60 protein-coding genes, 5 pseudogenes and 2 riboswitches (1 of these 67 running past the window's edge) are annotated in these 57,671 nt (G+C 44.0%); of the genes and pseudogenes, 15 read left to right on the top strand and 50 right to left on the bottom strand.

Annotated features, from left to right (window positions below; genetic code table 11):
• Positions 1–446 carry the 5' portion of a hypothetical protein gene (locus tag B9Z54_RS10345; protein ID WP_113928320.1) on the bottom strand. 49 nt of this gene lie to the left of the window's left edge, so the window shows 446 of its 495 coding nt (coding positions 1–446); it begins with the start codon at positions 444–446; its stop codon lies off the left edge, out of view.
• A gap of 206 nt (positions 447–652) precedes the next feature.
• Here B9Z54_RS10345 and B9Z54_RS10340 point away from each other — a divergent pair, with 206 nt between their 5' ends.
• The 9 genes from B9Z54_RS10340 (at position 653) to B9Z54_RS26460 (ending at position 10,947) form a co-directional block, all read left to right on the top strand.
• Positions 653–1,060: a helix-turn-helix domain-containing protein gene (locus tag B9Z54_RS10340; protein WP_162785164.1), complete on the top strand. Its 408-nt coding sequence runs from the start codon at positions 653–655 to the stop codon at positions 1,058–1,060.
• 66 nt (positions 1,061–1,126) lie between these two features.
• A riboswitch (cyclic di-GMP riboswitch) is annotated at positions 1,127–1,214 on the top strand.
• A 16-nt stretch (positions 1,215–1,230) separates the two neighbouring features.
• Complete coding sequence (locus B9Z54_RS26180) at positions 1,231–1,359, top strand: hypothetical protein (RefSeq protein WP_262371062.1); 129 nt, start codon at positions 1,231–1,233, stop codon at positions 1,357–1,359.
• 757 nt (positions 1,360–2,116) lie between these two features.
• Positions 2,117–2,776, top strand: a complete 660-nt coding sequence (locus B9Z54_RS10330; protein ID WP_113928317.1) for a hypothetical protein — start codon at positions 2,117–2,119, stop codon at positions 2,774–2,776.
• 15 nt (positions 2,777–2,791) lie between these two features.
• Positions 2,792–4,048 carry an efflux RND transporter periplasmic adaptor subunit gene (locus B9Z54_RS10325; RefSeq protein ID WP_113928316.1) on the top strand — a complete coding sequence of 419 codons (1,257 nt, stop codon included), beginning with the start codon at positions 2,792–2,794 and terminating at the stop codon, positions 4,046–4,048.
• Positions 4,049–4,149: 101 nt separating this feature from the next.
• Positions 4,150–5,757: an alkaline phosphatase gene (locus B9Z54_RS10320; RefSeq protein ID WP_113928315.1), complete on the top strand. Its 1,608-nt coding sequence runs from the start codon at positions 4,150–4,152 to the stop codon at positions 5,755–5,757.
• A 739-nt stretch (positions 5,758–6,496) separates the two neighbouring features.
• On the top strand, positions 6,497–8,134 hold the full coding sequence (locus tag B9Z54_RS10315) for an SWIM zinc finger family protein (RefSeq protein ID WP_113928314.1): 1,638 nt from the start codon (positions 6,497–6,499) through the stop codon (positions 8,132–8,134).
• Positions 8,127–8,741 (top strand): hypothetical protein, encoded by a 615-nt coding sequence (locus tag B9Z54_RS26470; RefSeq protein WP_345840718.1) that lies wholly within the window; start codon positions 8,127–8,129, stop codon positions 8,739–8,741. Before B9Z54_RS10315 ends, B9Z54_RS26470 begins: the two co-directional genes overlap by 8 nt.
• Before the next feature lie 23 nt (positions 8,742–8,764).
• On the top strand, positions 8,765–10,210 hold the full coding sequence (locus tag B9Z54_RS26465) for a DEAD/DEAH box helicase (RefSeq protein ID WP_345840717.1): 1,446 nt from the start codon (positions 8,765–8,767) through the stop codon (positions 10,208–10,210).
• Positions 10,211–10,248: 38 nt separating this feature from the next.
• A complete protein-coding gene (locus B9Z54_RS26460) occupies positions 10,249–10,947 on the top strand; it encodes a DEAD/DEAH box helicase (protein WP_345840716.1) in 699 nt (232 codons plus the stop codon).
• Between the two features lie 274 nt (positions 10,948–11,221).
• Here B9Z54_RS26460 and B9Z54_RS10305 read toward each other — a convergent pair whose 3' ends face one another.
• From B9Z54_RS10305 to tapA, 7 genes are all read right to left on the bottom strand, one after another.
• Positions 11,222–11,404 (bottom strand): hypothetical protein, encoded by a 183-nt coding sequence (locus B9Z54_RS10305; RefSeq protein ID WP_113928313.1) that lies wholly within the window; start codon positions 11,402–11,404, stop codon positions 11,222–11,224.
• Between the two features lie 46 nt (positions 11,405–11,450).
• Complete coding sequence (gene ssb / locus B9Z54_RS10300; RefSeq protein WP_113928312.1) at positions 11,451–11,834, bottom strand: single-stranded DNA-binding protein; 384 nt, start codon at positions 11,832–11,834, stop codon at positions 11,451–11,453.
• A gap of 221 nt (positions 11,835–12,055) precedes the next feature.
• On the bottom strand, positions 12,056–12,358 hold the full coding sequence (locus tag B9Z54_RS10295; protein ID WP_162785163.1) for a DUF5658 family protein: 303 nt from the start codon (positions 12,356–12,358) through the stop codon (positions 12,056–12,058).
• Positions 12,359–12,523: 165 nt separating this feature from the next.
• On the bottom strand, positions 12,524–13,123 hold the full coding sequence (locus B9Z54_RS10290) for a TasA family protein (protein WP_113928310.1): 600 nt from the start codon (positions 13,121–13,123) through the stop codon (positions 12,524–12,526).
• Between the two features lie 75 nt (positions 13,124–13,198).
• Positions 13,199–13,999: a TasA family protein gene (locus tag B9Z54_RS10285; protein WP_113928309.1), complete on the bottom strand. Its 801-nt coding sequence runs from the start codon at positions 13,997–13,999 to the stop codon at positions 13,199–13,201.
• A gap of 88 nt (positions 14,000–14,087) precedes the next feature.
• A complete protein-coding gene (gene sipW, locus B9Z54_RS10280; protein WP_113928308.1) occupies positions 14,088–14,663 on the bottom strand; it encodes a signal peptidase I SipW in 576 nt (191 codons plus the stop codon).
• Entirely contained in the window at positions 14,653–15,606 is a 954-nt protein-coding gene (tapA, locus tag B9Z54_RS10275; RefSeq protein ID WP_113928307.1) for an amyloid fiber anchoring/assembly protein TapA, read from the bottom strand. Before tapA ends, sipW begins: the two co-directional genes overlap by 11 nt.
• A gap of 333 nt (positions 15,607–15,939) precedes the next feature.
• Between tapA and B9Z54_RS10270 the strand changes: the two genes are divergently transcribed.
• From B9Z54_RS10270 to B9Z54_RS10260, 3 genes are all read left to right on the top strand, one after another.
• Positions 15,940–16,524, top strand: coding sequence for a class D sortase (locus tag B9Z54_RS10270; RefSeq protein WP_240189877.1), 585 nt, complete (start codon positions 15,940–15,942; stop codon positions 16,522–16,524).
• A gap of 306 nt (positions 16,525–16,830) precedes the next feature.
• Positions 16,831–17,271 carry a YwpF family protein gene (locus B9Z54_RS10265; RefSeq protein WP_113928306.1) on the top strand — a complete coding sequence of 147 codons (441 nt, stop codon included), beginning with the start codon at positions 16,831–16,833 and terminating at the stop codon, positions 17,269–17,271.
• Positions 17,272–17,373: 102 nt separating this feature from the next.
• Positions 17,374–17,694 (top strand): helix-turn-helix domain-containing protein, encoded by a 321-nt coding sequence (locus B9Z54_RS10260; protein ID WP_113928305.1) that lies wholly within the window; start codon positions 17,374–17,376, stop codon positions 17,692–17,694.
• A 31-nt stretch (positions 17,695–17,725) separates the two neighbouring features.
• On the opposite strand, the gene B9Z54_RS10255 is transcribed toward B9Z54_RS10260, so the two are convergent.
• Positions 17,726–17,857, bottom strand: coding sequence for an anti-repressor SinI family protein (locus B9Z54_RS10255; RefSeq protein ID WP_113928304.1), 132 nt, complete (start codon positions 17,855–17,857; stop codon positions 17,726–17,728).
• A 33-nt stretch (positions 17,858–17,890) separates the two neighbouring features.
• Positions 17,891–17,984: riboswitch (cyclic di-GMP riboswitch) on the bottom strand.
• A 602-nt stretch (positions 17,985–18,586) separates the two neighbouring features.
• Here B9Z54_RS10255 and B9Z54_RS10245 point away from each other — a divergent pair.
• Positions 18,587–18,871, top strand: a pseudogene (locus tag B9Z54_RS10245) (helix-turn-helix domain-containing protein); the annotation flags it as partial.
• 73 nt (positions 18,872–18,944) lie between these two features.
• Here B9Z54_RS10245 and B9Z54_RS24790 read toward each other — a convergent pair.
• From B9Z54_RS24790 to spoIIQ, 13 genes and pseudogenes are all read right to left on the bottom strand, one after another.
• The gene (locus B9Z54_RS24790) at positions 18,945–19,274 is read right to left on the bottom strand and encodes a hypothetical protein (protein WP_162785162.1); all 330 of its coding nucleotides are present in this window, start codon (positions 19,272–19,274) and stop codon (positions 18,945–18,947) included.
• Between the two features lie 228 nt (positions 19,275–19,502).
• Entirely contained in the window at positions 19,503–19,937 is a 435-nt protein-coding gene (fabZ, locus tag B9Z54_RS10240) for a 3-hydroxyacyl-ACP dehydratase FabZ (RefSeq protein WP_113928302.1), read from the bottom strand.
• 531 nt (positions 19,938–20,468) lie between these two features.
• Positions 20,469–20,567, bottom strand: coding sequence for a DNA-directed RNA polymerase subunit beta (locus tag B9Z54_RS25670; RefSeq protein WP_240189876.1), 99 nt, complete (start codon positions 20,565–20,567; stop codon positions 20,469–20,471).
• Positions 20,564–20,752, bottom strand: coding sequence for a hypothetical protein (locus B9Z54_RS10230; protein WP_113928300.1), 189 nt, complete (start codon positions 20,750–20,752; stop codon positions 20,564–20,566). Before B9Z54_RS10230 ends, B9Z54_RS25670 begins: the two co-directional genes overlap by 4 nt.
• 16 nt (positions 20,753–20,768) lie before the next feature.
• The gene (locus tag B9Z54_RS10225; protein ID WP_113928299.1) at positions 20,769–21,602 is read right to left on the bottom strand and encodes a flagellar hook-basal body protein; all 834 of its coding nucleotides are present in this window, start codon (positions 21,600–21,602) and stop codon (positions 20,769–20,771) included.
• A 27-nt stretch (positions 21,603–21,629) separates the two neighbouring features.
• Positions 21,630–22,451: a flagellar hook-basal body protein gene (locus tag B9Z54_RS10220; RefSeq protein ID WP_113928298.1), complete on the bottom strand. Its 822-nt coding sequence runs from the start codon at positions 22,449–22,451 to the stop codon at positions 21,630–21,632.
• Positions 22,452–22,550: 99 nt separating this feature from the next.
• Positions 22,551–23,552: a rod shape-determining protein gene (gene mreB / locus B9Z54_RS10215; RefSeq protein ID WP_113928297.1), complete on the bottom strand. Its 1,002-nt coding sequence runs from the start codon at positions 23,550–23,552 to the stop codon at positions 22,551–22,553.
• 649 nt (positions 23,553–24,201) lie between these two features.
• Positions 24,202–24,465 carry a sporulation transcriptional regulator SpoIIID gene (spoIIID, locus tag B9Z54_RS10210; protein ID WP_113928296.1) on the bottom strand — a complete coding sequence of 88 codons (264 nt, stop codon included), beginning with the start codon at positions 24,463–24,465 and terminating at the stop codon, positions 24,202–24,204.
• A 302-nt stretch (positions 24,466–24,767) separates the two neighbouring features.
• Entirely contained in the window at positions 24,768–25,364 is a 597-nt protein-coding gene (locus B9Z54_RS10200; protein ID WP_113928491.1) for a 3'-5' exonuclease, read from the bottom strand.
• A gap of 114 nt (positions 25,365–25,478) precedes the next feature.
• Positions 25,479–27,341 (bottom strand): DUF294 nucleotidyltransferase-like domain-containing protein, encoded by a 1,863-nt coding sequence (locus B9Z54_RS10195; RefSeq protein WP_113928294.1) that lies wholly within the window; start codon positions 27,339–27,341, stop codon positions 25,479–25,481.
• Positions 27,316–28,983, bottom strand: coding sequence for a sodium:solute symporter family protein (locus tag B9Z54_RS10190; protein WP_113928293.1), 1,668 nt, complete (start codon positions 28,981–28,983; stop codon positions 27,316–27,318). Before B9Z54_RS10190 ends, B9Z54_RS10195 begins: the two co-directional genes overlap by 26 nt.
• A gap of 196 nt (positions 28,984–29,179) precedes the next feature.
• A pseudogene (locus B9Z54_RS10185) lies at positions 29,180–29,481 on the bottom strand (DUF4212 domain-containing protein).
• Positions 29,482–30,076: 595 nt separating this feature from the next.
• A complete protein-coding gene (gene spoIIQ, locus B9Z54_RS10175; protein WP_240189875.1) occupies positions 30,077–31,024 on the bottom strand; it encodes a stage II sporulation protein SpoIIQ in 948 nt (315 codons plus the stop codon).
• Positions 31,025–31,200: 176 nt separating this feature from the next.
• On the opposite strand from spoIIQ, the gene B9Z54_RS10170 reads away from it, so the two are divergent.
• Positions 31,201–31,635, top strand: a complete 435-nt coding sequence (locus tag B9Z54_RS10170) for a VanZ family protein (protein ID WP_113928292.1) — start codon at positions 31,201–31,203, stop codon at positions 31,633–31,635.
• 560 nt (positions 31,636–32,195) lie between these two features.
• Here the strand turns inward: B9Z54_RS10170 and spoIID are convergent.
• From spoIID to B9Z54_RS10035, 28 genes and pseudogenes are all read right to left on the bottom strand, one after another.
• A complete protein-coding gene (gene spoIID, locus B9Z54_RS10165; protein ID WP_113928291.1) occupies positions 32,196–33,209 on the bottom strand; it encodes a stage II sporulation protein D in 1,014 nt (337 codons plus the stop codon).
• Positions 33,210–33,483: 274 nt separating this feature from the next.
• Positions 33,484–34,800: a UDP-N-acetylglucosamine 1-carboxyvinyltransferase gene (murA, locus tag B9Z54_RS10160; protein ID WP_113928290.1), complete on the bottom strand. Its 1,317-nt coding sequence runs from the start codon at positions 34,798–34,800 to the stop codon at positions 33,484–33,486.
• Positions 34,801–34,832: 32 nt separating this feature from the next.
• Positions 34,833–35,573: a YwmB family TATA-box binding protein gene (locus B9Z54_RS10155; protein ID WP_113928289.1), complete on the bottom strand. Its 741-nt coding sequence runs from the start codon at positions 35,571–35,573 to the stop codon at positions 34,833–34,835.
• 255 nt (positions 35,574–35,828) lie between these two features.
• A complete protein-coding gene (locus B9Z54_RS10150) occupies positions 35,829–36,080 on the bottom strand; it encodes a DUF1146 family protein (RefSeq protein ID WP_113928288.1) in 252 nt (83 codons plus the stop codon).
• A gap of 319 nt (positions 36,081–36,399) precedes the next feature.
• A complete protein-coding gene (locus B9Z54_RS10145) occupies positions 36,400–36,804 on the bottom strand; it encodes a F0F1 ATP synthase subunit epsilon (RefSeq protein ID WP_113928287.1) in 405 nt (134 codons plus the stop codon).
• Positions 36,805–36,826: 22 nt separating this feature from the next.
• The gene (gene atpD, locus B9Z54_RS10140; RefSeq protein ID WP_113928286.1) at positions 36,827–38,245 is read right to left on the bottom strand and encodes a F0F1 ATP synthase subunit beta; all 1,419 of its coding nucleotides are present in this window, start codon (positions 38,243–38,245) and stop codon (positions 36,827–36,829) included.
• Between the two features lie 77 nt (positions 38,246–38,322).
• On the bottom strand, positions 38,323–39,177 hold the full coding sequence (gene atpG / locus B9Z54_RS10135; RefSeq protein WP_113928285.1) for an ATP synthase F1 subunit gamma: 855 nt from the start codon (positions 39,175–39,177) through the stop codon (positions 38,323–38,325).
• Between the two features lie 101 nt (positions 39,178–39,278).
• Complete coding sequence (gene atpA / locus B9Z54_RS10130; RefSeq protein ID WP_113928284.1) at positions 39,279–40,787, bottom strand: F0F1 ATP synthase subunit alpha; 1,509 nt, start codon at positions 40,785–40,787, stop codon at positions 39,279–39,281.
• Positions 40,788–40,888: 101 nt separating this feature from the next.
• Positions 40,889–41,428, bottom strand: coding sequence for a F0F1 ATP synthase subunit delta (locus B9Z54_RS10125; protein ID WP_113928283.1), 540 nt, complete (start codon positions 41,426–41,428; stop codon positions 40,889–40,891).
• On the bottom strand, positions 41,425–41,940 hold the full coding sequence (gene atpF, locus B9Z54_RS10120; RefSeq protein WP_113928282.1) for a F0F1 ATP synthase subunit B: 516 nt from the start codon (positions 41,938–41,940) through the stop codon (positions 41,425–41,427). Before atpF ends, B9Z54_RS10125 begins: the two co-directional genes overlap by 4 nt.
• 157 nt (positions 41,941–42,097) lie before the next feature.
• On the bottom strand, positions 42,098–42,313 hold the full coding sequence (gene atpE, locus B9Z54_RS10115) for a F0F1 ATP synthase subunit C (protein ID WP_113928281.1): 216 nt from the start codon (positions 42,311–42,313) through the stop codon (positions 42,098–42,100).
• A gap of 70 nt (positions 42,314–42,383) precedes the next feature.
• Positions 42,384–43,097 carry a F0F1 ATP synthase subunit A gene (atpB, locus tag B9Z54_RS10110; RefSeq protein ID WP_113928280.1) on the bottom strand — a complete coding sequence of 238 codons (714 nt, stop codon included), beginning with the start codon at positions 43,095–43,097 and terminating at the stop codon, positions 42,384–42,386.
• A gap of 22 nt (positions 43,098–43,119) precedes the next feature.
• The gene (locus B9Z54_RS10105; RefSeq protein ID WP_113928279.1) at positions 43,120–43,494 is read right to left on the bottom strand and encodes an ATP synthase subunit I; all 375 of its coding nucleotides are present in this window, start codon (positions 43,492–43,494) and stop codon (positions 43,120–43,122) included.
• Between the two features lie 6 nt (positions 43,495–43,500).
• Positions 43,501–43,722: an AtpZ/AtpI family protein gene (locus B9Z54_RS10100; RefSeq protein WP_113928489.1), complete on the bottom strand. Its 222-nt coding sequence runs from the start codon at positions 43,720–43,722 to the stop codon at positions 43,501–43,503.
• Positions 43,723–44,091: 369 nt separating this feature from the next.
• The gene (locus B9Z54_RS10095; RefSeq protein ID WP_113928278.1) at positions 44,092–45,168 is read right to left on the bottom strand and encodes a S8 family serine peptidase; all 1,077 of its coding nucleotides are present in this window, start codon (positions 45,166–45,168) and stop codon (positions 44,092–44,094) included.
• Positions 45,063–46,295 (bottom strand): S8 family serine peptidase, encoded by a 1,233-nt coding sequence (locus tag B9Z54_RS26175; RefSeq protein WP_113928277.1) that lies wholly within the window; start codon positions 46,293–46,295, stop codon positions 45,063–45,065. Before B9Z54_RS26175 ends, B9Z54_RS10095 begins: the two co-directional genes overlap by 106 nt.
• A 182-nt stretch (positions 46,296–46,477) precedes the next feature.
• Positions 46,478–47,626, bottom strand: coding sequence for a non-hydrolyzing UDP-N-acetylglucosamine 2-epimerase (gene wecB, locus B9Z54_RS10085; protein WP_113928276.1), 1,149 nt, complete (start codon positions 47,624–47,626; stop codon positions 46,478–46,480).
• 18 nt (positions 47,627–47,644) lie between these two features.
• Positions 47,645–48,274, bottom strand: coding sequence for a uracil phosphoribosyltransferase (upp, locus tag B9Z54_RS10080; RefSeq protein ID WP_113928275.1), 630 nt, complete (start codon positions 48,272–48,274; stop codon positions 47,645–47,647).
• A gap of 586 nt (positions 48,275–48,860) precedes the next feature.
• Positions 48,861–50,102, bottom strand: a complete 1,242-nt coding sequence (gene glyA, locus B9Z54_RS10075; protein WP_113928274.1) for a serine hydroxymethyltransferase — start codon at positions 50,100–50,102, stop codon at positions 48,861–48,863.
• A gap of 183 nt (positions 50,103–50,285) precedes the next feature.
• Positions 50,286–51,284: an anti-sigma factor gene (locus B9Z54_RS10070; RefSeq protein ID WP_113928273.1), complete on the bottom strand. Its 999-nt coding sequence runs from the start codon at positions 51,282–51,284 to the stop codon at positions 50,286–50,288.
• Complete coding sequence (locus tag B9Z54_RS10065; RefSeq protein ID WP_113928272.1) at positions 51,281–51,814, bottom strand: sigma-70 family RNA polymerase sigma factor; 534 nt, start codon at positions 51,812–51,814, stop codon at positions 51,281–51,283. Before B9Z54_RS10065 ends, B9Z54_RS10070 begins: the two co-directional genes overlap by 4 nt.
• A gap of 201 nt (positions 51,815–52,015) precedes the next feature.
• Entirely contained in the window at positions 52,016–52,582 is a 567-nt protein-coding gene (locus B9Z54_RS10060; protein WP_113928271.1) for a TIGR01440 family protein, read from the bottom strand.
• Between the two features lie 41 nt (positions 52,583–52,623).
• Positions 52,624–53,070 carry a ribose 5-phosphate isomerase B gene (gene rpiB, locus B9Z54_RS10055; protein WP_113928270.1) on the bottom strand — a complete coding sequence of 149 codons (447 nt, stop codon included), beginning with the start codon at positions 53,068–53,070 and terminating at the stop codon, positions 52,624–52,626.
• Positions 53,071–53,279: 209 nt separating this feature from the next.
• Positions 53,280–54,134: a methyl-accepting chemotaxis protein gene (locus B9Z54_RS10050; RefSeq protein ID WP_481747789.1), complete on the bottom strand. Its 855-nt coding sequence runs from the start codon at positions 54,132–54,134 to the stop codon at positions 53,280–53,282.
• Between the two features lie 84 nt (positions 54,135–54,218).
• Positions 54,219–54,401: pseudogene (locus tag B9Z54_RS26670) on the bottom strand (HAMP domain-containing protein); the annotation flags it as partial.
• 197 nt (positions 54,402–54,598) lie between these two features.
• Entirely contained in the window at positions 54,599–55,042 is a 444-nt protein-coding gene (locus tag B9Z54_RS10045) for a low molecular weight protein arginine phosphatase (RefSeq protein ID WP_113928268.1), read from the bottom strand.
• 195 nt (positions 55,043–55,237) lie between these two features.
• A complete protein-coding gene (locus B9Z54_RS10040) occupies positions 55,238–55,759 on the bottom strand; it encodes a manganese efflux pump MntP (protein ID WP_481747788.1) in 522 nt (173 codons plus the stop codon).
• Between the two features lie 260 nt (positions 55,760–56,019).
• Positions 56,020–57,065, bottom strand: a pseudogene (locus tag B9Z54_RS10035) (L-threonylcarbamoyladenylate synthase).
• Positions 57,066–57,433: 368 nt separating this feature from the next.
• Between B9Z54_RS10035 and B9Z54_RS10030 the strand changes: the two are divergent.
• Positions 57,434–57,671: pseudogene (locus tag B9Z54_RS10030) on the top strand (IS4 family transposase); the annotation flags it as partial.

Here is a 57,671-nt window from a genome sequence, read left to right as displayed (position 1 = left end):
TTTACGGGATATCTGCTGCTTTTGACTGCTGGATCTTTGTGGGGATGTAACAAAAAAGATAAATATGTATCTTTTCTTTTCAGCGTGAAACATTGAACAATGTGATAGAACATGTCGTCTGTCAGCTCATCATAAGGGGTAAAGGGCACTATCTGCAGCTTTATTTCATCCACCGATAATACCAGGATACTTTTAATTCCATTTACATCCACCCTTAACAAAAATTTCGTGGAGCGTGTCAATGGGATAGGCAGGAAGCTTAAGAATTTTTTCTCATCAGTCAGGTCATCGTCATTTAAACTGTTCATGGCCAGCGTGCAATTTCCAATGGAAGTAAGAAGAAATGATTCTTCTGAATGTTTTCCCCTGAATACCAAATAAAAATCTTTTAAACTCTTAAAACCCCCAGTATCCATCCAGGACAACAGCAATACCTTATTTTTCATCGTATCCTCCCACTATTCAATTTTTACAAATTAGGACTTTTTACCCTTTCTCTCTTATACTAAAGGTAAATTATGTATTTCGACAATATTTTTTTAAAAGTAAACAAATATTTTACTTTTGCAGGTCAACTATATATGAACTTTCTAATTCTTCTTTCTTCTAGGAGTTATGTTAATAACATCTAATGAAGACTGCGGGTGAAAGTATGATTTTTTCTGAAGCAATGAAGAGATATAGAGAAGAAATTGTTCAGTTGAGCCAGGTCGAGGTGGCTAAACGTCTAAATATCAGCAAACAGCTGCTGAATAAGTACGAGAATGGAAGAAGCCAATTTCCTGATGATATATTAAGAAAGCTTGTTCATTTATATCAACTTTCTCCTATTGATCTATATAACATTATCTCGGGTTCCGCCTACCCTGATGATGACCCGAAGCACGCTATGGTTCTCAGGGAAAAATTTGAGGATGAGGAACTGGAACGTGCAGTAAATATGCTGACTGAACATCCTGATCTGAAAAGGTTATTAACTTCTGCTTCCTATTATGATAAGAAAAAGCAGGAGAAGTTTTTTCAAAGATTGATCACCCTCGCTAAAGCATTAGAAGACTAAACTTCGACAAAATACGACTAAATACCTATTAATTTTCCTGGAATATTACCGATAGAAGAATAGTCCGCAAGAAAAAGGCAAAGTTATTGAAAAATAACGACGCAAAGCTAAAGGGACTAAAATGAGAATTTCATCATGTCAGCCAGCTGCCGCAAAGGAGGATTATCACATTGAAATTCCTGACTCCAGAGGAAATGAAGATTAAAAAAGATCGACAAAAGAAAATCATGTTTGCCTTGATTTTCGTCATCATGGTTTCTTTATTTACCGGTATTACATTTTTGACTTATTCCTTATAGAAAATAGAAAAGGGCCTCCTGTTTAAGGTAACGGGTCTATTTTCGAGTACAAAACTAACAATTTCAACAAAAAAGGAGTGTCAAATCACTTAGGATTTGACACTCCTTTTTTGTTGATATAACAGTATTCTCATTGGTGAATATAGTCATTTGGTAATACAAAACGTATCCTGAATATCAAATGACAGAACCTCGTGTACTTCAAAAATTGCACGAAATTTCCTATATACTTTTAAATGCGGTGCAGTTAACTATAAAAAAGCTAGCACTGATTTGATTGGAACGGAAGGTGCGTGACCTCCTGCGGGACTAGCGTGACAGGTGAGACCCCGCAGGCGAAGCCAGCTCCAGCGGCCAGCGACTAGCAGATTTCGGTCTCTCTCCTTGCGATAAGTCATCATCGAATCGCTTCACTCTTCGTGATTCCTTTATCTCATGCGAGAGCCCTACAATCTGTAGGTCGCTGAACGGCCGCTTCCGCTTTTTATGAAGCCGAGGAGGCTCACCGCACGCCCCGCGGAGTCACGCACCTGGAGTGGAAATCACATTAGCAACAGCCACTGACCACTTACATTTTATTATTGTTTTTTTGCCAAATGAACCAACCATTTCGGTTGCTAATTATAAGTTTGTACTGCAAAACAGTCCCCGTTATGTTTTAGGAGGTTTTTTTGTAATCTATCTACAATTTATGGAAAAGTTCGAGGATTTCCGATAAAATGATTGAAGGGTCAGAAACCACTGGAGGAATACATACATGAATGAAATTAAACTATTAAAAGGACTATTTCATCCTTCTACATATTTTTATCAATTAAGAGAATCAGAGATTTTAAAAGGCTACACCAAAACTATCATCACCCTTTTCATAGTTTCCATGCTGATTTTCGGCTTAAACGCCAGCTTTGGCTGGGGAACCGTTCCCCTGTCCAAAGAAATTACTGACTTGTCTTCCTTGGATTTTGAAGTACATAAATTTTACTTTTTACTGGGCAGGGTCCTGTTGGGTCTCTTATACGCAGCGATCATACTATTCATCCCTTCCCTGCTGTTTTGGACACTTTCGGAAGCTGAATACAAAAAAATCGTCGTAGTTCAAGGTATCACGCTGTTGATTTTGCTGCTGGAAAAATTGACCTACCTGCCTTTGCTGACCTTCATGTCACTGAACTGGTACTCTTCACCATTTGCGCTTGGTGTCATCGGACAGGCGCTGACGGATAATTCCTGGCTGAAATATTTCCTTGGCAGCATCTCACTGTTCAAAATATGGGCAGCTTTCATTCAATTTAAAGGGCTTAAGTGGCTCACTGGCAAGAAAAATTGGGTGCTGTTGCTTTGGGTGGCAGTCATCAACCTTCTTTTCTGGAGCATTACGGCATTTCTAGCTTACATAGACTTTTCGATTTTAGTATAAAGGCGGTGAATTCACATGAATAAAAAAATTATCTACCCGGCTATCATCCTCTGCATCGCTTTCTTAGCTGTTAACGTGTTCTTGATCGAGAAAGCCGACAGCAAGGTGGACCGTAATTCATATATCAGCAGCTGGAAACCTATTAACACCGGAAACTTGCAGAATTCACTGGAAAAAGTGGCATCTCTGGCTTCCTCCCAGGAAAGCTATGTTTATTTTGACGACAGCTTCGGGACGTTCCAGGAGTTCCTTGTAAAAGAAGGAGATGAAGTATCAGCTGGTTCTGACTTGTTCACCTTTGAATCGGAAAATACATTAAGCCAGCAGCAGGCGCTGGAATCAGAAATTCAACAGCTGGAGGATGAGATTGACAGCATTGAAGATCACATAGGGGACCTGCGAACCTTAAGGCCTTCTGCAAGTGATACCAGGGTGCCTTCTTCATCCTCTTTGGACGAGTTCCCTCCGGACGAAAGCATGGAGGCAAGCGCGCTCGAGATCGATTATTATGTCGAGCAGGAAATCGCTGCTAAAGAACTCGAAATGAATCGACTCGAAAACAAAGCAGCTAACTTTGAGCGGCAGCTGAGTGACTTGCAATCATATGAAACGACTTTGACAGTCCAAAGCGAATTGGAAGGGGTTGTTAAAAAGGTGTCCAGGGAGCTGGATAATCCCGTTATCGTGATTGCCTCAACATCTCCCGTTGTCGAAGGTGAATTAAACGAGCAGGAAGTACTCCAAGTAATGGAAGGCCAAGAGACTATTGTGCGTTCAACAGCTGTAAAAGAAGAGCTGAACGGCTTTGTAACAGATGTTGCGGCCCTTCCTTCAGAAGAGGAGTCCGAGGATGGCGGAAGTTCTTATCCATTTCAAGTAGAGTTCAGCGAAGATCAGGAACTGGAAAATCTGCGTCCAGGTTTTCATGTGTCCCTTTCCATCGTGACCGAGGAAGCCAAGGATGTGCTGACCGTATCTGAGGGCAGCCTTGTGATGGACGGTGCTAAGAAATACCTGATTGTTGTTACTGAAGCCGGAAAACTTGAAAAAAGAGAAGTCACTGCCGGCATGAAATCAAATGGCCGGGTCGAAATTCAGCAGGGCATCGAAAAAGAGGAAATCTTTGTTAAAGACCCTGACTCAATGGATTTACCAGGCTCCACTTTTGTTACCCCTGTCCACTTTGACAGACTGACAAATTCAGCCCTTAAAAATGCCGACAGACATACGATTTTAGAAAACCTGCTGCTGGGAATTCTAGAAAGAAAATAACACGAAGCGCCGTACCTGACAAAGGTTCGGCGCTTTTTTGGGTATAGAAAGGGTATGCTCTCTCATACTAACCATGAATAGAATCCGCAAAGGAGGATTTCATGAAAACATTCAAATTAGCGCTTATTCCTATTTTACTTTTTTCCATTATATTCTTCGCCATTCCTCCCTCCTGCTTGTTTGCAGAGACCACTGAGAAAAAAGTGATATTCATGGTGATGGACGGGACGAATTCAGATGTAGTGACTTTGGCCCGCTGGTATAAAGGCTCCCCGCTGCACTTGGACAGCATTTTGACAGGCGGTGTCCGGACGTATTCAGCTCAATCAGCCATCACCGATTCCGCGGCCGGCGGGACAGCTATGGCCACCGGCTTTAAAACAAAGGCCGATTATATTGGCATGATTCCTGATGGAGAAAGTTCCAGGCCTGCCGTCAGCCTGTTGGAGGCAGCCCGGCTGAAAGGATTTGGAACAGGGATTGTCTCCACTTCTCCTGTGCAGCATGCCACGCCGGCCGCTTTTTCCGCTCATGTAAAAAACCGTGATGAGTTCAGTGATATTGCCGAACAGCAGGTGTATCAAGGAATGGATGTAGTATTGGGCGGCGGGCTCGCCTGGCTTCATTCCGGAGAAGATAGAAGGATGGCAAATGATGACGGCATGTTAAAAACAAAAGAGTCTGCCCGGAAAGATAAAGAAGACCTTCTTCAGGTCATTGAGGAGAAAGACTATCAGGTTATAGCGGATGGGTCAGAGCTGGATGGGCGGTCGGCTGAAGGGCTTTGGGGAAGCTTCGCAGATGAAGATATGGCTTACGACTTTGACCGCGCGGCACTTTTACCGGAACAGCCTTCTCTGGCAAAGATGACTTCTGCCGCGATTGAACGGCTGGACGATTCCGGGAAGGGTTTTTTCCTCTTTGTTGAAGGCAGCAAAATTGACTGGGCTGCTCATAAAAATGATCCTATTGGGATGATCAGCGAGGTGCTCGCGTTTGATAAGGCGGTCGGTGAAGCGATTGAGTTTGCAAAGCGTGATGGCAATACTATGGTCATCGCCGTGACAGACCACGGAAACAGCGGACTGACGATCGGAAACGGGGCCACCGATAAGGATTATTTTAACCAGCCGGTTGATGAGATCATTGAGCCATTGAAAAAAGCCCGATTGACAGTGAAAGGCGCATCCTCTCAGTTAGAAAAGGACCACTCCAATCTAAAAGAAGTCCTCGCCTCCTATGGCCTCCAAGATCATTCGGAAGATGAGTTCTGCAGAGTGAAAAAGGCTGGGTCAGTCACAGAGCTGGAAGACGAAATGGCTGCGATGCTCAGCAAACGGGCATCTCTCGGCTTTACAACCCACGGCCACACCGGGGAAGATGTCTTTCTCTATGCGTATGGGCCCGGCAAACCGACGGGACTGAAGGAAAATACTGACCTTGCTTCATCAGTCTCTGATTTTCTTGGTTTGAATCTGGTGGGCTTGAGTGACTGGTATGTTGATGCACGGGAGTATTATGAAGCGCGGGGATATGAGACAAAAATCGACAGGAGTGACAGTCACAACCCGAAATTTGTCGCTGTAAAGGATCAGGAGGAATTGGTGTTTCCTGAAAACAAGAATCTTATGATTCGTAACGGGGCTGAGGTCGAGCTTCAGGCGGTCAACGTTTATAACGGGGAGACTTTCTTTGTGCATGTTGAGTAGCGGGGTGACTCTCTCAATGCTTTAGAGCACTTAAGCTTTCCCTATGCGACACTTGAGCAGGTTTTCTCTACTGAAGTGTCTCTTAACACTCTCCTATCTGACACTTGGGGACTTTTTCTCTACTGAAGTGTCTCTTAGAACTCCCCTATGTGACACTTGAGCAGGTTTTTTCTACTGAAGTGTTTCTTAGAACTTCGCTATGTGACACTTGGGCAGGTTTTCTCTACTGAAGTGTCTCTTAGAACTTCTCTATGTGACACTTGGGCAGGTTTTCTCTACTGAAGTGTCTCTTAGAACTCTGCTATGTGACACTTGAGCGGGTTTTCTCTTTTGAAGTGGCTCTTAGAACTCTTTATGTGACACTTGGGCAGGTTTTCTCTTTGAAGTGTCTCTTAGAACTCTGCTATGTGACACTTGAGCGGGTTTTCTCTTTGAAGTGTCTTTTAGAACCTTCCTATGTGACACTTGAGCAGGTTTTCTCTTTTGAAGTGTCTTTTAGAACCTTCCTATGTGACACTTGAGCGAGTTTTCTCTTTTGAAGTGTCTCTTAAGAACTCTCCTATGTGACACTTGGGCAGGTTTTCTCTACTGAAGTGTTTCTTAGAATCGACTTCATCTTTTCCTCACGCAAGCAGTTTTTCTTTTAGATGTCTCCCCCGCTCCATTTTCTTACTGATTTGCGTTATAATAAAAGAATGGTTAATTTTGAACGGAATCAGTCAGGAGGCGGCAAATCCTTATGAATGCACAAGAATTACAGGAAAAGTTGACACCTTTGAGCGAGCATCTGCTGGAGGAACTTCCGTATGGCAGCGAGAGGCAAAGCATCGTCCAGAAGGGATTGCTGCTCTACCGGCAGAATCTTGTTGGCAACATTAAATATCATGATGACAGCATCACCGCGGATGTCCAGGACGTCACGCCAGTTAAGGTGACTCTTGAACTGGATTTTCCACGTATTAGCAAGTGCTCCTGTCCTTCTGATGAATGGTGCCGTCACCTCATGGCTGCTTTTTTTGCCGTATATAGCAAAGCTGCTCCTGTGACGAATTGGATTCACAAATGGCGCACGAGCAGGCCTGAACAAGCAACGAATTCATCTCCTGAAAAAAAGGTGGATCTGCAAGATATATTAAAGAAGCATGAAGGCAGTATCAAGAAAGCCAGTGACCTTTTAAAAGACCGCAAACAGCGCGGGGATTCACCGGAAGAGTGGTGGGATTACCTGCAGTATCAGTACAAGGAATGGGATAAAGAGGCATTTCACCGCCAGTCCCATCTGCTGGACCTGCACATTCAGAATTTTTTTCGAAAGCTGATGAAAGATGCGCCATACGAGCGGGAATGGAAGCCGCTGTATAAGCTTTATGTTTCCTTTTTCCTGTTCCAGAACTTCGACCGAATGATGGTTTTTTTCAGAGGAAAGACGGCGGAGACCTCACACTACGAATTTTTGGTCGATGAAATGTTCGACAGCGTGAAACAGTTATCCGTACATGCCATGCCGTTCCGGTTCGACCCTTTTATCGAATTTTTAAAAGGAAAGACGGAAGAGCTGACCGGTTCCAACGAAAACAGTACATTGGCAAAAGCGGAAATCTACCGCTTCCTTTGGTACTTTCTTTTTAAGAAAAAGGCATGGCGCCAGGCGGAGGTTCAACGGCTGCAGGAGGAACGCTCCCCTGAAGATCTATTCTATGCGTTGGCACTGCTGCATCAATATATTCTGCTTGAAGAACATGAGCTGGCTGCGAAAGAAATCGAGAAGCTGGGCACAGAAATTGTTCCGTACTCCGATTTCTGGCTGGAGCAGCTTTTTCAAAATAAAAAGTATGAACAGGGTGTCGCTTTTCTGAAAAGCATCATGCCGAAGGTTCCGGCTTACGTTAATTCCCTGCCTCCCTATGACAGCGCGTCCTTTTCTCGCTGGTTTTTACGGACGCTCCCGATCGACTGGATGACAGAAAACGAGCACGGTCTTCTCCGGAAGCTGCTTGTCGCCCTTCTGCCCTACAGCTATTCCTGGTACAACGAATTCCTGCTGAGTTCGAAGTCCTTCCGGGATTGGGTGGAGCTGCAGCGTTTTGTCGGATATGAGCTCAGGGAGATGGATAACATGGGCCTCCGGGATGCGGCTAAAGAAGCGCCGCAGCTTGTCCTTCCCCTCTATCATGAGGGAATCGAGTTCTATTTGGCGGGCCGGAACCGCGACAATTATAAGCAGGCGGTCAAATACCTGAAAAGACTCCGTACCCTTTATAAAAAACTTAAGAAAACGGATCAATGGGATATCTATTTGGATTTTATTTTAGAAAAAACGAAGCGTCTTCGTGCGTTCCATGAAGAATGCAGAAAGGGGAAGCTGATCGATGCTTAAAACACGTTTGCTGCATGTGTACATAGAGCCTCTGGAGAACGGCCGCTTCTTCCTTTACTGTGAAAACGACAGCGGTTTTGATGTCGGGCCGGATGACTGGAAGGGCCAGTTGTTTCTTTGGCATGAAGCCAGCTTTTATGGTACGACTCTGCAATCAAAAGAACTGGGAACCAGAAAAGGGATTGAGGTCAACAGCTGGGATCTTCTCTTGCTGTTTGCCGACGAATCCTTCAGCGGCATGATTGACTGGCACTGGGATGAACTCGGGCAGAAGTGCCTTGCGGTGGCCCCGATCATGTACGATTCCATCCAAGAGGGAAAATGGATTCCTCGCTTTGAAGATATGGCGGAAAACGGGTTATCCTTCCAGGTTCCTGATGAACTTTGGGACAACTTTCCCGATGAATTCTGGCAGGAGGATATCGGCGAAGAATCGGCTGAGGAATTCGTTTCCGACTGGTATCAGCGCTCTGTCCGCCAGTCGCTTTCTGCCGGGAGCAGTGATCAAATTTTTACCCGCTTGAAAAACTCGAGGACAGCACGCTCACTCCGGAAGAGCTTCATGCTTATTTTGATGAAGAAAAGTGGAGCGAATGGGTCGGGCTGACGGAAGATGAGACTCCTTTCACATTGGGGCTGCGCCTGACAGAACCGTTGGAGGAGCATGATCCCTGGGAGCTCGAAACCATCCTCCGGGATAAAAAGCGCAGTGACAAAGTTTACTCGTTGGAGGAAGATCGACTGCCTCCTTCTTATAAAAAACACCTCGATACGGTCAAAGAAGAACAGAACCGCTGGATGAAAATGCTGCCGCTGCTCAACCAGGGCGGAGAAATCCGGAATTCACTGGATGAGCATGACGCTTGGGATTTCCTGACCGTACTCAGCGAAAAATTCCTCGATCTTGACATCGAAATCCTGCTTCCTGCTTGGTGGCAGGCGATGAAGGAAGCCCAGATGACAGTGAAAGCCAAAGTGAAAAACACGGACAGTTCTTACCGACCTTCTTTCGTCGGGCTGAATGCCATGCTCGATTTTGACTGGCGCCTGTCGATGAACGGAGTGGACCTGTCGGAAGAGGATTTTCAAAATCTCGTGAACGACCAGCGCCGATTGATCAAAATCCGCGGACAGTGGATGAAGCTGGATCCCGCTATGATCCGCCGCATTCAAGATTTGATGAGCAAGGCAAAAGCGGAAGGAATCTCGATCCAGGATATGCTGGAGCAGCAGCTTGTTCCGCGCGATGAGGATGAAGAGCTTCTCCAGGAAGACGAGTATGATCCTTATGAGTTCGCTAAAATTCAAATCGACCTCAACCGTTCGATGAAAAAAATGATCGACACGCTGAACAATTCTGCCGAGGTGCCAATCGTTCAGACGCCGGATACGTTCCAGGGGGAACTGCGCCCTTACCAGCAGCAAGGGATGAGCTGGCTGCTGTTCCTGCGCCGATACGGTTTTGGCGCCTGTCTTGCCGATGACATGGGACTCGGAAAAACAGTACAGCTGATAACGTACCTGCAAGAAGTGAAGAAGGTCGAAACGCCGAAGGCACCAGCACTGATCATTGCACCGACGTCCGTCCTTGGAAACTGGCAGCGTGAGCTTGAGAAATTCGCTCCTGATTTAAAAGTGAAGCTTCACTACGGAGCGAACCGCGACAAAGGAATTGAGTTCGGACGGGGCATCCTCGATATGGATGTTGTCCTGACTTCCTACGGCTTGTCGCATCTCGATTTTGAAGAGCTGGAAACCGTCGAATGGAATGCGATCGCTCTCGATGAAGCGCAGAACATCAAGAATGCCAACACGAAGCAGTCGCGGGCCATCCGCAAATTAGAAGGAAAACATCATATCGCGTTGACCGGAACTCCGATGGAAAACCGCCTGTCCGAGCTTTGGGCGATTTTCGACTTCTTGAACCACGGGTATCTTGGGGGCTTCACGCAATTTCAGAAGAAATTCATCGTGCCGATTGAAAAAGAAGAAAATGAAGCCAGGGTCAAAGAACTTCAGGCGAAAATCAGGCCGTTCCTGCTTCGCCGGACGAAAAAGATCCGGAAGTCGAGCTGAACCTCCCGGACAAAATTGAGCAGAAAGAGTACTGTGCGTTGACCACTGAGCAGGCATCGTTATATGAGCAGCTTATCAAAGATACCTTCGCTCAGCTGGAAGCACTGAGTGGATTCGAGCGAAAAGGACTTGTCCTGCAAATGCTGAACCGCCTGAAGCAACTCTGCAATCACCCTGCTCTTTATCTCAAAGAACCGCAGCCCGAGAACATTGAAAAGCGTTCTGAGAAAATGCGGAAGCTCGTGGATATCGTAGAAAATGTGCTCGATTCAGGTGAAGCATGCTTGATCTTTACTCAGTACATCTCCATGGGGGAGATGATCCAAAACGTCATGAAAGAGAAGTTTGGCGTCGACGTCCCATTCTTGAATGGAAGCATGGCCAAAACACAGCGTGACAACCTCGTGGAAAGATTCCAGAACGGTGAATTCCCTGTGTTCTTGCTATCATTGAAAGCAGGCGGAACAGGACTGAATCTCACCGCCGCCAACCACGTCGTCCACTACGACCGCTGGTGGAACCCGGCCGTCGAAAACCAGGCCACCGACCGCGCATATCGTATCGGGCAGAACCGCTTCGTTCATGTTCATAAAATGATTGCGTCTGGAACTCTTGAGGAGAAAATCGATATGATGCTTGAGAAAAAGCAGGCATTGAATGATGAGATTATCCAGAGTGACCAGTGGATGACTGAGTTGTCTGATCAGGATCTGCATAGTTTGTTGTCTTTGGAGTAGGTATAGATTTATGGATAGAACCCCCCTTCCGCTGTTTGCGGTGGGGGGTTTTTGATTAGGGTGCTTTGATGCTTTAAAGCACTAAGAGGGACTGTCCCTTTCACTGCTTTAAATCACTAAACTCCACATATCGGAAAAAGCCGGCTCTCATGAGAACCGGCAACAGTGGGGGTAAAAAAGAAGTATAATATTGAGTTTTCTATCTATGAGGCGAGGTGGGAGTTTGATGCGTGGTTGGTTCCTAGGTTATGAAATAAAACAAGTCATTGAGAATTTAATTTTGTTTGGTGGTCATGAAAGAGATGCGATTAGGTGCAGCAGCTTGAGGCTTGTCTTCGGAAGCTTTTTTCTCGAGGAGTGCGACACGCTGTGACAGATAGTACAATTCCACATTAGCCCTTGCCAATTTTCTTATCAGATCTTCAATCAATCTTTCCATGGATTCGCTGTTGTTCATAAAGGGAACTTCCTCCAGTTTTAGTCATACACCAAATTGCTTGCTATTAAAATACTGGCAGTGCCTTTTCTACCTCCGGATTCCTTGGCTGCGGTTTTGCCGGCTGTGTCGGCTTGCCATCCAGGAATCTCACCTGTTCTGCCACAACCTCCGTCACATAAATCCGCTTGCCGTGCTCATTATCGTAATTCCTCGTCTGAATGCGTCCTACCACGCCCAGCACAGAGCCTTTATTACAATACTTCGCCGTGTTCTCTGCAGCCTTCCTCCACATCGTACACAGCACAAAGTCAGCTTCATAATCTCCGCCCTGACTCTTAAACTGACGATTGACCGCAAGAGTGACATTCAACACCGCCTTCCCCTCGGATGTGTAACGCATCTCTGGATCCTTCGTCAATCTTCCTACCAACGTGACCTGATTTATCATTTGTTTCACCTCTTTTCTTTCGTTGGTAAGTATAGGATATAGGGTTTTTGGGTGGGTGTAAAATGGGGGAAAGGAGGGTTTGGAGTATTAAAAGGCGATAAAACAGCTTTTTATCCAGGGGATTTAATGATTTTTGACATTATTGTTATTCAAAAGAGGCTATGTGATAAATTTGATTTCTTTTTGTTCAATAAAATTTCTCACCGCGTTTTTTTCTGGCACTAGGTTGATAAAGCATAGTAAATCCAAATTCCATGGAGCAAAAATGTCAGTGAATAAAGTAATAATGCTGTATATGTTATTGAGGAGAACCATTTCTTTTCAGGAAATTTGTTATAAAGAATTAATGCATAAACAATTGCTGATAAAGATAGTTTTACAACTATAAATATGATTGGATGTGAAGAATACAGTGAGTCCATAATAGGGTTTGCTTCTTGGATTAAGGCATTCCTTATTCCAATCACTGTAGCAAAGGTATCCAGAATGTTGAGAGCTGCCAGTGAGTGAAGTGCGATTTTCATGGATTCACCTGCTTTCAAGATAGTATCTAAGGAAATGATAATAATAAATACTGTTATCATTATTAGGAAACATACCCATAAGAAAAAGGACAAAAACATTTTAACTAATAATTTCTCTTCTAACATTCATCTAGCGGACTCTTAGAAAATATTAAAGGCATATATTTATATATTTGTCAGATCACTTTTTCTATGTTGAAGTTTAAAAAGTATTATCCCAACACCTAACATAATGGCACCAACTAAAAGTGTCTGAAAAACATCTGTCGCCGTATTTGGAAGTTTAGGTCCATCTGCCGGCAGGACTCCACCAAGTGTACCTTCCACAAAAATTTTAAATTGAAAATCAGATGTTAATCCTTGATATTCATTACCTAGCTCATATGGAATCTCTACGTGAAATAGAATATTTTCTTGGTCTCTACTTTTTAAAGAGCGAGAATCCAATTTACTGAAATCGTTGAGATTACCTTTGAAAATAATTCCTTTTTCGTCTGATATTTCAAGTAGTAGTTGGTTGTAAAATTTTTTAGATCCACCAGTAAACTTATTTGAGATTATATAATGAAAATCTTGTTCTCCATTATTTATAACAAGTAAATCACGTGATATAGTATCCCCAGGTTTGAGGTTTGTTAAATCGAAAAGGATTTTGTGCGGACTTGTTGAAACGTCTAACTGGTTGTTGTTTGTTTCTGCATAGGATTTAATAGGAATTAAAAAAAGGACTAAAATAATTGTTATTATACAAACTAAATTTTTCATTTATATCCCTCTTTTTAGAAATATATAGAAAAGGCGGCTTAAACCGCCTTTTCTACTTTTAATTATAATCTTAGATTAGTCATTTACTTCTTCATCATGTTCAGCATCGCCTTTTGTTCTTGGATCAGGCATGTTGCTTCCATCAGCGGAGTTCTGAACACCGTTGTTCACTTCACCGTTACCATGGTTAGTATCTACGTGTACACCATCCCACTGAGTAGCTTCAAGGTTGAAGAATACATTCACACTATCTTCCATATACTTATTTTGTACATATTCTCCGTTAGCTTTCTTTTCACCATCATTCTTAAACGTGATTTGGATGAAAACGTCATCCGTATCATTTGGATCTACAGGAATACCAATTCTACCATCTGTACCCGCAGCTATAGAAGCCAAGTTAATTTTCCCACCAACAACATGGTCTTCATGAATGTCAGAAACATCCCCACTAACAAGATCGGCTAGAGTGAAGTCTCCAGTAACAACATCCTGCCTTGGCTCCCATTTCGAAGATTCAGAGTCAACTTGCATGAAATCGACTTCAAACTGAGATAAGAAATCACTTTGTGAAGAATCCCCACCACCTGAGAAGTTTGCTGCTGACCCAGTCATTAAAACTTCTTTAATTGCAAGGGAGCCTACGTTATCCAAAGTAAAGATACGCTGAATGTTGTCACCTGGCTTAAGGTTTGTTAAATCGAAGCTGATTGGTTTAGTACCGCTTGGCCCAACCTTAAGATCTAATTTACCAGATGCAAAATGGTTGTTGATTGTTGCCGTATCATTGTATGCTGCCCAAGTTCCGCCACCTACTAGAGATAATCCAAGTGCTGCTGATGCTACTCCCATACCTAATTTCTTTTTGATTGTCATAAACTTTCTCCTCCTAATGTTTGCCCTCCTAATGAGGGTATGTATTTTTATATTGAACCCTTATATTTCTATAAGGTGTACAACCAGGTTAAGCAGTTTTCTGTGTTTCTTGGTTTTGTTGGCCTCTATCTAATTCTTTAAGAGCTGAGTAAACTGTTATTCCAGAATAAATCAGTAGTAATACCCCTGGAACAATTAGTAGAATCGCTGTGCCCTTGCTTGATTTTGCAAAATCTATGAAATATCCCAAGTATGGAATAGTAAAACCAGCATATTTTCCTAATACGTTTTGAGCTAAAACTGGATTTGAATCAAGATCGACGTTATTATCACCTTTTGTTTGATACATGGTGTTTTCACCATTTTTTATTACATCTGTAATTCTATGAGTAACAAGACTGTTATCCTGTTGCATAAATGTTATTACATCGCCCTCTTTAAGGCTTGAGGTATCTTCAACTGGTTTGACGGAAATAATTGAACCGGTTTTAAAAGTAGGTTCCATCGAACCAGATAGTACTGTTTTTAACTGGTAACCCAGGAACTGTGGCTCTCCCCCAGATGCCTTTGATGATATCACCACAAACACCATAAAGATTAATGTAAGTCCTAGAGTCCAAGTGACAATATTACTGAGTATTTTTGTAATCTTTTTACCTTTCATTAACTCTCACCTTCCTTTGAAGACTCTTTACTTTGAGTTTCAGCTTCCTTTTCATCTTCATTCTCTTTTTTTCAAGTTGATCTATTTCTTCATTATTTGTGCCTTTTACATCCTTTTTTCCTTCATCTTTTTCACTTGTCTCTGTTTCTACAGATAGAGATTGTTCTGGTTCCGCTTCAGTCTCCTGAATCTCTGTAGCTTCAGTACCCTCTTCAGTCTGCTCTTCAATTTTAGTCTGTTCTACTGGCACTTCTTGAGGTGTTTGATTTTCCGTTTCTGATGAAGAACCCTTTGTTTCATTAAACTTTTCATTTTTATTCTGATCAGTTTTGTTGCCAGCGGAGCAGCTCTCCACTTTTATTTCTTCGCTCCATAGAACACCTTTTCCAGGATGCATAGGTCTTTGATAAGCTTTAAACATAAAATTTCCATTTTTAGTAGGTTGGTATTCTAAGTTAAATGTTTCACCCTTTTTTATAGGGGGTATTTCTCCAACTTCTATTAATGGTCCTGATTGGGGATTACCTTTATCTATCCAATAGACTTCATATTTCACTGGTCCTTGCATATCCCCTGAGTCTTTTCCATTTTCCACTGCAGCTGTTATCGGTAGGCAATTTTCTTTATCACTAGTCTTGGAAAGGAATTTTAATGAGCTTTCATCCCACTCTTCCTTAACATCCCATTTTGCATGAAGGGAATTTTCAATTACTTCAACATCATTGAACTTAGCTCCGGTATCACCAGTGAAGTATGTAGCTGCAAACATAGCCAGATACCAGATACCAATCAACTGAGCAAAAATACTTAAGCCCTTATTCTTTTTTCTAAACTTCCTAAATCGAGAGTATCTAATAGTTCTCCCTCCCTCGTCCGTTCTTTCTAGTGAACTTTTGATTCTATGTAAGGTGTTTAGAACGAAGTTGGTTAAATGACTTTTCATAATACTCAACTTCCTTTTATTTAATTGTCTCGTTCACTAGTTCGTTCTCATTAGCGAACCGTTAATGCAAGTATATGACAGAAGTCACAGGTTGAAAAACCTGAAAAAACGGCAAATATTCTCTAAAACGAACTTAAAACATGTATTTACTGGAAATATCTCTCGTTTTCTTACTATTTTGTAATTTATAATGAACTTAATGTTTTATATAAAGAACAATCCAAATATGCTGATACCCTTTGTAAATTTCTATTTAAAACTCTCGTTAAAGCAATGACAAATTCTCTCAACTAAGCGAAAATAGAATCAACAAGCAATTTAGGAGGTATCCTCTTGTTTAACAAATTAATCAAGTATGTAAGCATCCTCATGCTGACCGCCGGTGTCGGACTGATCGGTTATGCCGGTTATCATATCTTCAAGCAAAAAGCTGAGCAGGATGGCGCTCTTCAAGAAGCGAAAGCTCAAATCGTTACGGAAGAGCCCGAGGCAAAAGAAGAACTCTCCTCCTACACATTCGAAAAAGGAGATGTCGTCGGAATCCTGGATATACCTGCCTTGGATAGAGAACTCCCCATTATAGAAGGAACAGACGAAGAAGAACTGGAAAAAGGAGTCGGCCATTACTCTTCCACCAAGCTCCCAAACCAGCAGGACCGCATCTTCCTCGCCGGCCATCGTGACACAGTCTTCAAAAAAATGGGCGAACTAAAAGAAGGCGACCAGTTAAACGTTGAAATGAGCAACGGAACCCACACATATGAAATATACGAAATGTTCATCGTAAAAGAAGACGACATGTCCGTAGTCCAATCCACTAACCCTGATGAAATCCTAACATTATCAACATGCTACCCTTTTGAATACCTATCAAGCACAGAAGAGAGATACATCATCAATGCCAAACGAGTGGACTAATCGCCAGCACCTAGCTGGCTTTTTTTGTCTTGTGTTATTTAAGGGAATTCCAGTCTTACAATAGTCACTTATGATTTTTAAAATGGATTACAAGCAATGTTGATTGAAGTGGAAAGTGAGCGACCTCCTGCGGGAGCAGCGGGACAGATGAGACCCCGCAGGCGAAGCCGAGGAGGCTCAACGCCCGCCCCGCGGAGTCGCTCACTTGGAACGGAAATCAGATGAAACTAAATTAAAAATCCCCCATTATGTTTTGAATCTTCAATATGTTATAATTTGTACAAACTATGAGATGGAGGATCGTTCATGAAAACCTTTAAAGTAATCACTCTTCAAGTTGTTGAAAACGATGATCTTAAAGACATTGAAATTGTGGACGGTTTAATTATTAATAAAGAAAACCAGAAGGGTACTTGGCTGATTGAGGGCTGCATGAGGAAGGATTATTATGATTTTTTCCGTGATGCCCAGCAGAGCGCCGAGGATATAGAAGTTCAAGTGGTCATTTCCCATCCTGAGAATGATCCTGCTGCTTTCATGACGAGGATCAGCTGCATTAAAACTATGGATCTTCATTTGAGTGTTCTTTTTGAAGGAAAGTTGAAGAAGATGCGCAATGAGTATGCCGAGCTGCTGCTTGATGACTTGGTGGAGAAGGGCTTTGAGGGAACCGGGCTTGTGCAGGAATTTAAGGACAAGATGCGGTCCAAGCCTAGGCTGGCTGCCACTTCCAAGACATCAAATTAAATTTTTAGACAAAATATGACAAACATTTATAAAGTTTGAGTTTGCTTTGTGGTATAATAACACCATGATAAGGATGATTATGCGTACAGGATGTGAACGGTAATGATCGGGGAAAGAGTAAAGAAGCTTAGACAAGAGAGAAAGATGTCGATGACAGAACTTGCGGATAAGGCGGGCGTTGCCAAGTCATACTTGAGTTCGATTGAGAGAAACTTGCAGAAGAACCCATCGGTACAGTTTTTGGAGAAAATTTCAAAAGCGTTAGCTGTTCCGGTGGATTCCTTACTATATGATACGGTAGAAGATAAGCATATTGATTCAGACTGGGTCAGTATTGTTGAGCAAGCGATGGATTCCGGAATTAGCAAAGAGCAGTTCAGGGAGTTTATCGAGTTCAATAAATGGAAATTGAATCAGAAGTAAAAAAGCTATTCCCGTTCCGGGAATAGCTTTATCATTTTACCAGTACTTTTCTCTCTTCTCTATTCGTATGTAGGTATTCTAGGATTTCGTCTTTGGTGACCCCTATTGACATCGCTTCTTTAATTAAGGTAATCCACTCTAGATCCAGTTCTTTTTCAACCACTTCAAAATCTCCTCCTAAAATACGCTTAGTATTTCAGGCAATCCAGCCATCTTAGCAAGATCTGTTATCCTGCCTTAGATCTGTGACTTTGCGTCTCCATCTTTCAATGGGTTTGCCTTTGTCTGACTATCCCGTTGGCTAACCAGTTATATATCTATAACCATTATACTAATTAGGAAAACCTATTTTGTGTAAAATTTTGCTGTGATTAACAACTTTTTTCCTAGTTTATTTTACAATTTTTGTAACTTTCGTTTAATTATCAGGTGATTTTTTAGCTTTTATGGGCTTTTTTGTCGAATTTTAGGTTCTTGATAAGGAAAGTTCCTCGTGTAAACACTCATTTTCTTTTCTAAAGGGACAACGGTCTGGCTGATTTGCCGGAAGCTTGAGGCATTGAAGAAAGGAGAATCTGTGAGGTCATTTCCGCATGATGGGCAAGTCCACTGCCCGATTTCCGTAGAGCTGAATGAGGAACGGCTGCAGCGCTGGCAGTTTTTCTTGTACATAGTCCACCTCACTTTTGTTCGTTATTAAGACCTTATAGTCCTAGTATATAAGACTCACCCCCAATTGCTAAATCGCAAATTACTTCATTTATTCTTAATAAAGAACGTTTTTCTCTTAATACCTTCCTTTTTCTTACTATTACTTAAATATGCTAATTTTATAAAAAAATATTGTTCGTTATAATGAATTAATAAATTTTTATAAGAAGGAGTCTATCCTATGGTCGGGGAGAGAATTAAATCTATCAGAGAAAGTAAAGGAATTACCATAAATGAGCTTGCCCATATTGCTGATATTTCTAAATCATATATCAGTTCAATTGAAAGAGGGATACAGAAAAACCCCTCGATTAATGTGCTGGATAAGATAGCTGCCGCCTTAGGGGTATCTCTCGATATACTTCTGGACAGCAAAAACAGTGATATTAACTTGGAGGATGACTGGGTAAAATTACTAAAAGAAGCGATTGGGCAAGGCCTTACCAAAGAAGAATTTATCCAGTTCACCATGCTGATGGGTGTCAAAAGAAAGAAAGCCTCTTTTGAAAGCAGCATTATGCATAACAAAAAAAGACAATTTAAAAAGCCGGTAATTCACCGGCTCCCTGGATATTACTCGTTATTTTTTCTTCGTCTGTCATTTCGTCTTCAAGCTCATCGCCCATGTCGCCGTTTTCGTTATCGTCAATGTCACCATTGTCGTCTTCAGAGATGTTTCCATTCTCCTCATCCATGTCCATATCGCCGTTTTCTTCGCCTTCAGTCATACCTTCGTCATCTCCTGGAACCTCTTCCTCAACCGGCGCTTCGTTATCTTCCGGAGGCGGCTCCTGGTCTGCATTACAGCCTGCAAGAAGCATTGCGGATAGTGCTGATCCACCAAGGATTGCTAAAAGTTTTTTACTCATTGTGTATGACTCCTTTCGTTAAAAAGAATTTTTGAGACCTTTCTTTTTGGTCTTTTGATAGCATGCCCCATCTTTTTGGAAACTTGCATGGGGTAATAAAAATTTTAACTGGGGAGTGCAGAGGTGATGTTTTAGTTCTTTATAGCAGAGAAAGGGACAGTCCCTTTTAGTTGGGTAAAGCCTTAAAAAAAAACCCGGCTGCCGGGCAGCTGGGGGTTTAGTGATTGCTTATTCTTGTTTGTCTCCAAGGGCGAACATCATTTCTGTTTCGCAGACAACTTCTCCGTCTACTGAGGCAACCGCTTTTCCTTTTCCGATTGGGCCGCGGAAACGCACCATTTCCACTTCAAGGCGAAGCTGATCACCTGGCTTTACCTGGCGTTTGAACCGGCAATTATCGATTCCTGTGAAGAAAGCAAGGCGGCCGCGGTTTTCCTCTTTTTTCAGCATGGCAACCGCCCCTACTTGAGCAAGTGCTTCCACGATCAACACTCCTGGCATTACCGGATATTCCGGGAAGTGTCCATTAAAGAATTCTTCATTTGCTGTTACGTTCTTTATCCCTACCGCACTTTTTCCTTCTTCGACTTCTAGAATCTTATCCACCAACAGAAATGGGTAGCGGTGGGGAATGATTTCTTTGATTTGTTCAATATTAAGCATGAGTATGCCTCCCTATCATTATGTACGTTCTTCTATTTATTCTACCTGAATTCTCCTTTTATAAAAAGTTGTTTTGGTGTGGGTTATTTGGCAGGTGAGGACATAAGGCAATCTTTTTTGCTCCACTCATGTATCGAGACGCCGATTGCGAGGACATGGGATACTCTTTTTGGCTTCACTCATGTATCCAGACGCCTCTTGTGAGGACATAAGGCAATCCTTTTTGCTCCACTCATGTATCCACCGAGTGCTGGTGAGGACATGAGTGCATGCTTTTCCTACAACATATGTATCCACTCTCGACTGGTGGATACATATCTCATCCTTTTTCACTACACTCATGTATCCACCGGATGCTGTTGAGGACATGAGTGCACACTTTCCCCTCAACTTTATGTATCCACTCTGTGCTAGTGGATACATATCTCACCCTTTTCCGCTCCACTCATGTATCTAAACAGAGCACTTGAGGACATAAAAGGAAAATTAAAAAACCAGCCCTCCCTTAAATGGGAAGCCCGGTTATCAAAATCATTTATCTTTCAAAACAATATCAATGATATGCTGCCATGTCGATTTATCGAGTACATCCATTGGTTTGCCGTCTCCGATGACTCCGTAGCCGATCATGGCTCCTCCAATGAGACTTCCGGCAAGCAGGATGATGAAGAGAAGGACGCGCAGCCAGATTGGAAGAAGGCGGATCCGGATCCATCTGCCCGGTTTTTCTTCGCCGCTGTTTTTCTTTTTATTCTTTTTTCGGCTTTGATTTCTTCTCTTGTTTTTCCTTCTTGCAGAATGTCTTTTTCAGTCATTGTCGATTACTCCCTTTTAACGGATTCCGTTCACTAGTCCCATCATTTGGTCTGCCATGGAGATGGAACGGCTTTGGAATTGATACGCACGCTGCACGTTCAGCATATCGGTCATTTCTTTTCCTGTATCCACATTTGAGCCTTCCAAACTGCTCTGGGCAGCCGCAATATTGTTTCGTGCGGCTCCATTCATATTGGTGAGGATTTCATCTTCGTTAACTCCCAGGCCATCCAGGTTCTGGGGCAGACCCAAAAGATTCTGTCCGATTTGTTCCATGAATTGAGGTTTTTCCAGCGATACTACCCCAAGGTTAAACGGCAATCCACCGATAGTCAACTGACCGCCATCACGGAGAATGATGTCTTCTCCTTTTACGTTCTCATTGAACGTGATGAAGTTATCGTTCTCATCGAGTACAGCATGCCCTTGGCCATTGACCAGCATCAACTCTCCATTGCCGATTGGGTTGGCGTAGAACGCCCCGTCCCTGGTGTAACGGACATCTGCTCCTTCTTCACCCTGCACGAGCACTTTGAAGAATTGATTGCCCGCTGTCAGTGCAAAATCAAGGTTTCTGCCTGTTGATTTTAAAGAACCTTGTGCCAGGTTGATTTCCGACTGTCCCAATTTAGCTCCGGCACCTTGGCGTATTCCCCCTGGTGTCAGACGGCCATTCAGGTCCCCGTCCGCTCTCTGGTTGTTCACTGACTGCACCAGAAGTTCTGAAAACATCGCTTCTCTCCGCTTGTAGCCATTGGTATCACTGTTCGCGAGGTTATGGCCGATCACATCCATTTGTTTTTGAAGCTGGTTCAGTGTATTGGTTGCGCCTATCATTGTACGATTCATCGGTCAGTCCCCTCTCGTTTCAATTCATCAGCCATTGACCCGGCCTACTTCGTTTACCGCTTTTTCCATGCTTCTATCATAAGCCTGCAGGACTTTCTGATTCGCTTCGAACGACCTGTAAGCTGTCATCATGTCTGTCATGGTTCTTGATGTATCAACATTCGAACGCTCAATAAAGCCTTGTTGAAAGTTAAAAGTGGCGTCACTGTCATATGCATTAGGAAGAGGCTCATTGTTTTCAGTTATGAAAAGTCCGTCCCCTTCTTTGGTGAGCCTGTTTGAATTCACTGAAAAGCCGATTCCCAGGCGGGCTGTTTCCATTTCATTGACAAGGACCCGTCCTTCTTCGGTGATCTTAAAATTGTCTGCCGGCAGCTGAATGCGCTGTCCTTCCTGGTCAAGCACGTACAAACCGCTTGCAGATGTAAGATAGCCCTGCCCATCGAGTGTGAAGTTTCCATTCCGGGTATACCGGGGAACTCCGTCACCGCCTTGAAGAGTGAAAAACACTCCGCCTCTTTGGCCTGTCTCAGGGTCGACTGGTACATTTCCATCAACTAACGCGACATCCGTCTTGCGTTCCGTCTCCTGAAGGTCTCCCTGTAAAAATGCCGGCATGGTTTCCTGCATGTACACACCTGTGTTCAACGCGCCTACCCGGCGGGCCATAGGGCCGTTGGGCTGATTCTGGCCTTGCAGTGAAAGCATCATTTCCGGAAAAGACTTCATGGACGAGCGATCTGCTTTGTATCCCGGGGTATTCGCATTTGACAGGTTGTTGGACAGCATTTCCGTTTTCCGCTGCTGTGATAGCATTCCGGAAGCAACAGTATAAAATCCGCGCAGCATGTTGGGCACCTCTTTTTACGTTCAGTTTGTGTTTCTTTCATTATATCGGAACAATTTTCTAATTGTTATGCGAATTTTTTAATTGGCTGTTATTGGCATTCAGACGATTTTTCTTCTGCTGATCTTATCGATGTTTTCAAGCATGATTCCCGTACCGATGGCCACACAGTCCATTGGATTTTCCGCGACGAGCACAGGTACCTTCAGCTCTTCTGCAAGCAGCTGATCGATTCCGTGTAAAAGTGCTCCTCCGCCTGTCAGGATGACTCCTCTGTCGATGATATCTGCAGAAAGCTCAGGCGGTGTTCTCTCAAGGACATTCTTGGCAGCCTGGACGATGACCGCTACAGATTCACGCAGCGCCCCTTCAATCTCAGCTGACTTGACAGTGATGGTTCTAGGGAGCCCTGAAACCATGTCACGTCCGCGGATTTCCATTGATTCGTCACGAGATCCAGGGAAAACTGTACCGATATTGATTTTGATATCTTCGGCTGTGCGTTCTCCGATAAGAAGCTTGTATTCTTTTTTAATATAGCTGAGGATTTCAGCATCAAATTTATCGCCGGCCATTTTGATGGAAGAAGCCGTTACGATATCTCCCATGGAAAGAACGGCCACATCTGTCGTTCCGCCTCCGATATCGACGACCATGTTTCCGTAAGGCTGGAAGATGTCCATCCCGGCACCGATTGCCGCGACTTTAGGCTCTTCTTCAAGGTAAACCTTTTTTCCGCCGCTTTTTTCAGCCGCTTCTCTGATCGCTTTTTGCTCAACGCTTGTGATATTCGTCGGGCAGCAGATCAAGATGCGCGGTTTGGAAAGAAGGCCCTTCACGTTCAATTTGTTGATAAAATGCTTCAGCATGGATTCTGTGACATCAAAATCAGCGATGACACCATCTTTAAGCGGGCGCATTGCCGCAATGTTCCCCGGTGTCCGTCCGACCATGCGTCTTGCTTCTTCTCCGACAGCCAGTACTTTATTATTATTTCGGTCGATTGCCACGACTGATGGTTCATTTAAGACAATCCCTTTTCCTTTTACATGAATCAATACATTTGCCGTTCCCAGGTCAATTCCAATATCTTTCGCAAACATTTGTTTTCGTTTCTCCCTTCTTCATTTCAACGCTTTCATTTCGTCATATCATATATTTATCAAAGATGTATCGTTGTCAGTTTAATATGTAAAAATCAGGGTATAGAAAAAACTTCACCTAATTTATTATTTTACCATATGCTTGTCGAAAATAGGTACTAATTGTCTAAAAAATGTCAAGAAAACACATTATAAAATGCTTATTTTAAAATATTATCGCGATTTCTAGTGTGTTGATTTCCAGAATAAGACTACATCAACAAAAACCCTCTAATACAGTAAAGCACTAAGAGGTACTGTCTCGCCTTAAATCTAAGGCTTTGTTAGTTGCTATTGTTGTTATAGATATTTTGGAGTCAAGCCTGTAAGTAGAGTTCATTATAGAAAAGTTGAAAAATACAGTTTACAGTTACAATGGCTTCTTATTCCCTCCGCATATGTTGACTGGAGCGGAAGGTGTTCGACCTCCTGCGGGAGCAGCGGGACAGGTGAGACCCCGGAAGCGAAGCTGAGGAGGCTCACCGCCCGCCCCGCGGAGTCTAACACCTGTAGCGGAAGTCAACATACCAGTGAAAACAAGAATGCTCTTAAACTGAGCCAAAGCAATAAAAAGTACCAGGTATCATATGCTTCTGATACCTGGTACTTTTTAATTGATTTCGAGCTCATCTTTTTTGTACTTCTTCTTTGTTGCTTCGCCTCCGCGGAGATGGCGGATTGATTTATGGTAATCAAGTATATCTTTTACTTCGTTGGCTAAGTCGGGGTTGATTTCCGGCAATCGCTCTGTCAGGTCTTTATGCACTGTACTCTTCGATACGCCAAACTCTTTCGCGATAACGCGAACGGTTTTCTTTGTCTCCACGATATATTTCCCAATCTTTACTGTTCTCTCTTTGATGTAATCGTGCACACCACTCTACCTCCCTAAATTGGATGGAGAAGTGTGAAATGAGACTCGCTCTTGGTTCAGGACTACTGGATCGCCGCAGGTGCAGCATATTTGCGGCAGAAAGCTTTTATTTACTGCTCTTCGGCTTTCTATATCTTGGCACAATTGGACATGATGGTGGCGCTTCCTCTGTATGGACTAACGACTCTTCACCTCAAACACTCTCTTTTTTGTCAGGTTTGTTTCATTTTATTAAGCATGGTCAAGATATATGCACGAAAAAATGAATAAGGACAAGTGTTCAGGTTTTATTTTCAGAATTTTCATTGAGAAGATACTTCACTTAAGTCTCCCCAAGTGGAGATTCCTCTGTCTTTCAATAAAACCAGCAGCTCTGAGAATAGATAGGCCGTCGTCAGTGCATCGTTCATCGCTCTGTGCCGCGGATAGATCCTTGTTCCGAAATCCTGGGCATACCGTTCAAGATCACGCATGATTCGAGATGGTGCCAGGTAACCGATTATATCCAATGTATCGATAGCTTTGGGCTTTTGGAGCATAAGGTTATTTCGTTTATATTCACTTTTAAGGACCTGGACATCAAAGGAAACATAGTGGCCAACCAGACATACCGGTCCCGCTTCTTTTACATATTGCAGAAAAGATTGGATGGCCTGACCGGAGGATGGTGAAGCCTCAGTGTCAGCTTCTGATATACCTGTAAGCTCCGTTATTTCCCGAGAAATTTGTCGATGAGGATTGACCAGCGTTTGAAATGTTTCTTCCTTTATTACTTTGTATCCTTTTACTTTAACGGCTCCAATTTCCAGCAGGCGGTCAGGACCACTAACATGAAATCCCGTAGTTTCCGTATCAAACACAACAAAATTCAAATCTTCTATTGGCGTTGCTAAAGGCATTATAGTATTAAGCAGAGGAATTTCTGCTTTTTTTCGAATCTGAAAGAAAGTAATCACCTTCCTTCCCTTTTATTTATAAGGCTGGGTTCGCAAAAATACCATGGGCCGTTTGAATCAGACAGAAAAATAAGACTGCATCATTTTTTGAAATTCCTTGATCTTTTTAACACCATAAAATAATTTCTCTTTCTGTATGGTTGAAAGCGCATGGAGGGACATATCCCCCTGGTCATCAGGATGTGTAAGTCTATAGTCAATCATTAGTTTGAACACGTATTCTGCCGCCTGCAGGAGCTCCTCGTGGAAATCCTTCGAAATTGCCTGCTTATACTTAAGGATATCCAATTTAGCGGAGACTGACCCGCTTCTTCCACCATGAATGAGGTAAAGAACCTGAAGACTGTGGTGGAAGGGGAACATCACTTCTTTTTTGAGGTTGATTGTCTTCCGGCTCATCCCCAGGAAGGATCGGATGGAGCTTTGCAGGTCAGGAACCAGGTTTATGCTTTGTGAAAGTCTGAATAAAAAAATCCTTCCTTTTTGAATCTGTCCTTCTATCATCCTTTCAAATAAATTATGAAGAGCAGGATCGCCCTTCAACAGCCTGTATGAAAAAAAGTTGTTTGCCTTCAATAAATTATCTTCATTCGCGTGGACCGCCCAATTTCTCAACCGTTCCTCCCATTGACCGAGGTCTCCCCGCCATTGGTTATCGGAGGCCATCATGTTTCCATCACACTTCTTGAATCCCGCTATCTCCAAGAGATCCGCAATTCTTTTGGCAAAGACGGAGTAATAGTGCTCGTCTTCCCTTTTTTCATAGAGGAGGAAATGATCTTGATCGGAGAGGAAGTACTGTTCGCGGCGTCCGGCTGACCCCATTAAATAAAAGCAGTACTCTCCAGCAGGTTTGTCTTTCATTTCTGCTTCCGCTTGTCTTAAGACCCTCTTGTAGATTCGGTCGTGCAGGCTGGTCATCAGTTCCAGAGAATGAACGACTGGTGTGCCTGACTTCCATAGAAAAGTAGAGAGCCTCTTTGAAAGCTCGCTGCTATTTTCTAATGGGTAAGAGGGATCTTCCACTTCGCTGAAAGAAAGCAAAGCTCCTTCATTGCTGCGCCTCATGAAATCTTGAAGCGTTATGACACCGGCAGCTTTTCCATGGTCCATCACCGCCATATACTTACTGTTTCCGGAAAGGAGCTTGGCAAGCCCTTCATAATAGTATTCTTCTGAATTGATGGCCAGGGGTAAAGGGTTCATGACTGATGAGACCTTAGTATCAACGCCTGCAGTCTCTGCCAGCACCCGCCACACCATGTCTCTTTCCGTTATCAATCCAGCCAGCTTCTCCCCATCCACCACCAACAGCGCCCCTACCCTCTCCTCGTTCATTCGTTTTGCCGCCTCTGAAACACATTTGTCAGCCGAAATTGTGACCGCAGGACGCTGAATCAGATCTCCCACTCTCTCAAAAACGGTGATCGTGCTGGGAAATCTCTCTCCTATCTTGAGCTGATGGGATAACGAATGATATACATCCCGCAGGCGCCTGGCTGTTATTTTCAACAGATAGTCCGTCAGCTGTGAAAGATACGGCTTCAGTTCCTTGAATTCTATGAAAAAAAGCTGACTTGTTTCAGCCGCTTTGACGTCGACTGTAGAAAGTTCTTCTCTTTCTGAAAGCAGCTGATGGATACTGGAAAGCCCGACAACTTCTCCGGTATCGATCAATTCAAGCACTTCCTGCCTGCCGCTCTCCCTCTCAACATAAACTTCTGCTTTGCCTTCTATGACCAGATAAATCCCAGTGCGTTTTTCTCCACTTTTTAAAAAAGTTTCACCCTTCAGTGCTTCTGTTAAATTCCCCTCTTCTATAAGCGAAAGGGCCGCACCCCTCTCCATCCCGGCAAATAGGGGATGAAGGAGTACAGCCTGCTTCCGCTTTTCATTATTTATTGAAGGTTGCATCGTCATTGATCCAGACTTCGCCGTCTTTGAACGTCATCTGCTCAGGATATCGGAGGTCGATAACTTCTTCCTGGATTTTTTGCGATGGTGCTTTAGTGGATAGAGAGACGATAATGTTCGTCAGGAATCCGGCAAGTGCACCGAACACACCCGCTCCCGTATCGATAATGCCGAACAAGGTCATCCCTTCTCTTGCTAGGAAGATATAGGTCAGTGTGACTCCCAGGCCAACCAGAAGTCCCGAGATGACCCCTGCGGCATTCGAACGCTTCCACCAGACTCCAAGAACAAGCGCCGGGAAGAAGGTTCCTGAGGCGAGTGCAAAGGCCCAGGCAACGATTTGCGTGATCACTCCCGGCGGGTTCAATGCCACCAAGCCGGCAAGTACGGTGGCGATGACAATCGTCCAGCGGGCAACCGCAAGCCTGTTCTTGTCTGTTGATTCCGGCTTGAATACTCTGTAATAAATATCATGGGCAAAGGATGAAGAAATCGCCATCATCAATCCACCGGCTGTCGATAAAGCGGCAGCCATGGCACCTGCAGCCACAAGGCCGATGACAAAGACACCCAGATTCGCGATTTCAGGAGTAGCCATTACCACTATATCATTGGAAATCACGAGCTCCGACCATTGCAGGATTCCATCTCCATTAGCATCGGCAATCTGGAGTTTACCTGTATCGACCCATGAAGTAGTCCAGCCCGGCAGTTCACTGATTCTTTGTCCGGCAACCTTTGTCATTAAAATGAAGCGGGAAAACGCCGCATATGCCGGAGCGGAAAGATACAGCAGTCCGATGAACAATAACGCCCATGCCCCGGACCAGCGTGCCGCTTTCATTGTTGATACTGTATAGAAGCGGACGATGACATGCGGAAGCCCCGCTGTACCGGCCATCAATGTGAACATAAGGGCCATGAACTGCCACTTGGTTCCATTCGTAAACGGAGCAAAATATTCAGAAATCCCGAGTTCTCGGTCAAGTTCTCCCATTTTTCCAATGAGCTCCCCATAGGAAATCCAAGGAAGAGGGTTATTCGTCAGCTGCAAGCTCATAAAAATAACTGGCACCAGGTATGCAATAATCAAAATGATATATTGAGCAACCTGTGTCCATGTAATTCCCTTCATCCCGCCAAAGGCAGCGTAGAAGGCGATCAAGACGACCCCGATCATAGTTCCGACCTTGGCATCGATTTCGAACAGCCTTCCGATTACCACACCGGAACCGGACAATTGGCCGATCGAATAGGTGAAGGAAATAATGATGGTACAAACCGCGGCAATGACACGTGCCGTGTGGCTGTTATACCGGTCACCGATGAATTCGGGGACCGTATACCGCCCATATTTTCTGAGCTGAGGCGCCAGCAGGAATGTCAGTAAAAGGTACCCTCCCGTCCAACCCATAATGTAGGCGAGGCCGTCGTATCCAAGGATCATGACGGTCCCTGCCAAACCAATGAAGGAAGCGGCACTCATCCAGTCCGCGCCGATGGCCATTCCGTTAAAAACCGGCGGAACCCCGCGGCCGGCAACATAAAAATCCGAGGTTACCTTAGCTTTGTTATACACCGCAATACCGATATAAAGAGCAAATGTAGCTATAATAATGGCAGTAGACACAATAAACTGCAGATCCATTTTGGTCCCCCTTATCCTTCTTTTAAATTAAGGTGTTAGGTTAAGCGTTTACATATTTATAAAAAGAGAGCAGATAACCAGCTGTTACAGGAGCTCTAATTGCCTGCTCCACTTTTTTCAAGATTGGCCGGCAATAAATCTGACTGCCTGTCCTGAGTAAAGATATAGAACGGGAAGCTGCCCGTACCACTATAAATCAATGATCCAGCGTCTTTCCGTAACTCAGGCTCTCATTCTTGCTTTCGTCGATGCCGTATTTTTTATCGATCGAATCGCTTACTTTGGCGTTTACAAAGAGCAGGATGATAAAGATGACGATGGCGCCTTGTGCCCCCATAAAGTAATGGAAGGGATAGCCGTTGATTGTCAGGTCCGTCAGGCTGTCAGCAAATAGTACAACCCCGAATGACGAGAGTAATCCAATAATTAAATAAATAGCTGTATACCGGTTTTTTCTTTGAAATATTGATCGGCTTTGGCCTTTTCAATTTTCTTCATGGTCCATCCTCCTTTTATGACAAGCTGAAAATAAATCTAACTGTATCAATGAATGGCAGTGGGACGAGAATCACCTGGGCAACTCCGTATCCAAACAATGTGAGAAATGGGATGGCCAGGAAAGCTATTTTTCTTTTTTCAGAGCCAAAACCAGGCAGACTCCAGTGATGAGAACAAAACTAAGATATAAAAGCAATTCGTACCCTCCTTTCTTTGCGGCTGATTAGAATATCACTTAATTTTCAGAATATTTACTCATAGAGCTATTATTAACAGTTTATATCCATAGGTCAAGCAGTATATTTAGACAGAAAATGTTAATTAGCGCAATTGAAGAAGCAGTTGTTTTTCCGATATACCTTTTCTTTATATGTATAACTATCTTCTGTGCAAAAATTGCTTTATTTGGAAAATAATTAAGCAGTCGAATTTCCCCGGAAATTTTTTAGGTGATTTGCTTACCTAAGTGATTATTACACACACTTCGGGTAATAATTGATTAAGCCGACTATTTCAACTTACACCCGCCAAGCTGAATGTTTGTAAAACAAAAAAGGATTGTCCAATTCTCGGACAATCCTTCGTAATATTATTATTATTCTTCTTCAGAATCGCTATCTTCTGTTCCTTCGTCAGTGCCCTGGTCAGCATTTTCTTCAGAGTCAGTGTCTTCGGTTCCATTTTCTTCTTCAGCGGAATCTGAGTCTTCTTCACTTTGAGTACTTTCTGATCCTTCTTCTTCAGCACCATCTTCACTTTGGCTGTCTGCAGCATCCGGAACATCTGTTTCTGCTTGATCTTCAGCTTGTGCATCAACGTCTGATTGCTTCTCATCAAAAGAAACTTCTTGAAGAGTGGCTAAAGACTTATTAACATACTCTTGTGGATTAACAGCAACTTCATCTTTACGGATTTCAAAGTGTACGTGTACTCCAGCTTTTTCATTGAATAAACTCTGGCCTGCTGCTGCAAGTTTTTGTCCTTGCTCTACAGTATCGCCTACTTCAACCGCGAAGTCCTTGACTGATTGGTAACGAGTGACAATTCCTTTGTCGTGTTCAACTTCAATCATGTTTCCTAGAAGGGAATCTTCTTGGACTTTAGTGACTGTGCCGCTCATGGCTGCCAATACATCAAAGTCTTTTCCGCCAAGTGAAATGTCGATACCTTGGTTAGGGTGGTATTGATTGTCGTACACAACTAATGCTGCTTCTTGCTCTTGTTCTGAAGCGTTAGCATCGTAGAATCCTTTTTCGATGACCACTTCATTTTCGTCAGCGACTGGCATTACGAAATTTTCCATTGTCCGGTTGACTTCGACTGCTGGACGATCAAACTCGTTACCGGTTTGAACATCCTCTTCATAACCAAGTTCTTGATCTTCTGCAACATCATTTCCAGCTGCTTGATACCATAGGATTGCTGTAATAATGATTGCTGCACTTGCCAAATACATTGCTGGGTATGCCCAACGTTTACTAAAGAATTTCTGAGAAGGTCGTTTCTTTTCTTCCTCTCTCATTTCCATCACCTCAGCAATCATTCTGAACACTTTGAAAGTAATATATACATTCTCTGCAAAAAAATTTTTAACTTCTTATCATTCGACAAAGCTTTTATAAATATGTATGTTTTATCACATTTTCTTTTTTCATATGGAAGAAAGCTGGGTTAATGGTAAAATAATTAAAAGAATGTTTTCATAGGAAGGATTTTCTCATGTTAAGAATCATTAAATGGGCTTTGACTGCTGCCCCGTTTATATATATGGCTTTGATATGGTATATGTCCAGTAATCCTGCGGATATGATTGTAAAAATGGAGAATGACTCGTTCGATCGTTTTTTCAAAGAGTCCCTTCATTTAGTTGAATTCGCCATCCTCTATGTTTTATTTGTCCTTGCACTACTGGCACATGACCGGCTGACGTATGCCGCCAGTTTTGCTGCTGCCCTTGCTGCCGGGTTCTATGGCCTGATAGACGAAATCCATCAATCTTTCGTTCCTTATCGTTCCGCAACCCTTATAGACGCCGCCAAGGACCTCCTGGGAGTCGCTGTTTGTTTGCTTATTGTGAATCGGACTTACTTTGGGAATAAGAATCATGCGATCGCTCGGGGGTTGGAGAAGGTACGGGTAAAATTAAATGGATAGCAGATGACAAAAAAAGCGTGCTGGCGAATTTCGCTGGCACGCTTCTTTTATTTAATTATCCTTAACAGGCCGCTGCTGTTATATTCTCAACTTTTATTCCTCTATTCATACAACATCAATTACCAGGAAATGTTATCTTTTTTATCAAAGTAACAGGTACCATAAAAGTGAGTGAGTGACCCATTATCGTCTTTTTTAAGGGTGAAGAACAAAAAAAGATTTTCTTCGCATGACTATGCCCATAATTAGTGTGAATAAAGCGTAAACAGAAGAAAAATTAAAGGACAAAATCGTAATGAGTTCGTCCTCTTAATGAGTTATATTTATTTATGTGAGATTAGGTAGAGTTTTTCAGGTAAACATCGAATTTCTAAGAATAGCTAAATTACATACTTTGCAGGATTGAAGCGGAAGGTGTGCGACCTCCTGCGGGACTAGCGGGACAGGTGTGACCCCACAGGCGAAGCCGAGGAGGCTCAACGCCCGCCCCGCGGAGTCGCAAATCTGGAGCGGAAATCCTAACTCGGGATACAAGTTAAAAATGCAAAGTTATTTCTTGTTTACTTTTTAGCCGTAAACTGCTTTATAATCGAATCAGAAGAACTCACCTTCACATCTTTATAGTAATGAGTGACAATCTCCTCAAAGCTCTTGCCTTCCTTAGCCATCCCATTTGCTCCATATTGGCTCATGCCGACTCCGTGCCCGAATCCTTTAGTGGTGATGACGATGTGGTCGCCTTTTCGATACCAGGTGAAGTCAGAAGATCTCAACTCCAGCTTCTCCCTGATTTCCCTGCCGGTGAATTCCTTGCCGCCAATCACAACAGTCTCCACTCGTTTCCCTGGTGTCCTGCCTGTGATCGTACCAACAGAGTCACCCCCATCAATGGCGATACCCAGCTTTTCCTGGAATTCAGTAACCGGGACAACTTTTTGATCGCTGAAAACGGGGGAGTCTTTATCCCAGGGACTTTCCACACTTTTTAAATAAGGCAGAGAATTAGCCCAGTAGGCTTCCGAGTTTTCGGTAAATCCATTGCTTGTTGAAAAGAATTGTGCTGATATTGGATTTCCTTCATAGGTAAGGATTTTACCTTTTGTTTCCAGGACAGCCTGGCTGATTTTATCTAATTTCCACTGATAGTCGGGGCCCCATTGTTTCTTCAGCTCCTCGGTGCTTCTGAAAACTTGGTCAGCGACTGTATCAGTCACATCAGCACCTTCAGGAACATTTTCATCTTTATTCATCATTTGGGTAACAACAAATGTCCTGGCCGTCAGTGCCTGTGCCTTCAAGGCCTCTATTTCAAAATCGGCAGGCATTTCTCCTGCCACGACTCCAACGACATACTCTTCTAATGGAAGCTTTTCAATGATTTCTTTACTGGACCTGTAGACGGCGACCTCTACTGAATCTTCCAAAAGGGTGGTCTCTTTCGGCTTCTGGGTTGTCTCGTCCAGCTGGCTGCTTGCTTCATCATCTGAGAAGGGAAGCACAACGAGTGTGGGTACTAGAAAAGTGACGGCCATTAGGATTGCGACTGTAATGATTACTGGTTTGAATTGCTTCATGTCCGATGCCTCCATAACAATGATTAAAGCGAAGAAGCCTGAACTTCTTCACCTCCATTCATATCTATGGCAGTGGACAAGCAATTATAACTATGAATTGCAGAAAAAATGGTAAAACATAGCCTCCTTTAACGCTTTACAGCACGAAGAGGGACAGTCACTTTTTCTGCTGTAAAGTTATAAAGCAGGCAAGTTATTTTCTTCCAGCGGGTAAGTGTGGTAGTCTGGGAATTGAAAAAAGCTCTGCGGATGCAGAGCTTTTCAGGAATATCTTTTATGCATTAAGATCTGTAATGATTTGTTCATTTGCTGTAATGTCCACTTCTTCTACTTCTTTCACACGTTCGATGTCTGCGCCGATTGACTCCAGTTTCTTATGGAAATCAACATAGCCGCGGTCAAGATGTTGAAGCTCAGTGACACGGGTGTATCCTTCTGCAACAAGGCCGGCAATTGTCAGCGCAGCTGCTGCACGCAAATCAGTCGCTCCGACTTCCGCACCTTGAAGGGTTACAGGTCCGTTAATGATAACAGAACGCCCTTCAATCTTGATGTCTGCGTTCATACGACGGAATTCTTCAACGTGCATGAAACGGTTTTCGAAAACAGTTTCTGAAATGACGCTTGTTCCTTCTGCGCAAAGCAGCAAGGCCATCATTTGTGACTGCATGTCAGTTGGGAAACCAGGGTGAGGCATTGTTTTGATATCAACAGGCTTCAATTTTTCAGGCCCGATGACTCTCAATCCATCTTCCTCTTCAATGATCGTTACACCCATTTCTTCCATTTTGGCCACTAAAGAAGACATATGCTCTGCGATGGCACCTTTCACCAGTACATTTCCTTTTGTGATTGCCGCTGCAACCATGAATGTACCTGCTTCGATACGGTCAGGTATGATGTTATGTTCCACACCATACAGGCGCTCTACCCCTTCGATCCGGATAGTACCAGTACCGGCACCTTTAACGTTTGCTCCCATTTTATTAAGGAAGTTTGCAAGGTCAACAATTTCAGGCTCTTTTGCTACGTTTTCAAGCACAGTCGTGCCTTCCGCTAGTACAGCAGCCATCATGATGTTTTCCGTTGCTCCAACACTTGGGAAGTCCAAATAGACTTTCGCACCTTTCAATCTGCCGCCGTCGACTTCGGCTTCAATGAAACCATTTCCGACTTTCACCTTAGCTCCCATTGCTTCGAAGCCTTTAAGATGCTGATCGATTGGTCTTGAACCGATTGCACAGCCTCCAGGCAATGCTACACGCGCACGGCCGGTTCTGCCAAGTAATGATCCCATTACCAGAACAGAGGCACGCATCTTGCGCACGTATTCAAATGGAGCTTCCACTAATAACTCTCTGGATGCATCTACTGTGATTTCGTTATTTGAAAATGTAACATCTGTATTTAAATGACGTAATACTTCATTGATCGTATATACATCGGATAGAGTAGGTACATCCTTGATGACACTCTTTCCTTCACTAGCTAATAATGTAGCAGCGATCACAGGCAAAACAGCATTTTTAGCACCTTCTGCTTTTACAGTACCGTTAAGACTCTGGCCGCCGCGGACGATGATTTTTTCCAAGAGTATTCCCCTCCGCGTCCAATTTCTCTATATTAATATTCAACCGTAAGGATGGGTGTGCCAATGACAAAGGTTGTCTTTGTGCCCAATCCTTTTTTCCGTAGGCCTAGTTGCAAGTTCATGTTTTGATGCTGGGTCGGCACATATTGCTCGAATTTATTAGAAAAAGCCGATATTGAATAAAAATCGTTCTCTTTTAATGATTCCAACTCATTTGCCTCTAAAATAGAAAGTAACTTATTTGATTGCTTCGATAAAACACCGTCAAGTGTATCACTGAATTCGCCTTTGATACAAGAGAAAATAAAAGGTTCCCCTGCAAAAAGATTTTTCAATTTTGGAAGATAATGGTCTTGAATAGTTTGTTTTGTAAGATGATTCCATTTGTTTCCGCGGAATTCGTATAATATATACGATTGGTGGTTGTCATCTTTTGTCGTTACCATTTTAATAATCTCTACCCCGTATGCATGCTCGATTAAACCTTTAAATTCTAGTCTTTCATTATTCTGGTTATAAACCCAGTGAAAGCCAGGATATTCTTGCTGCATACTTTCCGCAAAAGTTGTAAAACCTTTATCCGTGGAGAAATTTACGTTTTCCCTTGCATATAGAGACCATTCAGTAATACTTCCGTCAGATTCAATAACTGCTTCTGCAAGCCTATCTATATCTAAAGAATGATCAGAAGCATTAGTGTATTTACCACTAATTACAACCGCAAAACAAATTCCCAAAAATAATAACGGCAGTAAAACCTTATATCTATTCATGTTCTCTCCCCCTTATTCACAGTGTTTCCTGTGAAGGAAAGAACATACTTGGGAATTGTCGTCATCTTTTTACATTTTTTAAGGCTGCTTATATTCTTTTAGCTCTATATATTTTAGACTCATCTGCGTAGTTTGTGACTGTTTCATTCATTCACCTGAACTGACTACCTTTTATCAAGCTTGTGAAAAGAAACACACAATAGAAATCATACTCAATCCCGCTGCATTTGAACACATGTACAACGACCTATTTTTTTACAGAATGGTGACAGCTTGCAAGATGAAAGGCAGCTGCTGGGACCACATTAAATAATCCAGGAAGAAGTTTCCGACTATAGACCCTAAGGCAATAGACATTAGGATGAACAGAAGCCTTGCCTGGAATACCCGGCTGGCTCTCAGAAACTTATCAAAGTTAAGAGCCTGCAGCGCCCAAAAACTGATTGCGATAAAAGTCAAATGAACAAGCATGTTTGTGACGGCTTGCTGACCAAATCCTTCTAGCATATAAATTACTCCTCACCCAATAAAGAACTATGTAAAAATACGACAACAAAATATCGCAACTTTCGACATATACCCTATTGTAGCACACCTAAACATTCCTTAAACAAATTTTACAAATATTTCAGCGTTCTTTAATACTGTAAAGTAATTTAGGGGACAGCCCTTCTTAGCGCTTAACCGATTCGAAGCGCCAGCAGGGACAGTCCCTTTTAGCCCTTTAACGCTATAGTGCATGAAGAGGGACTGTTCCTTTTAGTGGTTTAAAGCATTAAAAAAACGCCTTCCCGGTCAGGAAAGGCGTTTTGGGGTTATTGCTATTTTAGAAATTGCGCTCGTGCACGTTGATACGGTTCATCGCGCGACGAAGGGCAAGTTCAGCGCGGCGGAAGTCGATTTCTTCCTTGCTCGCATTCAAGCGGTTTTCTGCACGATTTTTTGCTTCCTTGGCACGTTCAACATCAATCGCTTCCGATCTTTCTGCTGACTGCGCCAGAATTGTCACTTGATCAGGGCGGACTTCCAAGAAGCCGCCGCTGACAGCTACAAGCTCAGTGTCGTTGCCATTTTTCAAACGGACGGCACCGATTTGCAATGGAGCAACCATTGGAATGTGTCCTGGAAGGATTCCAAGCTCACCGCTTTGAGCTTTGGTGCTTACCATTTCCACTTCAGATTCGTACACTGGGCCATCGGGAGTGACAATATTGACCTTTAATGTCTTCATTTTATTCCCTCCTGGTCCCTGATTATACTTCTACACCCATCTCTTTTGCTGCTTTAAGTACGTCGCTCATTGGACCTACAAGACGGAATGCATCTTCTGGAATGTGGTCATACTTACCTTCAAGAATCTGTTTGAAGTCTTGAACAGTGTCTTTGACTTCTACATAAGAACCCTTTTGGCCGGTGAACTGCTCAGCAACGTGGAAGTTTTGAGACAAGAAGAATTGAACACGGCGTGCGCGTGATACAATTAATTTATCTTCATCTGAAAGTTCATCCATACCAAGAATTGCAATGATATCTTGAAGTTCTTTATAACGCTGAAGCGTCTGCTGAACTTGACGTGCAACACTGTAATGTTCTTCTCCAACAATTTCAGGAGAAAGCGCACGTGAAGTCGAAGCAAGAGGATCCACCGCAGGGTAGATACCCATTTCGGAAAGCTTACGCTCAAGGTTCGTTGTTGCATCAAGGTGAGCGAAAGTTGTTGCCGGAGCTGGATCCGTATAGTCATCGGCTGGTACATAGATTGCTTGGATCGATGTAACAGAACCAACGTTAGTGGAAGTGATACGCTCCTGTAATTGACCCATATCCGTTGCAAGTGTCGGCTGGTAACCAACCGCTGAAGGCATACGGCCTAGAAGGGCGGAAACCTCGGAACCTGCTTGAGTGAAACGGAAGATGTTGTCAACGAACAGAAGAACGTCCTGTCCTTGCTCATCACGGAAGTATTCAGCCATTGTCAGGCCAGTCAGGGCAACACGCATACGCGCTCCCGGAGGCTCATTCATTTGTCCGAAGACCATCGCTGTTTTCTTGATAACTCCAGAGTCGCTCATCTCATGGAAAAGGTCATTTCCTTCACGAGTACGCTCACCAACACCGGCGAATACGGAAAGACCGCCGTGCTCTTGGGCGATGTTATTGATAAGCTCCTGGATTAAAACGGTTTTCCCTACACCGGCACCACCGAAGAGTCCGATCTTACCACCTTTAATATAAGGAGCAAGAAGATCTACTACTTTAATACCGGTTTCAAGGATTTCTACCTCTGTAGAAAGTTGATCGAATTTAGGTGCTTCTCTGTGAATTGGATCACGGCGTGCACTGCTGTCGATATTTTCATCAAGGTCAATTGTTTCACCAAGTACGTTGAATACGCGTCCTAGAGTGACATCACCAACTGGAACGGAGATAGGAGCTCCAGTGTCTGCCACTTCGATTCCGCGAGTCAATCCATCAGTGGAATCCATCGCGATTGTACGGACCGTATCATCACCTAGGTGAAGGGCAACTTCCAGTGTTAAATCGATGCCTTTAGCATCTGCTTTCGCTTCTTGTTTGACAACAAGAGCGTTAAAGATATCAGGCAGTTGACCGCTTTCGAACTTTACGTCAACAACCGGACCCATTACTTGAAGAACGTGTCCTTTGTTCATCTTTTTCCCTCCTATCTAGCTTTTGACGACCATTATAAGAAAAGGCTGGGCAGGATATGCTCCAGCCACTATAAGTTTTATTCTAATGCTGCTGCTCCACCCACGATTTCGGTGATTTCCTGAGTGATGGCTGCCTGGCGGGCACGGTTATAAGAAAGAGATAAGCTGTTGATCAATTCCTTCGCGTTATCCGTTGCAGACTTCATCGCAGACATACGGGCAGCGTGCTCACTGGCTTTACCATCAAGCAAAGCACCGTAAATCAAGCTCTCAGCATATTGAGGAAGCAGTACTTCTAAGATAGCTTCTGCAGATGGATCAAATTCATAAGATGTTTGCATTGAAGAAGTTTCAAGATCTGTCAATGGCAGAACTTTCGCTTCCGTAACATCCTGCTGAATGGCACTGACATAATGGTTGTAGTATAAATACAGCTCATCATAAGCACCATCAGAGAACATGCCCACCGCTTTGTTGGCGATATCTTTGATATCTGAAAAACTCGGCTGATCCGGGATTCCAGTAATGCCTTCAATAACATTGAAGCCGCGTTTCTGGAAGAAGTCCCTTCCGATACGGCCGATTGCGATAATAGCAAATTCATCATTGGATGAATGGCGTTCTTTAATTTTGTTATGGACAAGTCGTATAACATTACTGTTATATGCTCCCGCTAAACCGCGGTCAGAAGTGATGACCAAGTAGCCGGTTTTTTTAACGGGGCGGGAGACTAGCATCGGATGGGATGCGTCTGTGCTTCCAGCAATCGAGGAAACGACTTCCTGGATTTTTCCCATATATGGAACGAAGGCTTTCGCATTCGCTTCAGCACGGGCCATCTTTGATGCAGAAACCATTTGCATAGCTTTAGTTATTTGACTTGTCTTTTTCGTAGAAGTTATACGAGATTTAATGTCGCGTAACGATGCCACTGGTTCTCACCACCCTTTTTATTGTTCGGACCTTACCTTAAAAACACTCGACAGGGCAAGCGGGTTTCCCCGCCGTCCTGCCGTTGTAATTATGGTATGAATTATTCAGACTTGGCAAAAGTTTTCTTGAATTCGTTGATGGCAGCTTTCATTGCATCATCTTCAGGAAGACCTTTTGTCGTTCTGATATGGTCTAACAACTCAGTATGGTTGTGATCTAACCAGCTAAGGAATTCTTCCTCGAAGCGGCGCACATCTCCAACAGGGATATCATCAAGGAACCCTTTAGTCAAAGAGTAAAGAATCATGACTTGCTTCTCAACTTTGATCGGTTTGTTAAGATCCTGCTTCAGCACTTCTACTGTACGAGCACCGCGGTTAAGCTTTGCTTGTGTCGCTTTATCAAGATCAGAACCAAACTGGGCGAATGCTTCCAGTTCACGGTATGCCGCCAAGTCAAGACGAAGCGTACCAGATACCTTTTTCATTGCTTTGATTTGGGCAGAACCACCAACACGTGATACAGAAAGACCTGCATTGATCGCTGGACGTACGCCAGAGAAGAATAGGTCAGACTGAAGGAAGATCTGTCCATCCGTGATGGAAATAACGTTTGTCGGGATGTAAGCAGAAATATCGCCTGCTTGCGTTTCAACGAATGGAAGTGCAGTGATTGAACCGGCACCTTTCGCATCACTTAATTTAGCTGCACGCTCGAGTAGACGACTGTGCAAGTAGAATACGTCACCAGGGAATGCTTCACGGCCTGGAGGACGGCGTAATAGTAATGAAAGTTCACGATATGCTGCAGCTTGCTTGGAAAGATCATCATATACAACCAGCACGTGCTTGCCGTTGAACATGAATTCCTCACCCATTGTTACACCCGCGTATGGCGCAAGGAATAACATTGGAGCAGGCTGGGATGCAGATGCAGTCACGACGATTGTGTAGTCAAGCGCACCATGCTTACGAAGAGTTTCTACTGCGTTACGCACAGTGGACTCTTTTTGTCCGATAGCTACATAGATACATACCATGTCTTGATCTCTTTGGTTAAGGATTGTATCGATCGCAACAGACGTTTTACCTGTTTGGCGGTCACCGATGATCAATTCACGCTGTCCGCGTCCGATTGGCACAAGAGCGTCGATCGCTTTGATACCAGTTTGAAGCGGCTCATGAACAGATTTACGATCCATTACTCCAGTTGCTTTACTTTCGATTGGACGAGTTTTTGTAGCATTGATTGGGCCAAGACCATCAACTGGTTGTCCAAGTGAGTTTACAACGCGGCCAATAAGTTCTTCACCTACAGGAACTTCCATGATACGGCCTGTACGGCGAACTTCATCGCCTTCCTTGATATCGCGGTAAGGTCCCAGGATTATGATACCTACGTTGTTTTCTTCAAGGTTCTGTGCCATACCCATGACACCGTTTGAAAACTCAACAAGCTCTCCAGCCATGACGTTGTCGAGGCCATGAGCACGTGCGATACCGTCCCCGATCTGGATTACCGTACCTACGTCGCTTACTTTCATTTCTGACTGATAGTTTTCAATTTGCTTTTTTATCAGCGCACTGATTTCTTCAGCTTTAATGCTCATGAATTTCACCCCTCTATGGTTACATTGGATTTTTTCAGGGTAACTCTATGTAGAGAATCCCTTATATGTTTAATGCAGGGTCCTGCTCAGGACATCCCGGCTTAATTACGGATTAATTCACGCTCTAAGCGCTCCAGCTTCCCTTTAAGGCTTCCGTCAAAGATGCGGTTGCCGATCCTCAGCTTCATGCCGCCGAGAAGAGTTGGGTCTGTGATGTTTTCAATACGCAATGAACTTTTTCCGACTTTTTTCGCGAAAGACACAGACAATGCTGCTTTCTCTGCTTCATCCAGAGGACGGACAGAGTACACTTTCGCTTCAGCAATCCCGCGTTCATTATTAGCAAGCTCGATATAAGCATCTACTAGGCTTGTAACCTGACTTGCACGATGGCGGTCCACGAGAAGCATCAGTGTGTTCATTACATGTGGTGAAGCCGATGAAAATGCTTCCTTAACGATGTCCTTTTTCTTCTCAGCGGAAATCCGCGGAGATTGAAGAAGGATATCTAATTCCTTGTTCTCTTCGAATACAGTTCTGACTATGCGAAGCTCCACTTCAACTGATTCTAACTGATTATGTTCTTTGGCAATCTCGAAAAGAGCTATCGCATAGCGTTTTGCTACTGCAATATTACTCATCGCTCTTCTCCTGCCTCTTGAATATAGTCAGAGATCAATTTTTGCTGATCTGCCGCACTTAATTCTTTCTCAATGACTTTGGATGCAATCAGGACAGATAGTGTTGAAACCTGTTCACGCAAAGCGGAAACCGCTTTATCTTTTTCGATTTCAATTTCTTTCTTCGCTGAATCCTTCATACGGTCAGCCTCTGCGCGCGCTGATGCAATGATCTGAGCACGCTCTTCTTCACCGTGCTTTTTAGAATTCTCAATCATTGCCTGAGCTTCCAAGCGGGCTTCTTTCAATAATTGACGCTGTTCTTCCAATGATTTTCCGGCTTCTTCCCTGCTGCGTTCTGCCGCAGATATCTCGCTGGCAATATGGCTTTCACGCTCTTTCATGATTCCCATCAATGGGCCCCAGGCAAATTTTTTCAGCAATGCCATCAAGATTATAAACATGGCCAGCTGGAAAAGGATATCACCGCCGTTAAATTCGGCAGCTCCTAGAACAAATGAAGTTGTTTGCACGAGATTTCACTCCCTTCAAGAGACGATAGTTTCACAATGACATAAACTAAGTTTAAAACTCCTACATATATCGTTATTCGATCAAGAAGATTGAATTATGGACATAAAGGAATGGCGAAGGTTCTCTGAGAGTTCTTCGCCATTTTACTGTTAGAGATTATTCTCCACCCATTACGATGAACGCGATAACTACTGCGATGATTGGAATCGCCTCAACAAGGGCTACACCGATGAACATTGTTGTTTGAAGCATACCGCGTGCTTCCGGCTGGCGGGCAATACCTTCAACTGTTTTGGAAACGATCATTCCGTTACCGATAGATGCTCCGAATGCTGCTAAACCTACTGCGATTGCTGCTGCTAATAAACCCATTATTAATTTCCTCCTTCAATGTATGAAAATAAAGATTATTTCTGTTCAATTGGGCTGAACATATATATTATTAATGGTCATGGCTGACTTTGTGCGCCAGATAAACCATCGTTAACATAACGAATACAAAGGCCTGAATGGCTCCAATGAAAATTGAGAAACCTTGCCAGATGAGAGTAGGAATGATAGCTGCTACCACGCCGCCCACTCCAATTGCGGCCAAGCTTCCAACAAGCAGTGTCAACAGGATCTCACCCGCATAAATGTTACCGTATAGACGCAGACCTAATGTCAGCGTGTTGGCGAATTCCTCGATGATTTTAATCGGGAACATGAACCAGTACGGCTTCACGTACTCTCTGCCATATTCTGTGAACCCTTTGTTCCTGATCCCATAGTAATGCGACAGCACAACAACCATGACTGCAAGGGTCAAGGTGATGACTGGGTCAGCTGTAGGCGATTTCCACCAAAGCTCGTGGTCATAGACCACTGCAAACGGCAGTCCCAGCATATTTGAAATGAATACATACATAATTAATGTAATACCGAGAATATGAAAGGGAGCCCCGGTTTTCCAGTCCATGTTACTCTTGATGATATTTCTTACAAAGTCCATGATCCATTCCATAAAGTTCTGCAACCCGGTCGGATTCATGGCCAGTTTCCTTGTTGATACGAAGGCAATAAGGAAAACGATCAAACTTGCTACCGTAATCATTAAAATATTACTTAAGTTAAAGGTTAACCCTAAAAACTCAGCGGTAGGATTTTCATGATGCAATGAATTTCACCTCTCTTCCAAGCTATGTATGTTGTTTGAGCTGTTGAATCAAATAATCTATCATAATGACAAGATAGGATGTCATTAATCCAAAAATGACACTCGGGAGATGCAATGATTCCGGAAACCTAACCGCTATGATTGCTGCAAATATGGCACTCGCCATCCTGGATGTCGTCCCTAAAGACCTGATCTTCTCGCCCGCAAGGACCTTGTCACCGAAATTCACCGTTTTCCTGACCAGGAGCCAATGGTTAAACAAACTTATGGCCGTACCAAATGCAAGTCCTAAAAAAACGTTCTGGTAGTCAGTGAATCCCCATCCGAGGACATAGATGGACAGCAGATAAAATATATACTTGCGGTGCCTGTTGTACATCTGTTGAATTTCCGTCATAAATCATTAATCTCCTGAAAAGTAAGTCCGGACTGTACGGAACATTGCATAAATTCCTGTTGCTAGTCCAAGGAAGAGTCCGATTACTAAGAAAAGTGGTGCGGTATCCAGGTATCCGTCCAGCCATCTTCCACCGAAGATGCCGACGAGCATGGATCCCACAAGTTGCGAGAGAATGGCCGAATATAATGCCATGGCTTGGAACGGGCGTCTATCATCATGACGCATAGGCATCCCTACATTTCCGGGGATTTGCGGTAGAACTTTTACATTTTTTAAAAAATGCAAGAGATATTTTAATATGATAATCTTGTGAAAACCCTATCATTTCATATCCTTTGTAAGCATACAATAGGGTAGAATTCATGTCAATGAGTTACAGTGAAAAAGTTCACAACCTTGCCACGTGTTTCAGTTTTGTTCACAAATTCATCAAATTTATCTTAAATGCTTATATCCTCCCGCCCTATATGCATATTACTAGTTTGGCAGTTTTTGAGTCATGTTCATTTTAAAGAAAGCGTCATTATCCTCGAGTTAAGAGTTTTCATATGGTGTATTCTTCAACGTAAAGAGGAAGCATCCTTCGCTTCCTCCTCACCTGTACCATTCAATTAAGTTCTCCTGATAATCCTCGTCTCCCCTGACCTTTGCAAAGGCCACCGCATAAAAGGATTTCCCTTTTATATAAGAAGGAAGCTTCACCTGATTGCCAATCATCCCGGCCGCCTGCTGTTTTTGGTCCAGGATGGCGAGCAGCTGAAGCGTTTCCTGATCAAACAGTGCCAGGGCAAATTCTTCTGCGCCCCCAGGCAGATACGCTTCATACCTCAGTGTATCCGGCGCGTCACCCGGAACGGCAGCGAATCCCATGATCCGCGGATAATCCGGGGTCCCTGCTGCAATTAAATAAGGTAGAGAATATTGATTGCTTCCTTCTTGGAGCAGGAGGCTTCCTTCCAACAGGACATGTTTCTCAGGGATCTTCTTGATAATTGCCCGCGCTGTCACTGATTTTTCTTCACCGGGTTTTAAATCAAAGCTCAGCGGCAGTTCCCATCTTAGGCTGTCTTTTGACTGAGCCGGCTGCAGGGAATATGTTTTAGTTTCTTTTCCCTGGTTTTTGATGGTTAGCTTTTTTTCCAAGTAGTTCTTCCTTTGATCTTGCAGGCCGCCCATCGAGATGGATGAGGGAAAGACGAATGTATCGAGCTGGAGCGCTTTATCGACCCTGATTCTCCCCGCTCCCTGTTCATAGACCTTATAAGGGATCCCTTCCTCATCCATTATTTCTTTGGCTGACAGCATCAAGGCCGCCTTCAGTTCGGGACCCTTCCACTCTGGGTGAGCCTGTTTCAGAATGGCTGCCGCTCCGCTGACGTGAGGGGCCGCCATGCTTGTGCCCTGCAGGGACATATATCCATCCGGGATCGTACTGTTAATGTCCACTCCGGGCGCCGTTACATCGGGCTTGATCATCCAATTGACCGTTACAGGGCCTTTTGAACTGAAGGGTGCGAGCCTGTCCTGTTCATTTTTCAATATGATGGAAGCCCTGCTATTGGTTTTCAAAAGTTTTTTTCCATCTTCCAGGGAAATGACCGCAGCCGGAATGTCCTTTTCTGTAGTGAACATCGCCGCAAACAGTCCTTTTGTGTTGTTATAAAGGAGCACTCCTTTTGCACCAGCTTTTTGGGCATTTTTAATTTTTCTTCAAATGTGTACGTTCCTCTTTTAATAAGAATGACTTTTCCAAAGCCGCCTTTCAATTCCTCAGGGGTACCCAGTCCTCCATCGAACAACTCAGTATTCCTTGTCTCCCGCCACTTTTCAGTATTATCTATGGATAGAAGACGGATTTTTTCTTCTTTCAAGATGAGGTAGGGAACATCCGCCGGCGGAGTCGAGGCTCCTACAGCGAGTGACTTGGCGGATGTCGCCGGTGTTCCGATGGTCCAGTCGCCTGGGCCGGAATTCCCACTGGCCACTACGGGGAGGATGCCTTTGTCCGCAACCTTATCCAGCGCCTTGCTTAATGGAAGGTCAGGTCCGTTCACTTCACTTCCAAGAGAAAGATTAATGATGTCGACTTTGTCTTTGACAGCTGCTTCTATAGCAGCCAGCACCTGGTCGGTCGTTCCCCTTCCCCCGGGACCAAGTGCTCGGTAGATAAAGAGATCCGCGTTGGGCGCCATGCCTTGCAGGGTCCCATTTGCTGCGATGATTCCGGCCACATGGGTGCCGTGGATGGTTGAATATCCCTCTCCGGCTGTGGTCTCCATCGGCTCTTTGTCACCGTCGACGACATCCCGCCCGCCTTTGAAGTTACGCGCCAGGTCCCTGTGATGGAGATCCATGCCGGTATCGATAATTCCAACTTTGACTCCCTCGCCTGTTAATCTGTTTCCTTTGCTGTCAAAGTAGCCTCTCGCTTTTTCCGCCCCGACAAACGGAATGGTGCTGTCTCTTTTGACTGTGTAGGTTTGTGCTTTAGTGGTCGTCAGTTGTGTTGATTGCGGGTGTTCTGCCAGGAATTCTGAGATTTCCGAATGTTTTCCTTTGATGGAGTAGCCGGTCAGGATCTCTGTGAAAATATGCTGGAGCTTTATAGAGGGATAGGGTTTAAGCTCCTCTTGCAGTTTCGATGATTGGACTGGCTCCGGAGTTTCAATGATGATGGTTTCTACGTGGTCAGGCTGCTGTTTGAGAGGCGGCATTTTAAAGCTGTTTGCAGCTGCCGGCTGTGTTGTCAGCTGGAGGAATAGTAACGATATGAGTATGAGTGCTATGAATTTTCGCATAAGCTTGTTGTCCCTCCTTTTTTGGTTAGCTTCTGTCGAAGGAGGAGTGAGTATGCATGGGGAGTAGAGTGCTTTTTCGAGCGCGTGTACTTTCGTGCTTTAAAGCACTAAGAGGGACTGTTCTTTTTTCGCTTTAAAGTAATAAAGCCCGCCTCATTTTAACTAGGGGCGGGCTTCAATGGTTATTGTGGTTTGAACGATTTTGGTCTTTCTTCAAGGTCCTTGAAATAGTAGCGGATGGCTTCAGTAATTCTTAAGGAAGCATAGCCGTCACCATAAGGATTGGCGGCTTTGGACATTTTCTCATAGGCTGCCTGGTCCGTGATTAGTTCTTTAGCTAGATTGTAGATATTTTCTTCTTCTGTACCTGCCAGCTTAAGCGTACCTGCTTCAATACCCTCAGGTCTTTCAGTAGTATCACGGAGGACAAGAACCGGCACTCCTAGTGAAGGAGCCTCTTCCTGAACACCGCCTGAATCAGTCAGGATCAGGTAAGCACGGGAAGCGAAGTTATGGAAATCAATTACATCAAGCGGTTCGATCAAATGAATCCGCGGATCTCTGCCAAGCACTTCATCTGCCACTTCGCGCACGGCAGGATTAAGGTGTACCGGGTAGACCACCTGGATATCATCATGTTCTTCTACCAGCCTTTTGATGGCGCGGAACATATTTCTCATCGGCTCGCCAAGATTTTCACGGCGGTGCGCCGTCAAAAGGACAAGCCTGTCAGCTCCGACTTTAGCCAGGACTTCGTGGGAATATTCATCTTTAACAGTCGTTTTAAGCGCATCGATCGCCGTATTCCCTGTAATGAAGATGTTGTCTTCCTTTTTGTTTTCATTCAACAGATTGTGAGCAGACTTTTCCGTTGGTGAAAAATGAAGGTCTGCCATGATACCGGTCAGCTGACGGTTCATCTCTTCCGGAAATGGAGAATATTTATTCCAAGTACGAAGACCCGCTTCAACATGGCCGACAGCAATCTGGTTGTAAAAAGCAGCCAGGCTTGCGATAAAGGTCGTCGTCGTATCACCATGTACCAGCACGATATCCGGTTTGACTTCCTTCATGACCTTATCCAGACCTTCAAGGCCTCGCGTCGTAACGTCAATCAAAGTTTGTCTGTCTTTCATAATGTTAAGGTCATGGTCCGGTTTAACATCGAAGATTGCCAGCACTTGATCCAGCATTTCACGGTGCTGCGCTGTAACAGCTACAACCGTCTCAAAATGAGCTGGATACTTTTTCAATTCCAATACCAATGGAGCCATTTTAATCGCCTCTGGCCTGGTACCAAAAATCGTCATTACTTTTATAGGCTTTTTCATTGTTTCACCTGCTTCTTATTATTTTGTACCATACAAACGGTCGCCTGCGTCGCCAAGTCCCGGAACGATGTAGCCTTTTTCGTTGAGTTTCTCGTCAAGGGCAGCGATGTAAATGTCCACATCCGGGTGGGCACTCTTAATGGCGTCTACCCCTTCAGGACACGCCACTAAGCACATGAATTTGATATTCTTGGCGCCGCGCTTTTTCAGGGAGTTGATGGCTTCAACAGCCGATCCGCCGGTAGCAAGCATCGGATCAACGACGATGAAATCGCGCTCTTCAACATCACTTGGAAGTTTCACATAGTATTCCACAGGCTGAAGTGTCTCAGGGTCGCGGTACAAACCGACATGCCCCACTTTAGCAGCAGGGATCAATTTCAGGATTCCTTCCACCATCCCTAGTCCGGCACGCAAAATTGGGACGATTCCCAACTTCTTACCAGCAAGCGTTTTGGTTGTTGCTTTGCTTACGGGTGTTTCAATTTCGATTTCCTCTAAAGGCATATCACGAGTGATTTCAAAGGCCATCAAAGAAGCTACCTCGTCTACAAGCTCACGGAATTCTTTCGTTCCCGTTTCTTTCTGTCTAATGAACGTCAGCTTATGCTGGATTAATGGATGGTCGAATACATATACTTTTCCCACTGAAATCTCTCCTTTTATGTAAAAATAACGTTGCTTTTCATATTTATACTCCGTCCTATTTTACATAAAAGTATAGTGAGTGGCAACGTTTGTGGAAAGATGCCTTCTCAAAGATTGTTGCCAAAAGGAGTTAGATTTCCGCTCCAAGTGCACGACTCCGCGGGGCGGGCGGTGAGCCTCCTCGGCTTCGCCTGCGGGGTTACGTTCCAGTGGGTACGTAACCTTGGTCTCACCTGTCCCGCTAGTCCCGCAGGAGATCGCACACCTTCCGCTCCAATCAGCCTAGCACAATAAAAAGGTGGGTCAAATATGGTTAAATCGCAATATTCCTTTAGTATTGTACCCTGTTACTAGATGTATAGAAGTCAATTTTTCATTAGCAGCTGCAGAAATTAACTTACAGATAAATATCCTCAACTTTAAAGATAATATAAAATGACATCTTTATTATAAAGCGGTTTAGGATGTTGCAAAATAGACAAATATCGCTTATCCCGTGTTCAGCCAATACAAGCAAGAAAACTGCTAAACAGAATTAAAAATACCAAAAAAACCGCCAACTAAGCTGGCGGCCTCGACTTACATTTTATTTATTTTCATATAGAGGAAATTTTGCAGTCAGTGATTCCACACGATTTTGTGCTTCTTCCAGCTTCTCTTCATTTTCATGATTCTTAAGTGTGAAGGCGATGATGGAAGCAATTTCGTCCATCTCTTCCACGCCAAATCCGCGGGAAGTGACGGCTGCCGTTCCGATACGGATTCCGCTTGTGACAAAAGGACTCTCCGGATCGAACGGAATCGTGTTTTTGTTGGTCGTAATTCCGATATCATCAAGAACTTTTTCAGCCACTTTCCCTGTCAGGCCTAATGAACGCAGGTCTAATAGAAGCAAGTGGTTATCCGTCCCGCCTGATACTAGTTCCATGCCTTCTTTTACAAGACCTTCTCCTAAGCGTTTCGCATTGTCGATGATGTTCTGTGCATATGTTTTAAAATCATCTTGAAGAGCTTCACCGAATGCCACTGCTTTCGCTGCGATGACATGCATCAGCGGGCCGCCCTGGATTCCAGGGAAGATGGATTTATCAATCTTCTTCGCAAACTCTTCCCGGCAAAGAATCATGCCGCCGCGAGGTCCGCGAAGGGTTTTATGAGTCGTTGTTGTTACAAAGTCAGCATGCGGGACCGGGTTTGGATGAAGCCCTGCTGCTACAAGCCCTGCGATGTGGGCCATGTCCACCATGAGATACGCACCGACTTCATCCGCGATTTCACGGAACTTGCTGAAGTCGATTTCCCTAGGGTATGCAGATGCACCCGCAACGATCATCTTCGGCTTATGTTCGATCGCCTTTTGGCGGACGTCATCATAATCGATCACATGCTTGTCCTTATCTACCCCGTACTCTACGAAATTATATTGGATTCCGCTGAAGTTCACGTGGCTTCCGTGAGTCAAGTGTCCGCCATGGGACAAGTTCATCCCCAAGACTGTGTCTCCCTGCTCCAATACAGTGAAATAGACCGCCATGTTGGCCTGCGCCCCTGAATGCGGCTGAACATTCGCATGCTCTGCGCCGAAGATTTCCTTTGCACGGTCGCGCGCAAGGTTTTCGGCAACATCGACATATTCACACCCGCCATAGTAGCGGCGTCCGGGATAACCTTCTGCATACTTATTGGTTAAAACCGACCCCTGTGCTTCCATGACAGCTTCACTTACGAAGTTTTCTGAAGCGATCAGCTCAATTTTGGTTTGCTGGCGATGCAGCTCATCTTGAATCGCTTTGTAAAGCTCTTGATCTTGCACTGCAATCTTGCTCATACGGATCCCCCTTCAATTTACGGAAACGTTTACATCCCGTTTCTATCAATCTCGAAAAATTCAAATTCCTTTTTATTCTAACATGATTCTGCCAGAGAAGAAACTTGTAAAGAAGGTGCGCTTTACCGCTTTAAAGCACGAAGAGGGACAGTCACTTTCAGCAGTTTAGCGTGTTGAAGTATTCTAGTAGAGATCCCAGTTCCAGTATTCCGTGCCGCCGACCTGGACTCCGTGAATCCCTTCAATTTCTTTAAGTTTCAGCAGCTCTTTAACAGGACCTGTCACAACGGCTCCATAGACGCTGAATCCTTCTTTTTTCAGATAATCATATCTTTTTTGCAGGTGGTCGAGGCCAAGGAAGTCCTCATAATATCCTTCATCCTCTTCTTTCAATAAAGTATCCATGCTGTCCAGCATCGCTTGCTGCAATTCACCCAGATGCCTCGAGTCCATCAGCATTTGTGACTGAGACATATAGTCTTTATCATGAGTACGGCCGCTCGATAACCCGTACACTCCCATCAGCTGCATATCGTTGCCGCCGGAACTAAAGCCGGCATTGAACTCTTTCATTTCCCCTGTATACAGCGGCATCCAGAGTACTTGCAAATCATACTTTTCCAAGGTTTTTTGAAGATCGTCAGCATCCTTGAATTCGGTTGTCGAGAAAGCAAGCTCTGAAACAGTCCCCTCGTGGACCTTTTCTAAAGTGGACCATGCAGAGTCAGAAGTGTTGGGTGCATATTTTTCGCCCGTCTTAGGATTCTCCGGCAGATAAAATCTAAAATGTTCAGCGGGCTGGTCATTATTCCACTCGTACCGAAGTTGAGAACTCCATGGGAGAATTCCCTTTTTCATGTGAATGGTCCCTGCTGAAAAGTCTTCTTTCCCAATTTGCTCGAACAGCGGGACCTCCATTCTTTGTGTCCAGAGTCCATTGGTTTCACTGATGGGATGTGACATCGTAGATTTAACATTAGGAAACTTCCAATCAAGCATGAGATTGATGTTGTAGAGATGTTTATGATTCCATTTCAGAGAATCCGCGACTATATTTACGCCCATGATATAAAAAGAATAGAGCAAAAAGACTGCTATGATAACCTGAACGATGCGGGCTGTAAATTTAAAACGATACTTCCTCATGATTTTGTTTTCCAGCTTATTATCCCAATCCGTCATTGGCCCTCACTCCTTTCTGCTTTTTCATAAATTTCCTTTAACTTTTTCCTTGCTCTGAAAAGCTCCGTTTTCACCTGTGCCTCTGATAATTCTAAAGAGGATTGCAGCTCTTTATATGTAAATTCCTCGTATTCCCTTAGATAAAGGATCGTCCTGTACTTCTCCGGCAAATGCATGAGCAGTTCCTTTACTTCGTGGATTCCAGCCTGCCTGACAACTTCTTCTTCAGGAATCCCATATGGACTGATCATCTCTTTTTCTTTCATCAACCTTGACAGAAACGGGATCCTCTCTCTTCTCTTACGTTTACGCCATTCATCCAGATATACGTTCCTCGCCACCCTGAAAAGCCAGGCTTTAGCATTATCCGTTTTTGAAAATTCCAGGGAAACAGTAGCACGAATGAATGTTTCCTGGACGAGATCCTCTGCCATTTCCTTGCTGCCGGACAGCTTTACCAGATAGTAAAACAACTGCTCTGCATAGGCCCGATATAAGGTTTCAAGACTAAGCTTCTGTTCATCATGCACCAGCTCCCCCCCTTTATTCTCTACTTAGACAACGTTTGAGTGATCAAAATGTTACAAAAGAAATGAAAGAAGTTTTACTTCACCGCTTTAAAGCACGAAGAGGGAGTGTCCCTGGTCGCGCGTTAACGCATTAAAGTCCACCAGCGCCTTTCTCCATTAAAAAATGGCGGAACGAATGTCCGCCATTTGGATGCTGCTCTTTTAGCAGGATTTGTTTTCTGGTGTGGGTTCGTAGACAGCCCGGGTGCCGCCGATAAGCTTAGGCCTCGTTTTTGCGAGTGAGACATGCGCTTCACCCAGCGTTTTCTGTGAGACGCGTATCGGAACGGCCACATGCTTCATATGCATACCTATGAACGTCTGGCCAATATCGATTCCAGCCTCGGCTTTAATAAATTCGACAACCACGGGATCTTCAAATTTTTCATAAGCATAAGTCGCCATGGCGCCACCTGCTGCGCGGGCCGGGATCACTGATACTTCTTCATAGCCTCTTTTGTCAGCCCATTCCCGCTCCATGACCAGTGCACGATTGAGGTGCTCACAGCATTGAAAAGCTATCCCTGCTCCCTGGTCACTTGCGAAAGCTTTTATCTCGTTAAAAATGACCTCAGCCGCTTCGAAGGTTCCCGCTGTCCCGATTCTCTGTCCGATCACTTCTGACGTCGAGCAGCCGATGACAAGCAGACTGCCTTCTTTCAAGGGAGACTGCTCCTTAAACTCCTTCAAAATTGAATTCAGTTGGTTTTTGAGAACTTCGACATCCATCTTTACTGCCTCCTTCTCTCCACTTTCAGAGCTGTCGTATCTTATCTGACTCTTTCCTCATACTCCGCTATTTTTCCAATACGGCGTTCATGGCGTCCGCCTTCATATTCAGTTTCAAGCCATACCTTTGCGATTTCCCGGGCAAGACCCGGTCCGATGACTCTTTCACCCATGGCAAGGACATTGCTGTTATTATGCTCGCGGGTAGCTTTGGCGCTGAATAAATCGTGGACCAATGCACAGCGTATCCCTTTTACTTTATTAGCGGAAATACTCATTCCAATGCCCGTTCCGCAGATCAGGATCCCGCGATCGTAGTCGCCATTTGCCACCTTTTCGGCAACAGGCTGAGCGTAATCCGGATAGTCAACGGAAGTATCACATTCACAGCCAAAATCATCAAACTCAATTCCTAATTCATTCAGTAAATCCTTGATCTCTTCCCGAATATTCATACCGCCATGATCTGATGCAATTGCGACTTTCATGCCATATTCCTCCTGCCATAATGAGTTATAGTTTAATTTTTACATACCCATGGAAAATTATAAAGAATAATTGGTTTTGAACTGAAATTATTGAAGAATATCGCTACTCAAAAGCATTCGACAAATAAAGACAAAATCCGGGTGGTGACAGTCACCACCCGGATTTTAAATAGACCCGTCAACCAAGAGCTGACGGGTCTTTATCTAGCTTATAGCCGAAAACGGGTAATGGTGTTTTTCAGGCTCTCCGCCTGTTTTTGCAGGTCAAGGGCAAGCTGCTCGACATTGTCCATAACAGACGCCTGGTCTTTGGTGGCCGCTGCTACTTCAACCGCCCCTGCCGATGTTTCCTCCGCAATGGCCGCTACTTCCTGGGACTGCCTTGAGGTTAATTCGATATAGTCCATCTGTTCATCCACTAGACCGGAAATTTGCTGAACCGATTCAGCCATATCATTGATGGTAACAGTCATTTCCTCTATCACCACATTTGTTTGATTGCCTTTGTTCACTTCATTGTTGGCATTTTCTACCTGGGTCGTGATTCTTCCGACAACATCGCTGACTTCCGACTGAATGTTTTTGATCAGGTCTGAAATTCCTTGTACAGCCTTCCCGCTTTCATCCGCAAGTTTCCGCACTTCCTCCGCTACCACCGCAAAGCCTTTGCCGTGCTCGCCCGCTCTCGCCGCTTCAATGGAAGCATTGAGCGCAAGAAGATTCGTCTGGGCCGCAATATCCCCGACAAGCTGGATGATCTGCTCTACTTTTTTAGCGTTATCCTCTAACCGGCGTACAGCCTCAAGTGAATCTTCATTTCCCTTTGCCAAAGCGGCAATTCCTTCGACAAGGGAGTTGATCACCTTTTTGCTTTCCTGCAGATCTTTCAGCATTTCAGTTGAAATCGTTTCAGAGGATTTTGAACGGTTTTGGACTTCCTGGGCAATCCTAATCACGTCATCCACCGATTCAGCTGTAGACTGGATCGATACAGCGGAACTCTCAGCACCTGCCGAGATCTCACTGATGGTTACAGCGATTCCTTCAGCCTTTGTGGAAGCCATCGAAGACGCACTTGAGATATTGACTACTGTATTATTCGTTTTATTGAAGTTTTCATCAATGTTTAGAACCATTTCTCTCAGGTTGGCCAGCATGTCGTTAAAAGCTGTGCCAAGAGAGCGGATTTCGTCATCCGATTTCGGCAGTTTCACGTCATCATGGATATTCCCGCGTGATGCCTCAATAGCGGCTTTTTCCAAGTTCTGAAGCGGCTTAGTGATAAAGCCCGCCACGAAAAACGCCAGGACACCCGACCAGAAAATCCCCATTGCCAGTGTCGCCGTCGTAAATACCGCTTCGTTCATATCAGCTGCAAAAGTGGGGCGGATATAATAAATAAAAAGTGCGCTGGTGGAGTAAGTAATGACCGCCAGCAGCGTAATGAATAAGACCAATTTCTTCCTCAACCCAAATTTGTAGCTTTTCTTCTCTCCCGTTTTCACACCAAGTTCCCCTTCCGTACTCCTCAAGATTTCTTTAGTTTCTCTATCAGCCTGTCAATCAATCCAACCAGTTCGATATAAGTACCCCTGTAAACCTCCAAGCTTCCGCCGTAAGGATCCGAAACATCGCGATTCAATGCATCTTCGGTGACGAACTCTTTCAGCGTGAACATTTTATCAGCCGCCTGTGGATGTATCGCGGCGATACTTTGCTTATGGCCTTCAGTCATCGTAAAAATATAGTCTGCCCACTGAATGTCTTCAGGTTTCAATGAACTGGATTGGTGTTCATGTATTATATCGTTCTCTTTTAAAACTTCTTGAGTCTGAAAGGAAGCTTTTTGTCCATCTGAAGCAAAAACCCCGACAGATTTGACGTGGAACTCATTCTTTCCTTTATGTCGTAACAGCGCTTCGGCCATTGGACTTCGGCATGTATTTCCCGTACAAACAAATAAAATATTCATCTAACCATCTCCTTACTCCTATTATAAGCCATTGTCCAACAACTCTATAGCACACGAAATAAAAATATATTTAAAAACAAAACACCCCTTCAGCACAATAATGCACTGAAAGGGCCAGTCCCTCTTCGTGTATTAACGCATTAACGCGCTGAGAGTGACTGTCCCTCTCAGCGCGTTAATGGATTAAAGCTTATACTAAAACGGCAGCAGCAGTTTGATTCCGAAGGCGAAAAGGATGCAGCCTCCGAGTGCCTCGCTGTATGAACCAAGCCATCCCTGGACCCGGCGGCCGACCAGCAGTCCTGCCCATGTCAGAAATGTGGCAGCTGCTCCAAAACAAATCAGCGCGGCTGCGGTTCTTGCCCCGAATATTCCCAAAGTCAAACCGACAGAAAAACTGTCCAGACTCACACTCAGCGCGAACAGCAATAAACCAAAGCCTACCGGTGTCATCACGGATCCTTCGTCATCTTTGAAGCTCGCCAATACCATCTGAATCCCCAGAACTATCAGCAGCACCCCGCCCGCATAGGCGGCAAACGCGCCAAATTTTTCAGAAAGGAATTTCCCCGTCATCATCCCCAGCAGCGGCATCCATACGTGAAAAAGCCCCACCGTCAGTCCTATGTAAAAAACCTGTCTTAAACGAAGCTGTACCATCCCCATCCCTATACCTATCGAAAAGGCATCCATCCCGAGTGCAAATGCCATTAACATCAATGTAAACAATTCAGCCAGAACCGCCGTCATTTCATATCCCCCTTTGGACGTGCCTACATCACACTCTATGCACGTCCAAAGGAATTTATTTCTTAAAAGTAAAAAAGCATATGCTCCAGCGAATACTGCCTTGTTTCTTAGTGGCACCCCACCCACATCGTTCACCAGCATCCTGCTCAACATAAAAAGGTGACCCCTCACTTAAAATAAGAGTCACCTTTTTTTCATTATTTACTTCCCCAACGAGGAACGCACCACTACTCTTCCTTCAACAATTGATACCCCGCCGCTTTCTGAAGCCTGTTCATGATCGCCATTCCGACACCCTCCTGAGGGAATGTCTCTGAAAAAATGATATCGACATCACTTTCATTAAATGAACGCAATACATCGTACAGCGAATGAGCGACAGTGTTCAAATTGGAACGGCTTCCGCATACAAGGATCTGTTCGGCACTAAATGAAGCTTTATTTTCCTCAGTAGTCAGCATCCCGACCTTCAACCCTTCATTTCTTTTTCATCAATAAGGGATTGAATCCAGTCCACTGAACCTTCCAGCATTACCATAGGCGCATCCGGTGCGTAATGGGTGTATTTCATCCCGGGAGATTTAGGAGCACCCTCCCCTTTCTTTAAAGAGGGATCCACAGAGACAGGTCCCGCGGCTTCTTCCAGCTGTTCTTTTGTGACTCCGCCCGGCCTTAAAATCACTGGCACCTCGGATGTGCAGTCTACCACGGTCGATTCCACTCCGACTCCGGTTTCTCCTCCATTAATGACGCCGCTGATTTTGCCGGCCAGATCTTTAATGACGTGTTGTGCAGTTGTCGGACTTGGCCTGCCGGATACATTCGCGCTCGGTGCGGCAATCGGGAGGTTTGCTGCTTCAATCAGAGCAAGAGCAACAGGATGATCAGGCATTCTGACGGCAACTGTAGCGAGTCCCGCTGTCACCCTTTCCGAAAGGACTCCCTCTTTTTTCTTAAAAATGATCGTTAAAGAACCCGGCCAAAAATTTTTCATGTAAATCTCAGCAGCTGGAGGAATCTCTTCAACCAGCTCCGTTAATTGTTCCTTGTTGGAAATGTGGACAATCAGGGGATTATCGCTCGGTCTGCCTTTGGCTGTGAAAATTTTATCCACTGCTTCATCGGATTTCGCATTCGCACCCAAACCATAAACGGTTTCAGTCGGAAAGGCAATGACCTCGTTTTTCTTTAAAAATTGAGATGCTTCCACAATTTGTGGACAACTTTTATCACTATCCACATTGTTCTCCACAATCCAGTAATTCATCTTCATCATGATCCACCTTTATCTTTTCAGGCATATTAATCAGGAAAAAGCTTATTTCTCCTAGAATTTTACCTATCTTATACGAATTCTACTTGTGCAATTATATAAGAATCGACACTATTATACAATTCTTATCCACAAAATGTGTATAACCCCTTAAAAACTGTGTATAACTATGTGAACATCTAGAGATTTTACTATAACACACTAAAGCAGTGAAGGGGACATTCCCTCACTAGCCTTGCACGTGTTACAAAATATGGAAGTCTGTGGATAAAAAATAAAAATGCTTCCCTAAACGCAAAAAAAGCCCTAATGTAGAAGATGCAGGACCATACTTGTTCCCAAATCTTCTACAAAAGGAGCTCATCACAATGAGTAAAAGTATAGGTCATGAGACGTTAATTTGTCAATGTTTAAAGTTATTGCCAACCGAGCACCTTAGATGTCCGCTGCTCGACTACAGAAAGAAGCTTAAAACAGAGTCCTTAATCAAAGTTTTTATCGCTGGCCAGTTAGATCAGTGGAATTCCTACAATCGTATGGAAGAGAAGCTATTCGCCCACCCATCTTTACGCGAGGAATTGGATCTCGATATGATCAGCGGCTCGC

The sequence above is a fragment of the Bacillus sp. P14.5 genome (genome assembly GCF_003316765.1).
Lineage (GTDB): Bacteria > Bacillota > Bacilli > Bacillales > Bacillaceae_B > Rossellomorea.
This window is presented reverse-complemented; position numbering and strand designations above follow the sequence as displayed.

Bases quoted from the DNA above. Each gene is read 5' to 3' on its own strand.
- B9Z54_RS10230 (WP_113928300.1), bottom strand. From the start codon at position 20,752: ATGACTGAAAAAGACATTCTGCAAGAAGGAAAAACAAGAGAAGAAATC.
- B9Z54_RS26470 (WP_345840718.1), top strand. From the start codon at position 8,127: ATGCTTAAAACACGTTTGCTGCATGTGTACATAGAGCCTCTGGAGAAC.
- B9Z54_RS26175 (WP_113928277.1), bottom strand. From the start codon at position 46,295: ATGCGAAAATTCATAGCACTCATACTCATATCGTTACTATTCCTCCAG.
- B9Z54_RS10260 (WP_113928305.1), top strand. From the start codon at position 17,374: ATGATCGGGGAAAGAGTAAAGAAGCTTAGACAAGAGAGAAAGATGTCG.
- tapA (WP_113928307.1), bottom strand. From the start codon at position 15,606: ATGAAAAGTCATTTAACCAACTTCGTTCTAAACACCTTACATAGAATC.
- atpA (WP_113928284.1), bottom strand. From the start codon at position 40,787: ATGAGCATTAAAGCTGAAGAAATCAGTGCGCTGATAAAAAAGCAAATT.
- B9Z54_RS10290 (WP_113928310.1), bottom strand. From the start codon at position 13,123: ATGAAAAATTTAGTTTGTATAATAACAATTATTTTAGTCCTTTTTTTA.
- spoIIQ (WP_240189875.1), bottom strand. From the start codon at position 31,024: ATGATTGCTGAGGTGATGGAAATGAGAGAGGAAGAAAAGAAACGACCT.
- B9Z54_RS10220 (WP_113928298.1), bottom strand. From the start codon at position 22,451: ATGCTGCGCGGATTTTATACTGTTGCTTCCGGAATGCTATCACAGCAG.
- spoIID (WP_113928291.1), bottom strand. From the start codon at position 33,209: ATGAAGCAATTCAAACCAGTAATCATTACAGTCGCAATCCTAATGGCC.
- B9Z54_RS10145 (WP_113928287.1), bottom strand. From the start codon at position 36,804: ATGAAGACATTAAAGGTCAATATTGTCACTCCCGATGGCCCAGTGTAC.
- B9Z54_RS10045 (WP_113928268.1), bottom strand. From the start codon at position 55,042: ATGAATATTTTATTTGTTTGTACGGGAAATACATGCCGAAGTCCAATG.
- B9Z54_RS10150 (WP_113928288.1), bottom strand. From the start codon at position 36,080: ATGCTAGAAGGATTTGGTCAGCAAGCCGTCACAAACATGCTTGTTCAT.
- B9Z54_RS10195 (WP_113928294.1), bottom strand. From the start codon at position 27,341: ATGACGATGCAACCTTCAATAAATAATGAAAAGCGGAAGCAGGCTGTA.
- B9Z54_RS10060 (WP_113928271.1), bottom strand. From the start codon at position 52,582: ATGGATGTCGAAGTTCTCAAAAACCAACTGAATTCAATTTTGAAGGAG.
- B9Z54_RS10190 (WP_113928293.1), bottom strand. From the start codon at position 28,983: ATGGATCTGCAGTTTATTGTGTCTACTGCCATTATTATAGCTACATTT.
- B9Z54_RS10305 (WP_113928313.1), bottom strand. From the start codon at position 11,404: ATGAACAACAGCGAATCCATGGAAAGATTGATTGAAGATCTGATAAGA.
- B9Z54_RS10295 (WP_162785163.1), bottom strand. From the start codon at position 12,358: ATGAAAATCGCACTTCACTCACTGGCAGCTCTCAACATTCTGGATACC.
- wecB (WP_113928276.1), bottom strand. From the start codon at position 47,626: ATGAAAAAGCCTATAAAAGTAATGACGATTTTTGGTACCAGGCCAGAG.
- B9Z54_RS25670 (WP_240189876.1), bottom strand. From the start codon at position 20,567: ATGATCGGCTACGGAGTCATCGGAGACGGCAAACCAATGGATGTACTC.
- B9Z54_RS10105 (WP_113928279.1), bottom strand. From the start codon at position 43,494: ATGACGGAAATTCAACAGATGTACAACAGGCACCGCAAGTATATATTT.
- B9Z54_RS10330 (WP_113928317.1), top strand. From the start codon at position 2,117: ATGAATGAAATTAAACTATTAAAAGGACTATTTCATCCTTCTACATAT.
- B9Z54_RS10070 (WP_113928273.1), bottom strand. From the start codon at position 51,284: ATGACGGATTGGGATAATAAGCTGGAAAACAAAATCATGAGGAAGTAT.
- mreB (WP_113928297.1), bottom strand. From the start codon at position 23,552: ATGTTTGCGAAAGATATTGGAATTGACCTGGGAACGGCAAATGTATTG.
- sipW (WP_113928308.1), bottom strand. From the start codon at position 14,663: ATGAAAGGTAAAAAGATTACAAAAATACTCAGTAATATTGTCACTTGG.
- glyA (WP_113928274.1), bottom strand. From the start codon at position 50,102: ATGAGCAAGATTGCAGTGCAAGATCAAGAGCTTTACAAAGCGATTCAA.
- B9Z54_RS10155 (WP_113928289.1), bottom strand. From the start codon at position 35,573: ATGAATAGATATAAGGTTTTACTGCCGTTATTATTTTTGGGAATTTGT.
- B9Z54_RS10040 (WP_481747788.1), bottom strand. From the start codon at position 55,759: ATGTTAATGGCATTTGCACTCGGGATGGATGCCTTTTCGATAGGTATA.
- B9Z54_RS10125 (WP_113928283.1), bottom strand. From the start codon at position 41,428: ATGAGTAATATTGCAGTAGCAAAACGCTATGCGATAGCTCTTTTCGAG.
- fabZ (WP_113928302.1), bottom strand. From the start codon at position 19,937: ATGCTTAATATTGAACAAATCAAAGAAATCATTCCCCACCGCTACCCA.
- B9Z54_RS10340 (WP_162785164.1), top strand. From the start codon at position 653: ATGATTTTTTCTGAAGCAATGAAGAGATATAGAGAAGAAATTGTTCAG.
- B9Z54_RS10225 (WP_113928299.1), bottom strand. From the start codon at position 21,602: ATGAATCGTACAATGATAGGCGCAACCAATACACTGAACCAGCTTCAA.
- B9Z54_RS10325 (WP_113928316.1), top strand. From the start codon at position 2,792: ATGAATAAAAAAATTATCTACCCGGCTATCATCCTCTGCATCGCTTTC.
- atpE (WP_113928281.1), bottom strand. From the start codon at position 42,313: ATGGGTTTATTAGCAGCAGCAATCGCAGTAGGTTTAGCAGCATTCGGA.
- B9Z54_RS10100 (WP_113928489.1), bottom strand. From the start codon at position 43,722: ATGCGTCATGATGATAGACGCCCGTTCCAAGCCATGGCATTATATTCG.
- B9Z54_RS10285 (WP_113928309.1), bottom strand. From the start codon at position 13,999: ATGACAATCAAAAAGAAATTAGGTATGGGAGTAGCATCAGCAGCACTT.
- B9Z54_RS24790 (WP_162785162.1), bottom strand. From the start codon at position 19,274: ATGAGTAAAAAACTTTTAGCAATCCTTGGTGGATCAGCACTATCCGCA.
- B9Z54_RS10050 (WP_481747789.1), bottom strand. From the start codon at position 54,134: ATGGCTTCCACAAAGGCTGAAGGAATCGCTGTAACCATCAGTGAGATC.
- ssb (WP_113928312.1), bottom strand. From the start codon at position 11,834: ATGATAAATCAGGTCACGTTGGTAGGAAGATTGACGAAGGATCCAGAG.
- B9Z54_RS10200 (WP_113928491.1), bottom strand. From the start codon at position 25,364: ATGCCTTTAGCAACGCCAATAGAAGATTTGAATTTTGTTGTGTTTGAT.
- B9Z54_RS10265 (WP_113928306.1), top strand. From the start codon at position 16,831: ATGAAAACCTTTAAAGTAATCACTCTTCAAGTTGTTGAAAACGATGAT.
- B9Z54_RS10320 (WP_113928315.1), top strand. From the start codon at position 4,150: ATGAAAACATTCAAATTAGCGCTTATTCCTATTTTACTTTTTTCCATT.
- B9Z54_RS10315 (WP_113928314.1), top strand. From the start codon at position 6,497: ATGAATGCACAAGAATTACAGGAAAAGTTGACACCTTTGAGCGAGCAT.
- B9Z54_RS10170 (WP_113928292.1), top strand. From the start codon at position 31,201: ATGTTAAGAATCATTAAATGGGCTTTGACTGCTGCCCCGTTTATATAT.
- atpD (WP_113928286.1), bottom strand. From the start codon at position 38,245: ATGAACAAAGGACACGTTCTTCAAGTAATGGGTCCGGTTGTTGACGTA.
- rpiB (WP_113928270.1), bottom strand. From the start codon at position 53,070: ATGAAAGTCGCAATTGCATCAGATCATGGCGGTATGAATATTCGGGAA.